This window comes from Proteus sp. PR00224, from assembly GCF_016238105.1.
In the GTDB taxonomy this organism is placed as follows: Bacteria; Pseudomonadota; Gammaproteobacteria; order Enterobacterales; family Enterobacteriaceae; genus Proteus.
Window position 1 is genome coordinate 1 of record NZ_JAEHQU010000002.1, and the last position, 57,671, is coordinate 57,671.

The following is a 57,671-nucleotide window of genomic DNA, read 5'->3' on the forward strand; positions in this document are numbered from 1 at the left end:
TCGCGCTATTACAGTGCGGGCTTTTTGCTTTCCACCTTCTCTATTATCAATACCTTTCTCATTTTTCTATCTATTTTATTTTTCAGAGCCCAACATGGTCTCAAATACGTTATCTCTTTATTTTTTATCTTTATTTTTAGTCTTCAGTGTGAAAAAAATAGCCATTTAAACGAGTTCACCACCTCATTATTAGATTATCTGTTTTAGAAACACACAATATGTTGTTTATCTATGCACTTAAACAAATATCGTCGATTGTCCTTTGACATATCAAATCACCCACTATATGATACACGCCACTTAATGATGTTCCTCCATAGTTCAGTCGGTAGAACGGCGGACTGTTAATCCGTATGTCACTGGTTCGAGTCCAGTTGGAGGAGCCATTTCTTTTTGTGTCACCCTCGTAACTTCTTGATTTTATTCTCTGTTTCACCTTACATAATTTCAAAAACATAATAAAAAAATACGATTAAATGGTAGCTATTTAATCGTTTTCGTATTAGCATTCGTTTCCGGCTTGACTATCTAGTCCAATCCAATCCTTGATCTTTCGATTTTCCTAAGACACACGGAGCCGGTATATGACCACTGCACAACCTATCACCCTCACTATTCGCCGTCCTGATGATTGGCATGTTCACTTTCGTGATGATGACATGCTAAAAACTGTTGTTCCTTATACCAGTCGCTATTTTGGCAGAGCTATTGTCATGCCAAACCTTGTTCCACCTGTTACAACGATTGAAGCGGCTCGCACTTACCGTGATCGCATCAAAGCGGCTATTCCTGCCAGCGATAACTTCGAACCGTTAATGACTTGCTATTTAACAGATAGCACATTGCCTTCAGAAGTAGAGCAAGGTTTCTTACAAGGTGTTTTTACTGCTTGTAAACTTTATCCTGCGAATGCAACAACTAACTCAAGTCATGGTGTATCCGATATCACAAAGATTTATCCAATCTTAAGTGTGATGGAAAAAATCGGAATGCCATTGCTGATCCACGGCGAAGTAACCGCCTCAAGCATTGATATTTTTGATAGAGAAGCACGTTTCATCGATAGCGTTATGTCTCCTGTACGCAAGCAATTTCCTGAGCTAAAAATTGTTTTTGAACATATTACAACTAAAGAAGCCGCTCAGTATGTATTAGAAGGAAATGAATTTCTCGGTGCTACCATTACTCCGCAACATTTGATGTTTAACCGCAATCATATGTTAGTTGGTGGTGTTAAACCTCACCTATATTGCTTGCCTATTCTTAAACGCAACGTTCACCAAGAAGCACTAAGAGAAGCAGTTGCATCAGGAAACTCTCGCTTTTTCTTAGGTACAGATTCAGCACCTCACTTACAGCACCGCAAAGAATCATCTTGTGGTTGTGCTGGGGTATTTAATGCACCAACCGCACTGGCAGCCTACGCAACCGTATTTAAAGAACTCAATGCATTACAACACCTTGAAGCCTTCTGTTCTCTAAATGGTCCGCGTTTTTATGGTTTACCCGTTAATGAAGGAACAATCACATTAACTGAAAAAACTGTTGAGGCTCCAGCACAAATCCTTTGTGGTAATGAAGCGCTTATTCCTTTCTTAGCGAATGAAAATATTCATTGGGATATCACTGTCGATTAATTCTCCCCCTTGATATTTATCTAAAATGCACCATATAACATTTGTTCGACTGTTAATGGTGCATTACTCTTTTATCAGAGCCAGTACACATTTTTTTGTTATAACCAAAATTTATCTTTTTAATCACGATAAATCTCGTATACTGAAAAGTAACCACTTTGTGTGGGAGCTTCTCTCTTAGTCAAAACCGGTTGTATGATTAGGAGGTATTATGAGTAGAAAAAATGAAGTTATTCAGACACATCCTGTTGTAGGCTGGGACATCAGTACCGTTGACATCTACGATGCCATGATGTTGCGTTTACATTATCTTCCTGAAAACGAACATCATCCAGAAAATGCAGTTGTAGATAAGACACTTTGGCTCACAACAGACATAGCTAAGCAGTTGATTCATATTCTTCAAGCTGGCATTGATAAAATTGAATCATCTGAAGATTCTGTTTCAGACAACACCAAACATTAATAAAAAGATCTAGAAAAGTTAGCGAACGTAAAACAGGAGTACTTGGTACTCCTGTTCTCATTTTATCTCCCTACAGTCCTCTATCACATATTATTTATATCAATATATAAACCAGCTCTTACTGCATGCAAATAATTGCCCATATTAATAAATCAACTTTCATTTAATGAAAAAATAATCATAACCTTTTTATTCGATATATCTTCAGAAAAATAACATATAAGCCGAATTGACATAAAATAAGGTTATCTTTATTTTAATAAATTAAAACAGCTACAAACAAGGAAGTTATTTGTGAAAGTATTAATTATTGATGAATGTTTTTTTACTCGTAATGGTATAAAACATTATTTTTCGAAGAGAAATCTAAGACATGAAATAATTGACATATCATCTATACAAGAAGCCAATAGTTATATTAATCACTCAATGCCAGATATTATATTTATTGATCTCACAAGATATTGTCGAGAAGTAGCACATTGCCCGCATTTGCAACTTTTTTTTATTTCAACAAGAAGCTGTCGGCTTTATCTTTATATTGATGCTAACTACCCAGACAAAGAAAGACCTATCGCATTGACAAATAACTGTTTTATCCTTCCGAAGAAGATACTTCCTTGGGTGCTTGAAAAGACATCTTTGTTCACTTCTCGATGCCAAGTTTACTTTCCGACCTATAAACATTCATTATGTTCTATTTTTAGTTCACAAGAACAAAAAATTATTAATTATTGGATGAATGAAATACCTAATCATCAAATTGCTAAAAAACTATCCATTAGTAGTAGTACAGTATATTCACACAAAAGGCATATTACCGAAAAAATTAATGTGAAAAATCGAATTGAATTATTTTTCATATATAATATTTTAAAATACATATATGAGAAATAATCCTATTACATTTCAATCAAAAAAAACAAACAGAAGAAAAAAGGAATCCAATTCCTATTATTACTCCCTGTAAATGAGGTGGCTAATATGCGTGTTGACCACCTTAAATTTATTATAATATTATGTATGTAGGATACATATGATATTAAAATAATTAAACTGATATAGCTCTATCTTATAAAAGATAAAGTAAAACTGATTTGTTATGCAATCACTTCACTCTTCTTTTAATAAAGAGTGAAGTGATTATTTAAAATACCAAATCGATAATTAAGCTATGCGCTCAATCTTAGCTGGTAAACCTTGACGCACAGATGCACCAGATACCCAATCTAACCATGTATTAGTGATTTGACGTGTTGGATCAGCAAACCCTAAATCATTAAGGTTGATACCGTTGCCAATGCCTTTATCCATCGGTAATGGTTGTTCATCTAAATAATGCTGACGAGAGCCTAACTCTTGATGCCCATATCCATGTTCAATCGCTAAAACGCCCGGCATTACGCCATCAAGTAAACTAATCTCAGCTTCCACTTGTCCACCGGGTGTAACAATGCGAACTTTATCACCATGATTAACCCCCCATTTTTTACCATCTTGAGGATTAATTGCGACTAAGTTACTCGGTTTTACCATTCTTAAACGCTGGATCATGCCTGTTGAACTACTCACCACATGAGACTTAAAGGACATTAATTTTAATGGCCACTGCTCTTCAGGATAATGCTGATGAATATCACTACCATCCGATAAACGTGGTGGATAATAAGTCGGGCAACCACTATAACGTTCACCTGTTATTGCATGATGGTTTTTAGCCACTTCTTCATTCCAGATTTGTAATGGTTTTTTCCACTGAGGTCCAGTTTCTTCACCATTCCACGCTTTGTCATAAGGGGCAAAACGACCGCCTCGTGTATAGATATAGGCAACTTGAAGAACTTCTTCATTTTTTAATGTTGATGTTATCGCAGGTAAAATACGGTCTACACCACTTAATAAAATATCTTCATTGGTTGCAGGGGCAACAGGTTTTTCCCCCATAAACGCCATATTAGCGGCAACGCGTAAATAGTAATCTTCTGCACTATTGATTGGATAGAAGTTACCCTCCATATCTTCGATTGCTTTCTCACCAAAGCCTGGCAAATCTAAGGCTTTTGCAACAGCAATACAGAATGCTTCCATTGAAATTGGCTGACCATCAGCTGTTTTTGCAACACGAGGTTCAACAATCGGCCAGCGTGCTGTACTTGCTTTAGTTTGAACACCAGACCAAGGCGCACTAAATCCCCAACTCTCAAAGTTATGTGTATCAGGAACAATATAATCTGCCAGCGCTGTTGTTTCATTCATAAAAGCATCAATACCAATAATCAAAGGTAGGTGCTTCGGATCTTTCAAGCGCTCTTCCATCACTTGGCGAATACCCGCAATCCCATAAATAGGGTTGGTCATATTCGTTATCCATGCTTTTAATGAATAAGGATAACCTGCTAATGCAGAGCCTAGCTGCTCAGTTAATTGTCCAGCAGCAAACGGATACCAAGGTGCTTTTGCTGGATATGGGGATCCCCCTTTCTCTATACGCTCACGGTATTCATCAGATTTCTCATAGGCGGCTTTGCTGCGTGATAACACCATGCCTTTTGGTTTAACTTTACCTTTAAAGCTATCCATTTTGTAACATGGCCCATCGGTTGCACCATTAAACTTACCGCCACCAACAGATACTCCACCTTTAAGGTTTAAGTTACCTATTAGCGCATTCAGCATAATCACGCTCCATGCAGTATAGAAACCATTACCGCCCATCATACCGCCATGAGAGATAACCGCCGCTTTTCGTCCATAAGCGGTAAATTCACGACCTAATGCAGCGATTGTTGTTTCTGGTACTTTACAACGCTCACTATATTCTGCCAGTGTCATACGTTTAGCCGCTTCATCAAGTAATTGGAAACTTGATTTAACCGTAACGGTAGCACCCGTTTTTAATGTCACAGTATGCGTAGCAAACAATTGTGCTTTATTAACTTGGGTCGATGGAACTAATTCACCTTCAAGTGATAAAACCAAGGTTTGCTCTTCCCCTTCTGCAACATCATTAAAATGTGCAGTTGTCAGCATTTGTCCTGACAAAGGATGTTTTTCATCACTGATCACAAGGTGAGTCGCATTCGTCCAGCTCTTCTCACCCATATTTTTCATTGAAACTTCGCTTGGTACTGACAGATATTCTGCATTGTAGCGATTGTTTTCAATGATCCAGCGGATCATCCCCATAACTAAAGCGGCATCCGTTCCCGGTTGAACTGGAACCCAATGCCCATGATCGTTAGCTAATGTTGTTGTTAAAGGTAAAGCAGGTGCAACAACCACATAGTTAAACGAATCACGAATTCGTGCGTTAGCTAACTGACGACCTTGACGCTTAAATGGGTTACCTGATTGTGCTGGTGATGTTCCTAAAAATAGTGCAAATTCAACGTAATCCCAGTCAGGCTTAACGTGGGCGTTTTTATCTAAATCGTTCATTAACGCACCAGAGCCAGCACGGTACGCCAATCCACAATAAGAGCCATGAGCACCAAAGTTTTTACTACCAAATGAGTTTTGAGCAAAGCGACGAATAAACGTATCTCGACCATCATCACCCGCATTTGTCATTAATAATTGATTAGCTTTAGGGCCTAAAGCCGGTTGTTTTGGATCGATTAAAGTCTCTAAATCACGAATGGCGCGTAAGCCATCAACATGGCCTTCACCAAAGAGATCGCCACCTTCAACAATTTCTTGGATCAACTGCTCAAAACTAATGCGTTTCCATTTACCTTCACCGCGCTTACCCACGCGTTTCATCGGCTCAAGAATACGTGTTGGGCTATCAAGGCTTTCCATCATGGTTGCACCACGAGCACACGCCGTAGAGCGGTTTTCTAAACCACTTTCACCACCCATTTTTTCAAATGCTTCTTTAATTGGCATGTTATAGCCAAAATGATGATCATGAGAAAGTGGGTGATAAGGATTACCTGCAATACGTAAAACTTTATTATTGGCTCTATCAACACGGGCACGAACGCCGCATTGTGTCCAGCAACCAAAGCATTGCGTCATACAAACAGATTGATCTGTATTCGCTTGCCATTTTGCGTCTTTTACAACTTTACCTTCAGGTAATAACGAGTTTCCATTGATCCTATCAAGTGTCACTTTACCTGATGTGCCATCAACTAAACCATCTATGGCACGTTTAGCAACATCACGGTAGCTGGCAGCAAATGCGGCAATACCACCGATAACTAACCCACCTTTAAGCCATTGACGTCTTGTAAACTTAGCCATGCTGCACTCTCCTGACAACCCAACGAATACTTTCTCTAAATAAAATAGTTAACGCTATCCACAATCCAAATGTACCAACAATTGCCATCAATCCATCATTACCTAGCGTAAACTCATAAGGGTTTGTAATTATGTTATATTTTGGAATGTATTGAGCACCCATCAACATCAACCAACGTAATACCCACGCAAGTCCCATTGATACAAATGCCATGATGGTAATAAACGCAACCGAACGTACTTGTTTTGCCATCAAAAGTCCCATCGCAACAGAGATACCCCATAGTACGATAACGCCCATGGCACTCCACCAGCCAAGGCTTCCCATTACTAATTGTTCTCTAATTGCCTGACCTGAAATCGTATCGCCTGCAACCCAAAAGCCCGTACATACTGCTAATAACATCAGTGAACTCACAAACCACATTGCTAATTCACGCTGATGTACAGGTTCACGACGTGTGCCTAATGCGAGTAATGTCGGTAGTACTTGCATTGCACTAAAGAACAACAGTATTGGTAACCAGTAGGTATACAACACAGGCCTTGCTTTTAAGATAGAGGCTTCGCGGCCTGTATATAACAACAAACCAATCGCAGTTAATGAGCAAGCTAATGCTACCCAACGAGTTAATTTGTATTCACGCTTCCAGACTAAACGAACGACCATCGCAGCAAAGTAAAGCATGCTAAATACTGAGAACAATGGCAGTAATAGTGATCCCCATGCCATCCAAGACCACGGTGTTGGATAAGCATAGAAGTGCCACACGCGTGCTGTTTGGTGTAAATCTGCCGTTAAAGCAAGAGGTGCTGTAATGCCAGCTGTTACCGCAATAAAGACAGCAACCGCTTCTAAACGTTGATTACCTGCACCGCCTTTCCAGCACTGCCAGCACGCATAAAGCGTTGCACTACAAGCAATACCGATAAAAAAGAAATATTGCACAGCCCAAGGTAACCAAAAATATTCTTGAGGGATCGCGATGACTTCTTGAATTTGAGAAATTTGCGGGATCATGAGTGAACCTCCTGCTGCCATAATGCGGGTTGTCCTTGACCTGCTAACGGTTGTACAAATGCATCATCGAGGCCGAGATAGAAAACTTGTGGCAATGTACCGCTTTCTGGTTTTAATACTTTAAGCTCTTTTTCATGTGTACGTAGCATTTTGCTGATAGTGCTATTAGGATCTTTCATATCGCCGATAATACGAGCACCGCCAACACAAGATTCAACGCACGCAGGCAATAATCCAACTTCAAGGCGATGTGCACAGAAAGTGCATTTATCTGCTGTTTGTGTTGAGTGATTAATAAAACGTGCGTCATAAGGACATGCTTGAACACAATAAGCACAACCGACACAACGTTCATTATCAACGACGACAATGCCGTCTTTACGTTGGAAAGTCGCTTGAACAGGACAAACTGGCACACAAGGTGGTTCATCACAATGGTTACACAATCTAGGCAGTAAGACGTTGGTTATCCCTTCTTGCCCCTTGATAGCAACCTGATATTGGTTTACTGTCGTCCTAAATTGTCCTTGAGGCGTCTGATTTTCGATGTTGCAGCTCACAGTACAGGACTGGCATCCTACACAACGGCGTAAATCAATCAGCATACCGTAGCGTTTATCTTCCGAGCCCTCACGACGCTCAGGTGATAATTTAATGCCGGCTTCAGCTAAAGGAACCAGTGAAGCACCCGCAGTAAGGACCCCTAATTGTTGTAAAAATTTTCGTTTTCCAAGATCCATATTTGTCTCCAGCATCACTCAATAACACAATCTCACTATGAGTGAAGGAAATAGAAATTAAAAAGTATGTGTTTTGTTATAAGTGCATTGTAAAAATTACTGAAGATGACACCTATTGTGGTTTACCACATACCAAGTGCGAACTTGATCCAAGACAATATTTAATATTAGATATTTATGACGATAAAACAGACAATTGGGATAAGAAACGCAGTAAGTATCGGGTTATTGCTGCTCTTTTTTGTACTTCCTCTACAAGCCACAGCAAAAGAGTGGACAATCGGTGTTTTAGCACTACGTGGTGATGCGTCCACTCAAAGACACTGGCATCCACTTGTTGATACATTAAATGAACAATTTCCGTCAGAAAACTTTGTGTTAATGCCATTAAATCTGGAGGAGATGAAATTAGCAGTTGCGAAGAAAAGTGTTGATTTCTTACTCACAAATCCTGCGCAATTTATTCAATTAGATAATGCATTTCCATTACGCTGGTTGCTCTCTTTACGTTCTGGCTATGAGCCTGATAACACGACACGAAATGTCATTGGTAGCCTAATTCTCGTCCGTAACGATAGCCCGATTACTTCTGCACATGAATTAATCGGAAAACGCGTTGGCGCCATTGCCCCTGATGCCTTTGGCGGCTATCTTTTAGGTTACAAAGCGCTACGAGAAGACGGAATTGATCCTGATAAAGATTTCACATTGCGTTTCACGGGTTTTCCGGCGGATGCTTTACTTTATCTATTACGAGATGAGGATATTAATGCGGCAATTATTCCCGTCTGTTTACTGGAAAATATGGATAGCGAAGGGCTTATTCGTAAAAGTGATTACCGCCCCTTGATTTCCTATCAAACCAATACGCCATGTTTAACCAGTACACCGCTCTACCCTAATTGGTCATTCGCAGCACTAGATACCGTACCTGATGAACTTGTTGATAAAGTCACTCGCGTTTTACTCACCGATGATAGTAAACCGATGAAATGGGGAGCCCCTGCTTCACATACACAAGTTGAAAAGCTATTAAGGGAAGTCAACCAACATCCTCGCCAAAGACAGCTTTGGCAAGATGCGCAAAGTTGGGCTATTCAGCACCAATTTATTATTGGTCTTTCATTGGCGGCTATCCTTTTTCTCATCCTAAACCAAGTCTGGATCAGCTATTTAGTTAGGCGTCGTAGTCGCCAACTGGAACACGCTCACAATCGATTAAGACAGCAAAAGGAAGAGTTAGAACACGCTCAACGCTTAAATATATTGGGAGAAATGGCATCAGGATTTGCTCATGAGCTTAATCAGCCACTTTCTGCTATTAAAAGCTATGCGCAAGGGAGCGTTATTCGCCTCAAAAGAGAGAATGAATCGCACCCATTGCTACCTGCATTGCAACAAATAGATAAGCAGGCGCAACGTGGCGCTGATATCATTAGAAATCTACGCTTATGGGTTGGAAAACAAACACCTAATACTGATACCATTTTGCTTTCTCATCAAAATATTGCAGAGTGTACCCAACATATTTGGAAGCTTTTACGCGTAGAAGACAAATACCCACAGGTTTCACTGATCACCCATATTGATGAACATGATACCCTGTGTTTACCCGAAACATTATTAGAGCAAATTTTATCGAATTTAATCACCAACAGTCTCCAAGCTGGCGCTAACGAACTAAAAATTAGCACCCATAAGGCTCCTGATAGGTTACTTATAGTCATTGAAGATGATGCAGGTGGAATGAGCCACAGCCAACTTGAACAGCCCTTTTCCCCATTCCAAACAACAAAAACGGAAGGACTTGGGTTAGGTTTGGTGATTTGCCAACGTTTATTGCTTTCTCAAGGTGCTGATATTCATATTGAAAACCAAAAGAATGAACAAAATAAAGTTGGAATAAAAATCACACTTATTTTCCCTAACAAAAATAAATAACGGAGAAAAAATGCCAACAATTCATCTTGTTGATGATGATCTTGCTGTCACTGATGCTTGTCAGTTTTTATTAGAAAGCTTAGGTTATTCAGCCCATGTCTGGAATGATAGCGAGTTCTTTATCAACAATGTCAATCTCTATCAGCAAGGTGTTGTATTGTTAGATATGAGAATGCCAAAACCCGATGGCAGGCAAGTCCACCAGCATTTAATTGATAAGCACAGCACCCTTTCTGTGATTTTTTTAACTGGTCATGGCGATATCCCCATGGCAGTTGAAGAGATCAAAAAAGGAGCTATCGACTTTCTACAAAAACCCGTTGATAGCAATGCGTTGTTATCTGCTTTAGATGCAGCATTTCTTGAAACCAATACGCGTTTTACCGCACATGATATTCGTCGCCGTTATGCTTCATTAACCCCAAGAGAAAAAGACATTGCCTATTATGTTATTCAAGGATTAATGAACCGAGAAATTGCGGAAGTTGCTTGTGTTTCAATAAGAACTGTCGAAGTTCATCGAGCAAAAGTGATGGACAAAATGGCAGCTAAAAATATTGCCGAATTGGTGACGGCATTACAAGGTATCGAAATAATTTCACCTAATTTATGACAAAATTTCTTATCTGCGCTAAAAAGTGTCACAATATAAGATATTCATTGGAAAAATAGTAAATAGATAGGCTTATGATAAAGTCACCTCCATTTAAAAAATCATTTTTGCATCCTAAATATTGGCTGACTTGGTTCGGGATCGGATTACTCTATATTCTGGTTCTCCTTCCTTATCCTGTCATTTATTGGCTAGGTACGCGCCTAGGCCGTTTTTCGAAAGTTTTTTTAAAAAAACGTGTCCAAATAGCGGAACGTAATCTTGAACTCTGTTTTCCACAGATGCCAAAAAGTGAACGAGAAGCCTTAGTTAATAAAAATTTTGAATCTGTTGGTATGGGATTATTCGAAACGGGTATGGCGTGGTTTTGGCCAGAGTGGCGTGTCAAACGTTGGTTTAAAGTCAGTGGGCTTGAAAATATCAAAAAGGTTAAAGACTCAGGACAAGGGATCTTACTTATTGGGATCCATTTTCTGACACTAGAGCTTGGTGCTAGGATTTTTGGTATTTGTAATCCTGGCGTTGGTGTTTATCGCCCTAACGATAATCCCGTTATGGACTGGCTACAAACATGGGGTCGATTACGTTCTAATAAATTTATGATTGACAGAAAAGATGTCAAAGGCATGATCCGTAGTTTAAAAGCAGGTGAAATTATTTGGTATGCACCTGACCATGATTATGGTCCTCGTAAAAGTGTTTTTGTGCCTTTGTTTGCAGTTGATAAAGCGGCAACAACAACGGGAACTTATATTCTGGCAAAAACGAGCAAGCCCGCATTAATTCCATTTACCCCAAAACGCTTACCTGAAGGCAAGGGTTATGAATTAATTATATCGCCACCTGTTGCTGATTTTCCTACTGATAATGAGGAAAATACCGCGAGAGCGATGAATAAAGTCGTTGAACAAGAGATTTTACGCGCGCCAGACCAATATATGTGGTTACATCGTCGCTTTAAAACTCGCCCAGAAGGTGACGCTTCCTTATATAACGAAATAAAGAAAGTACACTAACGACAAAGTGGCTGTTTTGAAATAAAACAGCCACTTTGTTATATTGCAATACACTGAAATAACAATAATAAAATCAATAACAGCATAAGCTGTAAACTCCTGCAAAACACATTATAAGAGCAAGACCTATCGCACTTATTCTGTATCATGGCTATATTCTTATTCATCATAAAATAAGAAAACCGACTCGTTGTTGCCACGCCCAACATCGCTACGGTTATTGTCAGCCTATTTTCTTGGTTTACTCTCTCGTTCTCGGCTAAAGGAGTAACATGGATCTCAAGCCCCGAAATAACTCTTGGAAACGTAATCTCTATATTGTCTGGTTTGGCTGTTTTTTAACTGGCGCTGGTTTTAGTTTGATCATGCCCTTTCTTCCTTTATATGTAGAAGAACTGGGTATAACCGATCACGAAGAGCTTAATCTTTGGACAGGTGTTGCATTTAGTATTACTTTCCTTTTTTCTGCCATTGCAGCACCTTTTTGGGGGAAATTATCAGATAGAAAAGGTCGAAAATTAATGCTGTTACGTTCTGCCCTTGGTATGGCGATTGTGATGGTATTAATTGGGTTTGCTCAAAATATATGGCAATTATTAGTATTGCGAGCCTTGCTGGGTATATTAGGTGGCTTTGTTCCGAATGCAAATGCGTTAATTGCCACTCAGGTTCCAGTTAAAAAAAGCGGCTGGGCATTAGGAACACTTTCAACAGGTGCAGTGAGTGGCGCATTAATAGGTCCTTTAATTGGCGGTATGCTTGCCGATCTCTATGGTTTACGTCCTGTCTTCTTTATTACTTCTGCCGTTTTATTTATTTGCTTTTTAGTCACCCTCTTTTTTGTCAGTGAAAACTTTACACCTGTTTCTAAAAAAGACGCACTGACCACCAAACAAGTATTCTCATCACTTAAAAATAAAAGACTCGTTGTATGCCTATTTTTCACTACGATGATCATTCAAGTAGCAACAGGCTCCGTTACGCCTATTTTGACACTTTATATTCGTGAATTAACAGGTTCAGTTAGCAACCTTGCCTTTATCAGTGGTGTTGTCGCCTCTGTACCTGGTATTGCTGCACTTATTAGCGCACCTCGTTTTGGTAAATTAGGTGACCGAATTGGTCCTGATAAAGTCCTTCTTTTTACCCTCGGACTCTCTATTTTTATGTTAATTCCAATGGCACTGGTCAGTAGTTATTGGGAACTTGGCGCGCTACGTTTTTTACTTGGTGCGGTCAACGCAGCCATGTTACCTGCGGTACAAACGCTTATTCTTTATAACATTACCCCTGCTATTGCGGGTCGAATTTTCAGCTATAACCAAGCACTAAGAGATGTTGGAAATGTTACGGGACCGTTAATGGGGGCTTTTGTCGCTGCAAGCTATGGATTTAGAGCTGTTTTTTATTTCACCGCAGCCGTTGTCTTTTTTAATCTAATTTATTCTTGGTTAAGCTTTAGAACACCACAAGAAAAGTAGTCAAAAAATCTACAAATTAGATTAGTTAATAGTTTTTTTTCTTCAAAAAATTACACTTTTACATTTAAAGGCTTAATTGTTATTTTTTTTATTCTATTTTTTGTAATTTATTGTTTATTAAGAACATTCTCACCCCCTGCTTGTTAAGACCTATAAAATTTTCTTGTCCTCTTTTTTCAAAAAATTGCAAGGTTAACTATTGCAAAATGAGATTTTTATCGACTTTTGCACCAAAAAATGGTTTATAAAGTATTAAATATACTTTTAGTCACTAAATTCTGACAAAAGTATGTTAAAAATATATTAATTAAATGCAGTGGATATTGATAACAGAATGAAATAATTTTGTTTCACCACTAGCTGATATTTTGTTCTTTTTACTTGCAAACGACCTGTAGAGGTTTTTTTTGGGAATTTAAGATGCAATCTACTCACTCAAAATCTAGCCGAACTTTCTTTGGCCACCCATATCCATTAAGCTCCCTTTTCTTCACCGAAATGTGGGAACGCTTTTCTTTCTATGGTATTCGCCCATTATTAATTCTATTTATGGCGGCAACCGTTTATGAGGGTGGCATGGAAATCCCCAGAGAGCAGGCATCTGCTATTGTGGGTATTTTCGCAGGCGGTGTTTATTTAACATCGCTACCAGGAGGTTGGCTGGCTGATAACTGGTTAGGTCAGCGCCTAGCTGTATGGTATGGCTCTATCTTTATTGCATTAGGGCACCTATCCATCGCACTTTCAGCGTTTTGGTCACAAGATCTGTTCTTTATCGGTTTATTACTGATTGTATTGGGTACAGGGCTATTTAAAACCTGCGTAACTGTGATGGTAGGAACCTTATATAAAAGGGATGATACTCGCCGTGATGGTGGATTCTCCTTATTTTATATGGGTATCAATATGGGCTCATTTATTGCACCACTCATCACGGGTTTCTTAGTGCGTGATTATGGCTGGCATTGGGGCTTTGGTATCGGTGGGATTGGTATGCTTGTTGCGTTACTGATTTTCCGCTTTTACGCAGTACCGACCATGCGTCGCTTTGATAGCGAAGTCGGTTTAGATTCAAGTTGGGATCGCCCAACCGTCGTTCGTCGTAATGTCGGTCAATGGATCTTAGCGTTATCTGTCGTTCTTATAGCAATTGTTGGCCTTATTATTTCTGGTGTTATTCCTTTTAACCCAGTTGTTGTGGCTAACTTTATGGTCTATGTAATTTCAGGTAGTGTTATCGCTTATTTTATCTATTTATTCCTATTTGCTGGATTAAGTAGTAGTGACCGTTCTCGCTTATTTGTTTGTTTCCTCTTATTGGTTTCAGCAGCCCTTTTCTGGTCTGCATTCGAACAAAAACCAACATCATTTAACTTATTTGCCAACGACTATACTGACTTAAACTTTATGGGTTTCGAGATCCCAGCAGTTTGGTTCCAGTCTGTTAACGCCCTGTTTATTATTATTCTTGCACCTGTATTTAGCTGGTTATGGCCAATGATGGCACGTAAGAATATGAATTTAAGCAGTATGACTAAGTTTGTGATTGGTATTTTATTTGCAGCGGGTGGCTTTACCGTCATGATGTTTGCATCTGAAAGCGTTATTGCAACAGGACAAGGCGTTTCACCTCTTTGGTTAATTGGCAGTATCTTATTACTGACATTAGGTGAATTATGCTTAAGCCCAATTGGTCTTGCCACTATGACTATTTTAGCGCCTGCTAAAATGCGTGGTCAGGTGATGGGATTATGGTTCTGTGCAAGTGCATTAGGTAATTTGGCAGCAGGTTTAATGGGTGGAAATATCCGTCCAGACAAACTGGATGTAATGCCTGATTTCTTCTCTCATGTTTCTATCGCTCTGGTTATTTGTGCTGTTGTTCTTGCTGCACTGATTATTCCAGTTCGTAAACTTTTACAAAGTGCAGATAGCAAAGAGAAAGCACAAGCTTAATCTAATGCGTTAATTATTAAAGCCATGTCTAATTACTTAGACATGGCTTTTTGCTTTTATATCCTACAATTTGTAACGCTGTTTTTAAGTATTGCACCCAATATTTAAAACACTTAATCTCATTACCTTCTATTTATTGGTAGTTTATCACTAAGGTAATACGATGACAGTTCTTCCTATTTATTATGTTAATGCTTTTTCCTCTCTGCCTTTTTCAGGAAATCCCGCAGCTGTCGTTTTGTTAGAAGAGTGGTTGCCTGATGACACCTTAATTACACTTGCTAGTGAGATTAATTTACCTGAAACCGCTTTTTTAGTTGGTGATCATATTCGTTGGTTTACACCTAAAATTGAAGTTCCTCTTTGTGGACACGCAACATTAGCCACAGCTTTTGTACTAAAAACGATAAAACAGTCTCCTAATAAGCTCTTTAAATTCCAATCTCTTTCAGGTGAGCTCACTATTTCTTGCCAAGGATCTCTCTTTACACTTAATTTTCCAGCTATACCCGCGACATTAAATAACGATATAAAATCAGCGCTTGAAGAAAAATTAGCATTACAAATAGATGAAGTTTGGCAAGCGCGTGATCGTTATGTTTGCTTTTTATCTGATCCAGAAACTGTCATTAACTACCAACCGGATTTCACTCAAATCGCACAGTTGCCTTTACCTGGCGTTATTATCACAGCTAAAGGTCATGCTCCTTTTGACTTTATTTCTCGCTTCTTTGCGCCCGTAAAAGGCGTGAATGAAGATCCTGTTACAGGCACATCGCATTGTGTATTAGCCCCAATTTGGGGTAATAAACTCAATAAAACACAGTTACAAGCAAGACAAGTTTCAAAACGAGGTGGAAATATCGACTGTGAATTAAAAGATAATCGCGTTTTACTAACAGGAGATGCTGCACTCTTTTTAACTGGCGAAATAACCTTTTAATTACAGACGGCATAATCAGCCATTCATCTACTTTGCTTTCAATTTACTCTATTTTATACTGTGGGGAATTTCTCCCCTATAGTATAAAAGAAGAAGGCTTTATTGTTATGTCCATCTCTGACTTATCTCCTGAGCTACAAGATAAAATTAAAAATTCAGTCACCCGTGTATCTAAAGTCATATTCCCCACCACGACTAATCATCACTCAACACTCTTTGGTGGCACTGCATTAGCTTGGATGGACGAAGTTTCATTTATTACCGCCACTCGCTTTAGCCGTAAACGCCTAGTGACGGTTTCAACTGAAAAAATAAATTTTAATCACCCTATTCCATCGGGTACGATTATTGAATTAGTGGGTGAAGTTATTCGTGTTGGACGTACAAGTTTGACGGTAAATGTTTCTATTTTTCTTGAAGATATGTACGCAGAAGGCCGTGAAGAAGTGATCCATGGTCAGTTTAATTTCGTTGCGGTTGATCATGACGGTAAACCAACGCCATTATTCGATAAATAGCATCTTATAGAGAGATTTATCATACTTTTTATCTCTCTTAATTAAAAACTGCATTATTTTATAATGTGATTTATTATTTTGAATAATAACAAAGAGTAAGAACATTAATTTAAATGGATATTTTTCAATCAACATAAAATATCCAATAAAATCAATAGATAATAAGATTACTAACATGTAAGACAAGAGTTATCCACAGTTAATGTGGATAACTGATTAAGTTCAAAAATCAGAGAACACAGATTTTTGTTACTGCAAACTCAATCTGACAAATAGTCAGTTTCCTTCCTACAGTTGCACTTTCAGCAATAACAATATCCGTAGATTGTGAATACTGTCGCCCCACTTCAAGCGCTAACTCAATAGTGGGCTCAATTAGTAATATCACCCCAATCTGTTCAATATCAACAGGAAAGTCTGCAAGTGATCTAAGTTGCACCACTTGTTTTATCTTACTTTTAGCAATCTCTTGTGCTTTTTCTGTTGCGGCCTGATTAACTCTTGTTTGTTTTTCAAAAGCGCCACCACCCGAATGAAGAAAGATCATAATTTGCTCATTATAGAAAACAAAGGCTGTTACCTTTATTATTCAAATCCAAGCCATAAAAGCTAGCAGATAGATAAAAAAGAAACAGCCTTATCTCTATTTTTTCATTCTATTGAGCACAATATAAAAGTGCTTTACCAACCATAAGAAACACCTCCGCCGACAACACCGCGATCTTCTGTATTCCATGAAGCAGAGACACGAATAATGGCACTTTCTGTTATTTGATACTGAGCACCTGTTGCAAGGGCATTAGCATCGCGATAATTACCCACTCCCACACCTAAACTAAAAGTATGATTAGTCACATAAGGAATATTGGCCATTGCCGCAACAGAGGCAATACCTGCACTTGCCCTTTTGTCAGCTTTATCTATTTTGTTATCCATATTATTGAGCGCAACATCATTATCAATAAAGATATTCTTAATCTTATTGTTGGTATATTCATTCGCAATAGAAATAGAGTCTTTTTTTGACGAATCAATGTATTCTCTTAGGGACTCATCTCTTTCATTGATAACAGTATTGGTGATATTGATATATTCATTTCCTTTTTGAGTAATATATTTTTCACGCTCTTTTGTAATTTTTTCGTTATTTCTATTTATTGCACCCTCAATACCTGTGGAAATTTTACTGATTTCTATATCAGTATAATTATTGGCATTTTTTTCAGATTTTATAACTCGCCCTTCTGTCAATGATGTTATTTCATCTCGGGTATTCTTGATATGTTCTACTGTTTTTTCATGATGTTCATTGACTTTAAAATCAGTGTATCCTTTACCACTATTCTCAACTTCAACAATTCTATTATTGGTATATTCTTTAATATTATTTTCAGATTTGGTAATTTTATCATTGGTGTTTTTCTCAATATTACCTTTCATTTCATCCACTCGATTATTAGTATAATCTTCAACGCCTGATTTTATTTCAGCATATTTATTTTCACTATAGATATGAAATTCGTTTTTTGCTTCATTGATATAATTAATCGTATTCTCTTGATGTTTTTCTATTTTACTATCAGTATATTGATTTGCTTTCTTCTCTGCACTATTGGCTAATTCATTTGCTTTTGTTTCACTTCTTTTTAGCACCTCCTCATTTGCTTTAGTAATATCGCCTTTTATTATTTTATTATTATCATTTATTTGATTATTTGTCTCTTTAAGAATGCGATCTTTTTCTTGCTCAATTCTATTATAAATATTCTGGTTATTGTCATTAATACGCTTATCTGCCTCAATAAGAATATTATCTTTTTCTTTTCTTAATTGAGAAACATTAACAGCATCGTTATCTTCTGTACCTGCTGCGACATTAATAATTTGTCGCTGATTTTTATCACTACCGATTGATAATGTATTATTGCGATTATTACTACTGTTATCGCCTAATATAATTGCATTACTTGCTGATCCTGAAGATTTGCTACCAATAATAACTGAATTATCTGCATTATCAGAAAGGCGACTGCCACTACCTAAAATAACCCCATTTTCAGCATTATTTATTGCCCCTTTCCCTATACTAATTGAATCTTTATTTTCACTATAAGCTTGAGAGCCAATAGAAAGAGAACCGTCACCGATTGCCATTGCACCACTTCCCAATGACATCGCATTATCTCCTATTGCTGTACTTTTATGGCCTATTGCCGTTGCATTTTTACCTTCTGCTCCCGCGTTAGCACCAATTGCGGTTGATTGGTCTGAATGAGCCCATGTATTATATCCAACCGCGGTCGATTCATTACCATCTGCTTTACTATTTCCACCTAATAACGTGGTATTATTGGCATAGGAAGAAGTAGATGAAAATAATATAATAACTAATAGTTTTATCTTAAAATTTATATTACAAACCATACCTATATCACTCCAAAATTAATAAACTCACATATAGAGTAATATGTATTTTATTTTTTACACATTATATATCTTATAAAACAACTTAATAACTCTTGACGATTCTATTAAATATAAATAGTAACATCATTAGATGATTTTAAATTTAATAAAAAAACAAATAACTAATTTTTATTTTTAAAATAAAATCAACCACTAAAGAAAAATCATAAATAATAAAAAATAAAAAATAAACATGAAAAATTAAAATAATAAGTATTTTAATGAAATTAAAATATTTTGGAATTTGAGATAGAGATCAAATAAAAAAACAACATTATTTTTTATCTTTTAGTGATATGATTAATTTATATTAAAATAGTATCTAAGTAAAAATCCCTAAACGTGGTTACGTTTAGGGATTTTGTTTTACTCAATAAATTTCGCTTCTGCAATTAATAATTTATCAATTGATGATTGGCATAAATAAGGCCTCAGAGCATCAAATTTCTTTTCTGACCATTGGTAAATCTTTAAAGATAAAAGTTGCTCAATAACTTTTGGCTCAAAACGATATTTAAGGTGTCGTGCGGGTGTTCCTCCAACAATGCTATAAGGTTCAACATCTTTGGAAACAACGCTATTAGCCGCAACAATAGCACCTTCTCCAACCGTCACACCAGGCATTATCATTGCACGCATTCCTATCCATGCACCATCATGAATATGAGTATCACCTTTACCAATATATGCCTCTTCAATTTTATCCATAAAAGGATAAAGAGAGAACCAATCCATACGATGTGTATGGTTTCCTCCCATTAATATGACGGCTTGCGCACCAATGCAGACATAATCGCCAACATATAATTTATCAATTTCCCACAATGGCTCCCATTGCAGACTAGCTTCATCACCATAAAGATAGCGAACAACAGAGGTCTCAAAACCCTCATCCCAACAATCACTGTAATAGCTGTGTTGTCCTTTGATGATAATATTTTTATTTTTAACCGTTTCGTGTAGATATTCTACACGCGACCAATGTTTATTTTTCATAATATGACTCGCAATAAATTAATGAGTCATCAAAGAATGCTTAATTCTCTGATGATGTGTTCGCATTCAAAACACATCGTCTTAAGCAATCCTTGGTTGAAGCAATAAGGGATTTTTTTTCATCTTATTTACGACCAATTATTACAACGCAATTCAATTATGCTTGCTGTTTATGCGCATCATCATAACGGTTATTAAAGAAAAAGCCACGGTTCCCCTGAATAACACCCTGTTATTCCCCATGGCTTGGTATCACTATTTAAAAAAGTCTTTGCTACCATGAGGCGCACAACGTAAATATTGAGGCGCCACTTTTATGGTTTGTTTGAGTTTTTCCGCCGCATGCCAAGGCCAACGAGGATCATAAAGAATACCTCGGCCTAAAGCGATAAAATCAGCCTGCTCTGTAAGTAAAATGGCTTCGGCTTGTTCTGGCTCAGTAATTAGACCAACAGTAATAACAGGTAGTTGCGTTTCATTATAAATTGCTTGAGCAAATGGTACTTGATAATTAGGACCTAGTTTAATTTCTTGTTTTTCTGATAATCCACCAGAAGAAACATGAATATAATGGCAACCTAATTCTTCAAGATGTTGTGTTAACGCAATCGCACTTTCTAAGTCCCAACCGCCTTCAACCCAATCTGTCGCAGAAATTCTGACACCAACACAAACATTATCAGAAACTGCATTTTTCACGGCGACAAAGACATCCACTAATAACCGACTACGATTATTAAAATCGCCACCGTATTGATCCATTCTGTGATTTGATAATGGAGATAAGAATTCATGCAATAAATATCCATGAGCACCGTGGATCTCAATTACATCAAATCCTGCTGACTCCGCTCTTCTCGCAGCATCAACAAAAGCTTGTTTTATTTCTTCAATTTCATCAATAGCCAAAGCATGAGGCTGATGATTCTTTCCAAAAGGAATTTCTGAAGGTGCAACTTTCTGCCATCCATTAGGAGAATCTGGCGCTAATGACGCTCCGCCATTCCAAGGTACATCGGTCGATGCTTTACGTCCTGCATGTGCAATCTGTATACCAATTTTTGCAGATGAATATTGCTTAACATTATCAACAAGTTTTTTTAATTCACTGCCATGTTGATCCGACCAAATACCTAAATCTTTATAACTAATACGACCTCTAGGCTCAACCGCTGTTGCTTCAACAATCACTAGCGAAGCACCTGATAATGCTAGCTGCCCGTAATGTATCGTGTGCCATGCTGTCGGGTAACCTTCTTGTGCTGAATATTGGCACATAGGTGCAACGATAATACGGTTATCTAACTGATGGGGGCCTAGTTTTTTAGGGGAGAACAACAAACTCATTTAAAGCCTCCTGCTATCAATAAGAATTTATGCAAAGAAAAATATCTTCGCTTTTCGATATACCATTTAAATATACAAGTTTAAGGCTATCGGATCTTATTCATTTAGGCGATGGTTTACTTCACATTGTGAAAAACAAAAAGATCAGCATCAATTGCTGATCTCTTTTTTAATTAATCATTAGATTTGGCTGGTTTCACCAATAACAGTGAAAAGCGTCTTGCGATCGGCAAGACGAATAAAACAGTAGGAAAAGCAATCATCCAAGAGATCCCCCAAGAAGTTAACCACGGGGAGATAACGTATGTTCCCATTCCTAACGATTTGACGGTACTAATAAAAGCAACAATACCTGACATGATAAAAGAAAGGAAAAAGGGAACAAGAAAAATCATTGCTCGAGTAGGAAGTTTAGGAATACCTAAAAAGTAATTTTTGTCATGAAAAGACATAGATAAAGACTCCAATAATACGATTGTACAACAGCACATAACTGCCGATACAACAGGCTAAAAAAGTTATATGCGTTGATTAACGTAAACGCTTACGAGTCTTTTTGACCAAACTGAGAGCTAGTTTATTAATAAATATTTCTTTGTCAACTAAATTATTCTCATTATCATTTAGGTGATAATTGATAAAATTAAGATTAGTGAAAAATGAGAAAACACGATACGGTTTTCTCATCTTTTCCCTACCAATCTCGTGTTGCAATTAACTCTTCTATATCAGCATTCTCAAAACCGTATTCATCAGCGATAACGCAAAAATCCTCAGCAATACACTCTCTTGCTACTGTTTCAATTTCGCTATTTTCTTCATAAAACTCTTCCGCTAACTCATTAAATTGATCTGTTGTTTCTTGCGTTAGAATATAAAGTTCTGCCAAATTTTTAGGTGAAGTCGCTTCTATTTTTACACAAAGTGCTTTTAGTAAATCTTGCCCTTTCTTTACAAGGTGTGTTGGATAATAATTATCATTGTCCATTCCCTTTAAAAAATAATGTGCGGCAAGTACTTTATTTTTAATCATGAAAAATATCCTTATCTAAGTATTTATCTTAAGGTCATTAAAGTGCACTTATTATCTTAATTACGGGAAAGTATATTACGTTTATTAATTAAATGTCTCGCTTTTATTTCTATGAATTTATAGAATTCTGACCAGCAAACGGAAAATAGGCAATTAATTAAAATGGCTAAAAAAATACGATTTATATTTCTTTTTTTGACGATTGCACTGCTCTCTTTTTTGATCATTAATAAATATTTCCAAAACTCACCTTTAGCGACATGGTACTTCTATGGCAATAACGGTGAATATATTACAGGTCATTACTACCCATCAGCAGAAGATGATGCAACAGATGCCGTGATTTCCATTCCAGAAAAACCAACTAAAGAAGGTTTAACAATAACACATTGGGATACTTGCAGTATTGAACTGAACATTGATAATAAAACGCTTAATATTTCTTATTTTACTGATGGTCTTATTCAAGCCTCATTATCAACAAAAACCACACCTTATGTTGCATTAACTGAGCTGTATTTTTATCAACCTGATGATATGCATTGGTCGATAAATCGATTAGAGGATGGAACATACAAAGGTTGGATTTGGGATAATGTTGCAAATCAGCTTATTTCCTTTCGTTATCAGGAAGATAAAACAACAATTATTGATGGTACAAAATATACATTGATGCCAGAAAGTTATTGGCTATTTCAACGTTGGGCTAATGGCGTTTTGGTGGAAGAGTACACATTAGATGATTTACCAGCAAAAGATAACTTTATTCCTGATATAGATAAACAAAGACTGATTCAAGCAAAAGCAGAGCTTCAAACCACGGTGAATGAATTAGTGGCGCCATTAAATTTACCATTTAACTTAATGTTGTGGGATAACTCACTTTGTCAGTGATAACATCATGTGAAATGCTCCCAGAGGGTTGGGAGCATTTCTGACACAGAATGATTTAATTTATACTAAATAACACCATCTAATTTCATGTAAATTCCTTTTATTAAAAAATCAATTCCTTTCAAGTAGTTAATTTTTACTGCAAGAGTATAGATGAATAGAGTAAATAATTTAAATCTAATAAAAATATTGCACAACAGGGATATATTAAAACAGTTATCCAATTTCAATAAAAGAATAAGACATAAATTTAATAGTTATATTATTCAATAAAATTGATATTTTATATTTATATTGTTTTAAATATAAAAACTTATTTAGTCAATGTTAATTTTTAATAATCTTCTCTTTTAAACCTAAAGTATCTTAAATAAAGTATTTAAGTTACCTTAGCATAATAGAGTGAAGTATTTATTATTCACATTAGATTAATTATGCTAATTCTATCTAAAATAGATCTTTAAATTTAACATTAAATGCCTTAACGTGATAAATATGAAATAAATAGCATACTTATCTCAATCCATTCCTGAAAATTCTAGTCATTTATTTTTAGTAAACCGTATTAAATAAAAATTTATCTTACATTAAGAGTTCATTAATCAAACCTTGCTTTACATTTTATTATATTGCTCAATTTTTATTTGGCTCTTATACTTTCTTAAGACGATTTTAGGTAGGTATTATTATGAATATTTTATTAGTTGAAGACGATTTACAACTCGGTAAAGCGCTTTGTCGCGGGCTTGAAATTGCTGGTTTTCAACCATGTTGGGTCAGATTGCTTGCGGATGCTCGTGTTCAATTAAGTCAACGCCCTTTTGATTTAATGCTATTAGATTTAGGTCTACCTGATGGTGATGGGCAAGATGAGCTGATTGCACTTAGAAAAAGTGGCGAGAAAATTCCGATTATTATTTTAACTGCCCGCACTCAAATTGATAATTTAGTACAAACATTAGATTCAGGCGCAGATGATTTTTTACCAAAGCCTTTTGCTATGCCTGAACTTATTTCTCGCGTAAAAGCGGTTAGTCGTAGAATGGCCGGTTTTTCTTCACAAATATGGTCTATTGGCGATTTACAACTTAATCCAGCAAACCATCAAGTCACTTTAAATAACGAATTGCTTTTATTATCAGGTAAAGAATACCAACTATTATATGAATTAATGCGTAATACTGACAATGTGGTGCGTAAATCAGAGTTGGAACAGCGTTTATTTGGTTTAGACGATAAAATTGAGAGCAATTCCCTTGAAGTACATATGCATAATTTACGGAGAAAAATAGGCAAAGAACGTATTATCACGGTTCGTGGCGTAGGTTATTTATTAAAAAAAGAAACTAATTAAATGAAGATCCGCTCCTTCTTTATTTACACCATTGTCCTTCAGATTATCTCCATCGTTATGCTTTGGGGCGTTTGGTTAGCTTGGATACAATTTGATTATCTTGCTGAGTTCGAAAAAGTGTATAACAAACAGCAAGAAATTATTGCTGAGGGTTTTGCTAATACCTTAGAGATTGTTGCTGACCAGCCTGAAGTTCTCAAAGAAGTCGCTCATAATTTACAAGGCATGTATATCGACGCCATGCTTAATGGTGAAGATGATGAACTACAATATTTACCGTGGTTTATTGCCTTAGATGAAAATAATACTCTGATTTATACTAATCGTCCTGAGTTGCCTATCCCTACAAGAGTACTTTCATTAGCATCAGAAAAAGTGTCTGTCGCAGGTGAAAAGTGGATACTCTCTTTTAGCTGGGGAGAAAAACATAAAATAAAAGTGTTTATCGGTGAATCGGTTGAAGACAGAGGCCATGTTATTGGTAACCCTGTTGAAGGCACCTTTGTTCCTTTTCTATTTATTCTCGCAACTGTTATTTTTGCAATCTTAATTACTGCTTATTTTAGTTTACGCCCTTTAAGACAAGCAGCAGAACTTATTTCTAATCGTAAACCACGTAATTTAACGCCTATTAATGTCAGTCAGCAATTTAAAGAAATTCGCCCTATCTTTAAAGAGCTAAACCAATTAATGGCAAGAATTGACGCTGCTAATATTCGTGAAAAACAATTTATGGCCGATGCCGCCCATGAATTAAGAACACCAATAGCTGCGGTTATTGCTCAATTACACCTGCTTTCTTTAGTCGATGATCAGCAAGAGCGTGAAGAAATTATTGATGATATGAAACAATCTCTTGATAGAGCAGCAGCACTTTCTCATCAATTAATTGATCTGGCGCGATTAGAATGTGACGATTTCCCATTAAAAATAGAATCTATTGATATCTATAACGTCATTGGAAACGCAATAGCACAGCGCGTTCCTTATGCGATTACTAAAAATATTGAGTTATCACTTAATGAAGGCCAAAGTTTAACACTTAAAACAGATAAACAGGCTTTACTCTCTATATTTAATAATCTGCTTGATAATGCCATAAAATATTGCCCTGAAGGTAGCCAAGTTGAGGTAACTATTGAGAATCGATACGCCGAAGGGATACATGTTATCGTGCGTGACAATGGCCCTGGTGTCGCAAAAGAACATATTAATGTTCTATTTTCACGTTTTTATCGCGTTCCTGGCTCTAACGAAACAGGTAGCGGATTAGGTCTATCTATTGCACAAAATCTCGCTAATAAAATTCAAGCATCACTCATTGTTACTGAAGGACTGAATAATAAAGGAATTGGCTTTATTATTGTTCTACCTTTAGAAGCTAAATCATCAGAAAACGATTAATAAATAGATAGATAACCGATGTTCCAGAATAAAGGAGGTAATTATACCTCCTTTTATTTTATCGCGATGAGGCTCTAATGAGTGTTATCCCCAAAGATTAATTAACCAACGTAGACTTGCTGTCACTATTGCTGCACTAAGGACAATCATAATAAAGGGCTTTTTCTGCCAAGTAAGTACTCCCGCGACACCAACACCAATAATTTTTGAAATATCAGCAAGTTGGTCACCATCAAAAAATGTCGATGTCATCGCCACCGAAAACAGAATAACAATCGCAGATAATGAGAGGAGCTCTTTAACCCTCTCTGATACACCTGCTTTATTATTGAGCAATATTCCGGAAAGACGCATGGCGTATGTACCAACAGCAAGAATAATAATTCCTGTAATAATAGAAGCTGTGGACATTATATTTTCCTTATCACAAACAGTACGCCTAATAGCGATAATAAAACAGGTATTCCAGCAGGAAGGAATAATGTGGTTACGAGTGCAATAATGCTCCCTATGATTGCAGCATGACGTGTTAGTTTATTTTTTAATGCTGGCAAACTTAATGCGAGAATAATAGCTGGAAACATCGCATCCAGCCCTAGCATCTTTATATCTACGATAAATGACCCCAAGTAAACACCAAGCATGGTTCCCAAAGGCCAAACAAGTAAAATTCCTAACCCACAAGCCCAAAATGCTAATTTATTTTGTTCAGCGGTACGTTGAGATAAACCAAATACAACACTCTCATCATTTAATATATGAAAACCTAATAATGATTTAAGCCCTTTTCCTGGTAAATCCTTTACTGCCATGCTAAAAGGAATATGTCGTGCATTCACCATTAATCCTGCAAGAGCCGCATATATTGCACTTCCTCCCATTGCCACAACGCCAATAAAAAGAAATTCAGAAGCGCCCGCCAAAACAAAAATGGATAACACCAACGGCACCCAAAAATCAAAACCCTGTGTGTGAGCTAAAGCACCATAAGAGATACCGACAATACCGTCAGCTAATGAAACAAGCACAATATCTCTAAGTACGTTATTATCAAGACGACTGTTAATTTGCATAGAATATAGTATTTTTTATCGAACCATTCGTTCATTATGCTGAACGATTTATTTTTTTGCAAGATGATTTTTGAAGGAAGCTATGATGTCATCACCTTGTGCGCCTATTGAAATTATTTCTCAAGCACTAGCTAGAGAAAGAAAAAAAGCGGGTCTTTCACTTGCTGAAATAGCAAGACGAGCTGGTGTTGCAAAATCAACATTATCTCAATTAGAAGCGGGACAAGGAAATCCAAGTATTGAAACACTTTGGGCAATTTGTGTTGCGTTAAATATTCCTTTTTCTCAACTTATTTCAGCACCACAACCTGAAGTTAAGGTGATCCGTAAAGGTGATGGCTTTAAAATTAGTGCAGAAAAAGCGTACTATCATGCTTTTTTACTTTCATCCTGCCCTGTAGGCGCAAAGCGCGATATATACACCGTGATTGCACAACCTGGGAAAGATAGAGTCTCTGATCCTCACAGTAAAAATGTGACTGAACATATTATTATTATCAGTGGAAGCGCAATGGTAGGTACTTTAGATAATCAACAAGAATTACAACCCGGTGATTATATTTGCTATCCCGGTGACGTCACTCATGTATTACGAGCTTTAGAGCCAGATACAACTGCCGTCATGATTATTGAGCATCATAATTAACATAGTAAAACGAATTAACATAGTAAATGGTAAATTTACCGCACTGCTATATAGCAATAAAAATCTGAAAGCAGTGCGATAAATTCGATAGAGAATGTCTGTCTAGACAATTATTTTTTAAGTGCTTTATCAAGGTAAATCTCTCGTAATCGTTGAGATAAATGCCCAACGGCTCCCTGATTTATATCTTCATTGTCGATTGAAATAACTGGCCAAATTAATGTAGTCGCAGAGCTAATAAAAGCTTCTTTTGCTTTTTTCGCTTCATCAAGTGTAAATCGACGTTCTGTTATTTTAAGCCCTTCTTCTTGCGCCAATTGAATAATCGCTTGGCGTGTGATACCAGGTAAAATATCCTGACTTAGCGGCCGTGTAATAATTTCATTATCACGATTAACAATAAAAAAGTTACTTGAACTGCCTTCTGTTATATAGCCATCTTTAATTAAAATAGCATCGTCAGCACCTTGTTGATGTGCATAGTTTTTTGCTAAACACGCCGCTAATAATGCCACTGTTTTAATATCGCAACGTTGCCAACGAATATCTTCAACACTGATTACTGAAATCCCTTTTTTTGCATTAGGATGATTAACAACTGTTGAATGTTGTACAAAAGCAACTATTGTGGAAGGAACAGATGAAGATGGAAAATCAAAAAAACGAGAGGAATCAGTACCTCGTGTTATTTGTAAATAAATAAGCCCTTCATGAAGATTATTCTTTTCGATAAGTTGATGATGAACATCAATTAGCAACTCTTTGGTAATAGGAAGCGATAAACCTAATTCTTTGCATGAACGCTGTAAGCGTTGAAAATGCCCATTAAAGTCAATGAGCTGACCATCAATAACAGCAGTAACTTCATAAACGGCATCTGCAAATAAAAAACCACGGTCAAAAACAGATATTTTAGCCTGCTCTTTAGGTACAAAGTGACTGTCTAAATACACGATATCAGACATTTTACCTCCGTTATAAATTTTATTAACAATCTATCTCAATTCACTACCTTACTCCTTCAATTTTCTATTTTAAAGATGCTCCCCTCATCCTTACCTCTTTTTAATTATAGTTTTATGTAACTAAGTCATGTTATATAAGCAAAAATTGCTATAATTTAACTTATGTATCAAATATAAGGATAAGAGGTGGCTATGTTAGATATTAATAAAAATAATTTATCTCAGCTAACAGAGAAACTGGTTAAAAAACAATGTACTTTAATGACTGTTATTGCCACATTGGGCTTTATTGCAGGTTTTATCTGTATAATTAACCCTCTTTCTTCTGGCATTGTTATCAGTGTATTACTCGGTGTTGTATTTTTTGCCTGTGCGATATCCAGCATTATTGGTGGTTTTAATGCTCAAGTTTCTTCTGGTTGGTCAATGTTGATTACGTTATTAACGGGTTTTATTTATCTTCTGCTTGGCTATATTTTTGTCACTGATCCACTAAAAGGTATGCTTAGTCTCGCCTTTTTTATCGGCTTCCTATTTATTTTTGCGGGTATACTGCGTCTAAATATAGGCTTTAAACAAATCAAAGATAATTTTTATGGCTGGTTTAATATCTTGGTTGGATTTTTAGATTTAGTAATTGCCTATTTCTTAATTGCTTTTGGCCCTGAAACCTCAGTCGCACTCGTCATGGCGTTAATTGGTATACAACTTATTTTAAGTTCTATCACCATTTTATCGATAATAAATGCGATAAAACGAATGACTCACTAATTGACTATTTAGTGATAATAATCTTATTGATGAAACATAGACAAAGAGCCACGCAAGGTGGCTCTTAAGTATAAAGCAAAATAGATTTGTATTAAGCACAAGGTAAGCGCAGAGATACCGTATACATATTTTCTCCGCAAAGGTAACAATTTCCTGTTTTTTCAAATACCATCACTTGGATACCAAGTTGCCCTACTTCAATATTAGGCAATGCATCAGCCAAAATACTCTCTAACGCAGGCTCAACGATCTCAACCATATTAATAGGATCGTTATTAGGTGTTGTATCGTGTAAGAAATTACCTAAACGAGGATCATCAGCGTAGATTTCTAATGTTGAGCGATATACCAACGTTCTTTCACTACTATTTACCTTAGAATAACCATTAAAAATGATAACCATTTTTTGGATATTCATTTTCGCTACACGATTTTTAATTTGTAAACATAAAGAAGGAACAAGTCTAATATTGACAGAATTAAAGTAGCGATCGCAAATCTGAGGAATAGTGACACTAATACAAGGCTTGGGCGCAATATTTTTAATTTGCTTACTGCATTCCCCAGTTAAAGAGTTATCAACAATAATACGCTCACGTCGAGAAAAACAGATATTATCGAAGATATCAACAGTGAAGAAAGAAATGTAATGAATGCCATTTGTTAATGACTGGTTCTCTAATCTCACAGAAACGGCTGATTTATCAGTACATGGCAACATCTTAAGTTGATCATTAAAATAAAACCCAACTTGGGTGCTTTCACTAATATCACGACCTAAAATAAGATTAGCGTTAACGCAATAGTTCTCACTATGATAGCTGAGAATACCATTTAATGTTGCAGGCACTTTAGGAGAAGGTAATTTCTCCGTTGTCATTTCAACATAATAATCTCTGGATTTAATTGGCTTATCTAGATCTTCACTATTTTCAGTTTCGGCATGAAATATAGCGACTTGTTTCGGTTCACTCTTTTTAAATTTGACTTTAAAATTCGCAATACCGTATTTATTCGTTTTGCCAATATTAATTTTCTCGCCATCAGAATTATAGATTTCTGGCTCAACAGCCAATGTACTATTCTCTACATCGTAAGTTAATTTAACCTCTTTATTTTGAACATCTTCACCTTCTTTATCTTGAAGATGTACCACAAAACTTTTAGAAACACTCTCCCACTGACTTGGCCATTGCATAGATTCTGAACGTATTGTCAACAAGTCATCAAATTGTTCACAATTACTCGATGAACAGTCAGTGTTAGGATTGGTTTTAGGTGGGGTAACACGAATTTGTATTGGTGTGGCGTAATAAACAATATTCTCATTATCCTCATCTTTTAAGATCAATTGTAATGACGCCACACCACTGCGATTACCCGTTAAAGAGATTTCTGTTTTGCTGTTATCCACTATTGTGATGTAGACATCTTTGTTGTTTGGTAAAATTAAAATACCTTTCGGACTTGTGCGCCATTCAGCCAAACGTAGATTAATCCCCGTTACACTAACTTCATATTTGATAACTCGATTCAGTTTTACTTCGTTATCAGGCTCATCAGGAGATGATTTTATCTGATTGAATTTAATATCCACATCAGCATCAATAACGGCTTGAGCATGGGCACCATAAACAGGTGGTGTTAGTGCTATTGCACTTTTCTCACCTTGTAAAATTTTTTGTAAACGTTCTTCTTTTGTTTCGATATTCATTGAGTGATTTCCTTTCTTTTTCCGATTCCATTTTTAGCTTAAAGCAAAAAATTTGAGTGAAAATCACAATAGAAAAAAGTCAACTAAGCATTGTTGTTAGATGAAAGTAAAAAAGAGAAAATAAACAATAAGATAAAGAAAGTTTTCAATAGAAAACCCTCTACTTGATCGATAAAAAACATCTTTAAAATAAAAAATAATTTAAATTTTAAAATATTTTTGCATAAAGCTATTGACTGTTATGGAAATGTGATTAAAATCAATCTTAGAAAATATTTGTGACATGAATCACATTTTATTAATAGGACACTTAATATGAAATCAATGACTTCTTTTATTACTAACCTGCACCAAGTTGTTGTAAAATTATCATCAACTCGTTTACTGTAATTATTTGATTTAAAAATAAAATACAGCATAAAGCCAGAAATAGCACCCTCATCGCACAAAAGACTATTTCTGGCTTTTATTCACTCTGCTACGCTTAATTATCATCTCGTTTACCCTCACATTTGTCGTAACAAAAAATTCACCTTCTTGAACTAAGCTCTCGTTTCTATACTCTTAATATACGACCCACATTAACTATGAGGATATTTTATGCAGCAGCAACTGCTTACATGGATACGTCAATTCAATGAGGAGTATGCCCAACTCGCTTCTCTCCTACTCGTTTTAGCCATTATTTTTCTTGTCGCAATCATTCTTCATTTTATTTTGCACAAGTTGGTCTTACCTAAAATTTCCAAAGCCATAAGTCAGTACGATCAGAAATGGCAACTTTCTCTAGAAATAAATAAACTATTTAGTCGTTTTGCGTTTTTAATCCAAGGCGTTGTTGTTAATATCCAAGCGCTGGTGTGGATGGGATCAGGTAAAACACAAGAGATCCTCACCACCAGCGCCCAAGCGTGGTGCTTAATTTTTGGCTTGTTAATGCTTTTCTCTATTATGGATCTCTGTATGCAGATCATGAGAAATTCATCCTCATTTGGCCGATTACCATTAAAAGGTATTTTTCAAAGCTTAAAACTCGCCGCCTCTGTGCTGATTGGGATAATGATTATTTCCCTACTTATTGGCAAATCACCTCTTATTTTACTCAGTGGTTTAGGCGCCATGACGGCTGTATTAATGTTGGTGTTTAAAGATCCTATTATGGGATTAGTCGCTGGTATTCAATTATCTGCAAACAACATGATAAGCCTTGGTGATTGGTTAGAAATGCCTAAATATGGTGCTGATGGCGCCGTTATTGATATTAGTTTAACAACGGTTAAAGTGCGTAATTGGGATAATACAGTTACAACTATTCCAACTTATTCTCTAATTTCAGACTCCTTTAAAAACTGGCAAGCAATGACAAAATCAGGAGGACGTCGTATTAAACGAAGTCTTGCTCTTGATATTAACAGCATCCATTTTTTAGATAAAAAGCAACTTGATGATCTAGAAAAGGCCCACTTGTTGACTCCTTATATAAAAAATAAGGAAAGTGAAATTAATCAATTCAATGCAACCTTGGGCAATGAATATCAAACACCATTAAACCAACGTGGCATGACCAATATTGGAACCTTCCGTGCGTATGTTGAAGCTTATTTAAAAAACCATCCTAATGTTCATAAGCAAATGACAATTATGGTAAGGCAATTAGCCCCAACCTCGGATGGGCTTCCCATTGAAATTTACGCTTTTACGAACACCACCGTTTGGGTTCAATACGAGGCGATTCAATCAGATATCTTTGATCATATCTTTGCTATTTTGCCTCAATTTGGCTTAAGAGTTCACCAATCTCCAACCGGAAATGATGTAAGAGCACTCAGATTACCTGTCGAAAATAATCCGCAATAAATCATTTTTGTATAAAGTAAAAAAGGAGAATTATTCTTCTTTTTTACTTTTCTTATTAACAAATATTTTTAATCTCTTATTTTGTTATCATGTTAACAATCTTGTTTTTCTATATATTAATAATAATCGTTATATTATTTTTTATACACCGATTGATTGTTTAATCCTATTTATTTGATATTTCATTTACCACTAAAGTGGTATTTATCAAAAAATGTAACCATTTGTTTAATAATTATTTTTTTATATAACCTTGTTAACATTTTTTATATTGATATAAATCATTATAGGTAGAAGGGTTATAACTTAACATATATATACAACTTTACTTGTTGTGAAAAATGTTAGGGTAATGTCAATGTCAAAAATTAAAAATAATACTTCTATTACTGAAATGAGTCGGCGTGGATTCATTCAGTCTGCAGCCGTTATTTCTGGTGCTGCTGCTGTTGCAGGAACGGTTTCATTACCATTCGCTGCTAATGCTCAAACTCCCCAGGGTATTCGTCCTGATGAGACATCTGAAACTATCAAATACAGTGCATGCTTAGTGAACTGTGGTAGCCGTTGTCCATTAAAAGTTCATGTGAAAGATGGCGTTATTCGTCGTATTTCTAATGAAACTATGTATGACGATTCAACATTTGGTCTTCACCAAATTCGTCCGTGTCTGCGTGGTCGTTCTGTACGTTGGAAAACATATAATCCCGATCGTTTAAAATACCCAATGAAGCGTGTTGGTAAGCGTGGTGAAGGTAAATTTGAGCGTATTTCTTGGGATGAAGCCACTTCAATCATCGCGGAAAAATTAAAATATACCATCGAAAAATACGGTAATGAGTCTATTTATTACCAATATGGTACAGGCTCTACAGGTGCAAACTTACACGGTAGAACGGCATGTAAACGCTTATTAAGTACTGTTGGTGGTTTTTTAAGTGACTATGGTACTTATTCATACTCTCAATTAACCGGTATTGTGCCTTATGTTTATGGTGACATGCTGGAATCACTGTTAACAGAAATTGAGAATTCAGATTTAGTTGTGATGTTTGGTCATAACCTTGCTGAAACACGTATGTCTGGTGGTGGTCAGTTCTATGAAACGTTAAATGCGTTAGATAAGAGCAAAAGTAAAGTTATCATTATTGACCCTCGCCGTACCGACAGTGTGACAACATTAGGTGCAGAATGGATCCCTATTTATCCGGGTACTGATGCTGCGTTAGTCGCTGCATTAGGCTATGTGATGATCCAAGAAGGCCTCACCGATGAAGATTTCTTACGCGAATACTGTGTCGGTTGGGATAAACAAACACTACCTGCATCAGCACCTGAAAATGGCTCTTATAAAGATTACATTTTAGGTAATGGCCCTGATGGCATTGCAAAAACACCAGAGTGGGCAAGCAAATTAACTGGTATTTCTGTTGCACGTATTATCCAATTAGCGCGTGAAATTGGCGGTGCAAGAGCTGCGTGGATCTCTCAAGGTTGGGGTATTCAGCGTACTTCAAATGGTGAACAAGCCTGTCGTGCGATTATGATGCTACCATTAATGTCAGGTCATATTGGTCGCCCTGGTACAAATACAGGTTGTTGGGGTGGTAACGTTGCTTATCCAGTTGCAAGTTTTGCTCTACCTAACCCAGTTAAGACCTTGATCCCAACATTTATGTGGTCTGAAGCAATTGCTCGCGGTGAGCAACTTACCAGCAAAAATGCGGGTGTCAGAAATAAAGATAAGCTCGATACGGGTATTAAATTTATGTGGTGTTATTCCAGTAACGTGATTGGTAACCAACACGCTGACTTGAATAAAACACATGATTTACTGCAAGATGAATCAAAATGTGAGTTTATTTTAGTGTGGGATAACCACATGACACCATCTGCAAAATACGCTGATATCTTACTGCCAGATGTGACAACCGTTGAGACAAACGATCTTATCAATAACTCTTACGCAAGTGGTGCTTACCACTATGTCGTCCGTTTACAAAATGCGATTAAACCACTTTGGGAAAACCGCCCTTGCTATGATGTCTTAACTGATATTGCAGAAAAGATGGGCACCAAAGAGCAATTCACCGAAGGACGTACTTACGAAGAGTGGATTGAATATTGCTATAACCAAATGCGTGAGAAAAACCCAGCACTGCCTACATTTGCAGAAACTAATGATGTAGGAATTATCGATCGTAAATTACCTAACCGTAATCAATACGTTGCACTTGAAGCATTCCGTCAAGATCCTATCGCGAATCCATTAAAAACAGCGTCAGGTAAGATTGAAATTTATTCTGAAAAGCTTATGCAAGATACCGATGGCTGGATTTTACCAGAAGGCGATCGTATTCCTGCAATTCCAGAATATTGTAAAAATGAAGAAGGCGTTGAAAACGTTAAGCTTAAAGAGAAATTCCCTCTGCAAATGACGGGTTTCCACGATAAAGGGCACGTTCACTCAAGCTACTATAACGTTGCTATGTTACGTGAAGCTATTCCTCATCAATTCTGGTTAAACCCAATTGATGCAGCTGAACGTGGATTAAAATCTGGCGATATTGCTGAGATTTATAATGCTCGTGGTCGTTTAAATATTCTCGTCAAAGTGACAGATCGTGTATTACCTGGTGTGATTGCAGTACCGCAAGGTGCATGGCGTTCACTTGATACAACAGGTGTAGATACAGGTGGATGTATTAATACATTAACAAGCTGGCACCCATCGCCGTTTGCTAAAGGAAATCCACAACATACAAACCTTGTTGAAGTGAAACGTGCATAAGGAGTTAACTCATGAAGCAATATGGTTTTTATTTTGACTCCACTAAATGCACTGGCTGTAAAACGTGTCAAGTCAGTTGCAAGGATGAAAAAGATTTAGATTTAGGCCCTAAATTCCGCCGTGTTTATGAATACGGTGGTGGTAGCTGGGCAAAACAAGACGGGATCTGGACACAAAATATCTATAGTTATTATTTATCCATTTCTTGTAACCATTGTTCAAACCCTACTTGCGTTGCAGGTTGCCCAACTGGCGCTATGCATAAACGTGAAGAAGATGGCTTAGTGGTTGTTAACCAAGATATTTGTGTTGGTTGCCGTTATTGCGAATTGCGTTGCCCTTATGGTGCACCACAATTCGATGAGAAGAAAAAACTCATGTCTAAATGTGATGGTTGCTACGAGCGTGTAGCACAAGGCATGAAACCGGTTTGTGTTGAGTCTTGTCCTCAACGTGCACTTGATTTTGATGATATTGAAGTGATCAGAGCAAAACATGGTACTGAATGTGGTATTGCACCAATGCCTGATCCTAGCTTGACCAATCCAAATATCGTGATCAAAGCCCACAAAGAAGCGAAACCTTCTGGTGATAAAACCGGCTCAGTTCAAAATGCGGCGGAGGTATAAACCATGCATGAACTTCCTCTAGTCTTTTTTACTGTTTTAGGTTCGTCAGCAGCAGGCCTGTTTCTTATTGCTTATATCAGTAAAAAATTAGGTCAAATTGATGAAAACCAACTGCGTAATGCTAATATTTTAGCCCTGATTTTAACATTAGTTGGCTTAGGTATTGGTGGATTACACGTTGGTCAGCCACTGCGTTTTTTCAATATGCTCTTAGGCGTTGGTCGTTCTCCAATGAGTAATGAAGCGTTTTTAAGTGGTGTGTTTACAGGTTTTGCTTTTGCAACTGTTGCACTCACTATGATGAAAAAATGGAAGGGCTTACGTGAAATTTGTAACCTACTTACCGTTGTTTTTGGTCTAGCATTTGTTTGGTCAATTCCTCAAGTTTACCATATTCCTACAATTGCTAACTGGAACACAGACTACACCACATTGCAATTTTGGATGACGTTATTAGTTGGCGGTGGTGTATTAGCAATGGCAACAGGTTCAAGACGTTTAGGCGCATTGTCCTTTATTATCGGTGCCATTATCACTTTTGCTACTCGCTCTGGTTATGTGAGTTTCCTTGGCTTTACAGGCCCAGAACTCAGCGCTGACCAATCTCTATTTTGGGGATTCCAATTAGCTGTATTAGCATTAGGTGTGGTTATCGTAGGATTTACTGCAGTAAAAGCCCAAGCATCAAAAATGACGCTAGCAACTTGTGCTGCTGCGGTCATTATTGCAGAGTTATCAGGTCGTATTGCATTCTATAACTTATGGCATATTACAATGTAGTCTTAATTTTCTTACAAAGTAATCCGTAAGAGAAATAAACGAAAATGCATACCTTTTTAGGTATGCATTTTTTTAGAATGCAGAGCCCGGTTGCTGTAAAAAGGCTAATTCTTCGGGTGTAGACGTTCGGCCTAAAATCTCATTACGATGAGGATAGCGACCATATTTATCAATAATTTCTTTATGTCGCAGTTCATATTGATATGTGTTTTCATCATTAAGCTGAGAAAACAAGGTAACCGCATCTTGATGAATTTTAGATGATTCTGAATGCATAAATGGCATGATAATAAACTTACGTTTAACAGGTGTTAAAGTCAGGTATTCAGGTAATCGGATAGCTTCTTGCGCTAAGATTAATGCCATATTATCTTGGGCAAAAGCTTTTGGCGTATCACGCCAAATATTACGTGAGAACTGATCAAGAATAATAATCTCAGCTAAGCGCCCTTCTATTGTTTCTCTCCATGATGCCAGCTCGCCACGACTCGCACTTAAACATAATTCACCAAATCTGCGGCTAATTTCTTTATCAAACTGAATATCTTTTTTAAACCATTGCTCTGGTGTGCATTCTTCAAACCAAAACGTCAAAGTTGATTGATAAGGGATCATAAAAACTACCACGCTAGTTATTTATTAATCAAAACAGCGTTTATTTTCATCAAAATAAACGTCATTGGCGGATTACGACTTTGGTAAGTTACCATTTTAATATAGTGACGGCTATTAACCCCGATCCGAAAAAGACATAAAAATAAATCCCCTTTTCAATCTTAAAAGGGGATTTTAAATGCTTCCTAGCTAACGCTTAAATCCATTAAGTCGCGCCATCCATAAGCTCATTTATCTACAAGTATGTATAAAATGGCATTCATCCCATTTATTACATTCTGTCGATATCATGATGTAATATAATTAACCTGTGCACTTTACAAACATTGAATTTATCTCTTCATCACTATCCTGCCTTAAAAATCAGCATTTAAAAATTTTAATTTTTATAGTGAAACCACTAAAAAAGATCGATACCATTTTGTTCTATTTTTTAATAACCCTCGTTTCAAAACAATAAAGATTGTTACAAATAATAAGCTAAATCAATCTACTACATTTTATTTTTTTGATTTTTAGGCTTTAACCTTGTTATTATCTTGTGTGACTACACCGCAAAGAAATCGGAGATCAAAAATGAGATGAATGTTTAAAATTTGCACATTAGTAATGACATTTATTGAAAAGTTTGCCCTATTCCTCTGTTTCTTTAACAATTTTGGAGTACAATTGTTGCAGTCTATTTACTGAATGATCTGTTATGTCTGCTATCTCTATTATTGGAATAAGCTACCTTATTGGGGCTGTAATATCGTTTATTATTACTTTCTTTTTAACCAAAGATCCTAGCCTAGCCATGCGCCTTTTAAGTGCATTATTAATCGCCTTAACTTGGCCTCTTAGCTTCCCTATGGCACTTATCTTCTCTATTTTTAGTTAATTTTTCCAAAACAAAACGGATAATGTAGTTATATTCTATTAAATTAGAATAATAACTATTTATTATTCTACGGATAATTACTTATATTAATTTAATTATAAAAATAACACATTTAGCTTAGATTTTATTAAAGAAAAAATATTTAATGGTTGGTTTAAAACTTAAATGACATTAACTTATGCTATATATATCAATCAGTTAAAGCTGAATCAGTTTTTCAAAAATATAGATACCCGTTTAAATACACTTTATAAGTTATAATGTTTTTATAAATTTACAATCAAACTTAATTTCATTACAGTATCTAATGTAAATTGGTTAAATGCCTTTCTTTTTATATTACCGAAAATAAATTATTAATCAGAGCCTAAATATGTTTAGCGAAAATGTCATTACAGATATTATCTATTGGATTGAAGAGAATTTAGAAAAAGATCTCAAACTCGAAAATGTCTCACAGAAATCAGGATATTCGAAATGGCATCTTCAACGTATGTTTAAAGAACAAACAGGTCTGACATTAGCCTCTTATATTCGAGCAAGGCGTCTTTCTTGTGCTGCGGTCGAATTACGTTTACAAAGAACACCACTACTTGATATTGCGTTAAAATATCGTTTTGATTCTCAGCAGACATTCTCAAGAGCGTTTAAAAAACTGTTTAATATAACGCCTTATAATTATCGTAGAAAAGAGAATTGGCAAGCTCACGGCTTTACACTACCGTTAAGAAAATTTAGTGGTTTTAACCTCGATATTGAGATTGTCACAATAGACTCTCTTCCATTAATCGGTATAGAGCATACCTATAAAGCAAATATGATTGATTGGAATTTTAGTACAGAAAAAGCGCGGGAAGATTACTGGAAGATTTTCTTTCAATATGCACTTTATAAACATGATAAAGTCTATGCGGTACATAATATTTTATCTAAGAAAAATGATGAATTAACCGTTAAATATTCAACTATGATGGGTAATACGCCTGAAATTTATAATGCTCAATTGACTCATCGAACTCAGATAGAAAACACAAGATATTTAAAATTTAGTATTCCTGAAGCATTATTAAAATTAGATTATAAAGATATCATCTATAACACCTATGGTATTTTACTTAGAAAACTCAATATACCAAGAAAGAACGGTGCTCCAGATATTGAAGAGTATATTTTTAAAGATGATTATCCTATTTCAATTCTTTTAAACAAACCTGCATCACTATTAAAAGATGTTAATTATTATATTCCAATTGAAGTGGATGATAAGGACAAAAGTAAGATAAAAGAGTAGTTTTATCTTATTGCTGAAAAGCCACCTATAAAATAGGTGGCTTTTTTATATCCACTTTTATAAGAATGAAGATTAATTTTTATGATCTAATGTTGTAAAAAATATCATTAATCTGGTTTTTTAGGCCATTCAATGTTTTCTTCTTCGAGATTAATTATTGTTAATTGATAACGATATTTTTTCCATTTTTCTAATTTATCAATATCTTCTTCTTTTATATACCCCCCCTCACTTGCATCTTTTAACGGTTCAATTATAAAAGATGCTACATTAATTAAATGTTTTCTTTTTTCTTCTTGATTAGCAATTATTTCTTTTTTATCTAGTGGTTTAGGAGCATTTACTTTTCCATATTTCCCTGATATACAAAGTCTATAAATTTCTCTTCCAATAAATTCACCATCATTAGGGGTCGCAAAATAAGGGATTACCTTATCGAAATTAGTTAATTTCACTTCACATTCAACACCATTCTCTAATGGAATAATGTTATGCTGTTGTATATTTCTAATATATTCAATCATTTCTAATTCCTTTTATTTTAAGCAACTCTTACAAATAAAGTAGTTCCACCATATGGTTTAGGTCTAGATCCTCTATCTCCGGATGTCGTAGCTAAAGCTTTCCATGAGCCACTTACTGTTCCTGATTGTAATATAGTGTAGAAAGCATCTTCTGTAGAAGATGTTGATACATAATAATTAGTTACCGATGCTCTACTAATATTACCTCCAGAGATAATGGCACCAACACTAGCAGAGTTTGTATTACCTAATATATAACTACCAATCCCTCCTTCAATATTAGCGGTTTTAGATAAATAACGAGCATCAGCTTGAGCTTGAGTTAAAGCACCTACATCCCCAGCCGTTAGCGTAATATCTGAATTTAATTGTTTACCATTAACTTTACGAGTATTAGGTACTCTATTATTTGCATTTGTATTTGCATTATTAGCAGTATTCTGGGCTGTTGTAGTTAATGTTTTCACTTCATTAATTTGTGCTGATGTTGCAGCACCAACATCATTAGCTGTTAATACAATATCTGCAGATAAAGTTTTACCATTAACTTTTCGACCTGATGGCACATAATTCCCCTTCGGCTGATATTTTCCATCTGATTCACCTTTGGAATATGCGCCCACATCAGCTGCGGTCGGTTTATTTTGACTATTAAACTCTTTTGCCCATGGTGTAAAATTACCTTTATCATACTGGCTACGAGAATAAATACGGCTCGTGTTATAAACATAATAAAGTTGAGTAATACCCGCATTTTTTAAAACAATTAATGTACCCGCCATGGTTTCTGGGTAATTTAAATTTGTAGTCGCATTTGCATTCGCTGGCTGAAAATAAATACCCGCTGTTTTATAGTTATTTAAATTTTGATTAGCGCCAATTGAAATCGCCTGATTAGAAAAAATATCTTGCGATGTTACCGTTACATCACCACTCAATGGCTTATCATTAACTTTACGAGTGGTAGCAACATAATTGCCTTTCGCTTGATATTTATTATCCGCTTCAGATTTTGAGTAACTATAACCCGCTACTTGGTAATTCCCTTTCCCCTGATATTTACTATCAGATTCAGCTTTAGTATAGCTTTCACCTTTAGTCGCATAATCGCCTGACGGTTGATAACTTCCTTTTGGCTGATATTTACCATCAGATTCTACTTTGGTATAGCTTTCGCCCTTAGTGGCATAATTTCCCGCAGGGGCATAATTCCCTTTCGGTTGATATTTCGTATCAGTTTCGGCTTTTGAATAACTATGACCTTCAACTTGATATTTACCTAGTGGTTGAAAGCGTTTGTCCGCATCGTCTTTAGAATAAGCGCCAACTTCATTCGCTGTAATATCCGCTTTTAATTCAATCCATGCATTACCAGCAATTGGCTCAACATTATTATTTTCAATTTTAGACTGCCAAGCTTTATTTTTATGATAAACCACACTACGAATAGGATAAGGTTTGCCTGCTTCCGACCACTTAGCAAAACCCTGCAATTGCATTTCACCAATAGACTCGGTGATATCGTGAAATAAACTATTCATTTTTTCACGTTCAATATCTTTTGCTGCTGGATCAGTAACTTGGTCACGTTCATAATCGTAACCATAACCTTGTGTATAAGACACAGAACCATCAGATTGAATTTCAACAGGCACAACTGTTTTATCCCCTTGTGTTGCAAAGGGGGTTTTAAATATTTTAGTCATAGGAATTATTCTCCGAAATTACTCTTCAGAAAGTTTTTACGATATTGACCATAACCAAAGGCCTTCTTGGTTACGATACGATATTTGACGCCCACGCCAGAAGGACGCGGCATTAAGTCGAAGTTTTCTAATAAAAGACGTAAACGTTCATCTGGATTAAAATTAAAAACATAATACATATACGTCATATCAAAAGGATCGAGCACAAAGACTTTGCTATCTTCACGCCAGAAAAAACGTTTAAGAAACTCATTAATATTGGTCACGGTAGGACTTTGAGTGAGATTAAAATAACGCATTCTCACCAGCATTCTTTTTTGATCTAAAGTCAGCGATAGAGTGTAATCCGCATTTCGTCTAAAGTTTGCCTTAAAATTGGTTTTCTTTTTACCAAAGCCAAAACCTATTTTATTTTTATCACTAGGAGGAATATCAATCCCTAAAGGCACATCTAAAATACGTGACCATACGGATAAACCAAAGTCGTTAGCTGTATCAATATTAAATACATCTCGATACCAGTTTTGCCAAAATGAAACCGTAGATTGATTAAAGTAAGCCGCTTTTAAATGTGCTAATGCTTTTAGCTTATCTGCATTTTCATATTGCCAGAGGATCGCTTTAAGTAGATCAGAATGAAAATCAAATTCTTGAATATTCATACGATCACCACTTGTACTGCCCCTTTTGGTAATCGGGCAATTTGATTAAGACCAATAGGAATTAATGCAACATTCCAATTCTTTCCATCTGTTGAAAGCTCCACTTTAGTGACAAATAAATGAGGCTCCACCGCATTAACCGCCGCTGAAATTTCAAAAGGGGAGACTTCTCGCCCGACCACCAACCCATTGTCTCCATCTATTTCACCCTGTACCCATTTCTCTAACGCATTAGGAATAATGGTTTGTGCATCAATATTGGATTTTTTTACAGAAACACGGCAAAACACCAATATTTCTTTCGGTCGTGAAAATTTAATAGGATATTCTTGACCACTTGCTGGCTCTATTACCTTTATTTCAATATCACCATTAAATGCAGCACCTATTGTTTTTGTTCTTAATAATGATTTAGCAATTTCATGGCTATCCCCACCTTCTATACACACGTAAATGCTATGCGGTAATAATGAAATACCATCAACAATTAACGCTTTATCATTAAAATTTTCACGAAAAGAAAGAGAATTAACGCCCTCTAATTCATATAACGAAGAAGTAATTGCGTCTGCAACGCTGACTGTATTTTTAGCGAGTGTTTGTTTACGCCGACGCCTTGCCTTTATATCTGACTCAGCATGACGACCAACAACTGCATGGGTTAAGTTATTCACTTTTTCCCATCCTAATACAGAACTTGCCACTTTATTTAATTGCCCAATACCACAAGTAATAGAGCCATATTCTTTGGCTCGCATATCGCCATTAATTTTCCCATTATTAGCGATAATTAATGGCGATAACGTTTCAAAAACAGCCCCCATTATTGTGAGTGCCTGAGAACCTTTAGGAATAATAGTACCGGGAATACCCGTAAACTCGACATCACTTAAATAGGAATGTGTGGCATTAATACGCTCGCCGCCCATTAAAGCCCATATTGCATCGAGAAAAATACCACCAGCAATATCTGGATTTATTTGATTTGCCAGTTCAGCATTATTACGAACAATCGCATCCCGATTTTCAATTTCCATAGTCGCCAATACTCCTTGTGGAGTTTCTGGCGATAAATTAATGGATTGACCAAATACAGCACGAAATTCGTCTTCTACACGATTTCGTAATGTTGATGTATCAGGAACAATCACACCTTTATTATTGATATAACGATAGTCAGCCATTCAATGTAAATCCTCCATATATCGTGCGTATATCTGCCTGATATTTCAATGTTCCCTCTTCTAGAAAAGCATGGAAATAAGTGATAGAGACAACGTCCTCTATTTCAGCAATACGTTGTCGAAACGCCATTTCAAATAAAGGAAGATCAGCTTGTCGGCTAAATGTTGCTGACCAATAAGGAATACCTTTATCTTTTTTATGTAGCATTTCACCACGGACAGCCTTAATAAAATGCTGACAGAGATTTTTTACTGCATCATCGTTGTCACAAATTTGAAGGTTACCATCAGCACCTATCGCAAAATCATTCTGCTGGTTTATTGAAAATGTCCTCATATTGGACTCCCTGTATTGTCTTTCCCTGCTTGCACCCCACTATGAGTATGTGTTGAGCCGATATCTTTTCCGTTATGGCGCATCAGCCCACCTTGTGAATCACTATTACCATTTACAACGTAATTACCATTAACAGTAACATTGCCAGTAAATATCGTTTCAGGTGCGTTGATCTCATATTTTGGGGTTTCTAATACAACTTTATCGTTATGAAGAGAGAAACAGACTGAACCATCCATTGACTGAATAACTAAGGCATCAATGTTCCTCCCATCAATAGCCCATCCTTTGATCGTGTCAGGAAAAAACATAGCATCACTAAACGAATGTAATCGTGTTGTATTGGGTTGATCTTCTAAACCACCACGTTGAAAAATAAGGCTAATATCACGATCACAGGCTTTTAACCAGCCAAAATCACCGGGTTTAATGGGGGCTCTAATAAAAAATCCACCGCCACCAAATCGAAACACAGGAATGTTAGCAACAGGGGCTCGAGAGATTTTTTCATCATCCGTAGTCAACATCATGACCAAGGGCTTTATCATGGCTCGGTTGGTTTTTTCATCATAATTAATGACAGTTGCGGGTAACATATCATCTGTATTCATCATTAAATGGCGAAATGCAGACGAAAAAGCCCCTGCCAGTGAACCAACACTAGCAATATCATTATTGGGTTTACTCATAGTTAAGCTCGTTTACATGTTGCGGTATAGGCAAAATCAGCATCATGAGAGGCAACTTTAAATTCAAGCTGCTCAATAATGTAATCGCCATTTAGTGAGGTATTTAGTTTGCTATCAAGGCGAAGCATTCCGCCTAATTCAGAGGTACTATCAATAAGATAACTCACCGTCAATCCACTCTCTGTGGCTTTAGGAATGCCAATCATGCCTGAATTCATATTCAAAATACGAAATCGGCTTTTTAATGCTTTATCGTCATCTTTTACGAATAACGTATCATCATCAATAAAAGCTTTAACATTTCCTGACTCTTGTAAACGCTCTATTTGATGTAATGCGGAGCCACAATAATACCAATTAGCAATATTCTTATCGGTCGCCTGAAAATCTAATTTCACACCACAGTCATTAGCAATGGCTAACGCGATTTCACTCAATTTTTGAATTGCGCCACCACTAGAAGAAATAATTTTCCCAGAACAATGATGGCTGGTTTTTGCAGATAACGTTACGGTGACATTCGGAGGAGAGTCTATTTCTGCACTGACGATATCGCCAATAAAAAGCGAAAATAAACCAGAGTTAATTCGACCAACTTCTAAATAAAGCCGCCGAGCTTGCTTATTTTTATTATAAGGGCTGGTTTCCGTCAGCAAATAATCCCTTGTCTCGGCATTAAGCCCTGTAATAGCGATTTTACATTCGTTTTGTAATGGATTTGCATATTTTTTTCCTCCTGCTGATATACGCAATCCTTCATACCATTGAAGCCTTTCGCCGACCTCAATCCCCACCCTTATTCGCCGAAGATCCATCTTCATTACTCCAATACACTAATGATTGTGTTTTTGTAAATTCCTCATACCACGGTAAAGCATCATTTTCTGTTAAAAAAACTAAATTAATCCCTTGGTTTAAATAACGATAAGGAATAATAGGTGTATTAGCGACCAAGCGAATACCTGTAATAAGTACTTCACCATCTCGCTCAATATCACAAAACATGGTTTGATTAGCGACCTTCAACGTAAAAATCCAATCAACACCAGCTATTTCGACAGAAAATCGCTGATTAGGAATAGCTTGTAACGGAATAGTTTGCATTTTATCTACCTCCTATTTTTCTTTTTTTCCTATTTGTGTTGATTTTTTACTTTTGACATTTCCACGATTGACTGTTGAGGTTTGCTTTGGTTTTTTTGTCGATTTAGAAGATTTTTTATTATATTCAGGCTCTATTGTTTTCCATTCTATAAATTTGAGTTTTAATTCGATGGCATTCACTTTTTGGGGATCTTCATCATGACTGAGGCTCTCTAACAACATCGGTTGATAGGTTTTGACTCTAGTTTGAATTCCCACCAGTGTGTGTTCGTCATAAAGCTGCTTGATAATAGAGTAACGATTCACAATATCACCCGTTAATAGTAATTCGACACTTATACTAATAGGATCAACAATGATGTGGTCGCTACGATTTTCACCATTTTCAACCGCAAATTTAATAACTTGGTGACTATCAGTAATCGAAACTTTCATCGGATTAACGCTATCAAATAGTGTTGCAAATGACTCTAAATCAAAAATTCTAACTTCAGTTATCATAATTAACTCTTACCTCCGCTAGAGTAGTGCTCTGAAATTTCTTTAGCAGCTTCATTTATCAATGTTTCATTAATCGCTTTCGCAACACCAGGCCCGTCAGTGGCTTGTGTTTCAATTCTAATTTCACCAATTTGAACATTACTTTCATTTTTAACGCTTGATTGGTTACTGATCATTTGACTGGTCATCGGGTTTAAACTATTTGTTGATGACAGTGTTAATCCATTATTTAACGCATTTACATCTTGTACTGGATTATAATAGGGTATTGCTGGCTTTGGTTGTGGAATGGTGTAATTGAGATTGCCTTCGTCAGATAATTGTCGCTCTACTTTTTGAACAACTTTTATTTCGTTTTCAGCATCCTCCATACCTAAAAAGCTTTTTGCTGATTGCCAAATCCCTTTTATTGAATCAATACCTTCATTAACCCAACCTAATATTTTCTCTATATATTCCCACATCCAACTAAATACACTAACCACAGCATCAGAGACAAAAACAAAAACATTAATAATTGATTGCCCCCACTCGATAATATTATTAATGCCTGCATTAAGCGCTATAACAAATTGATTAAATGCGTCAGATATATAATTCCAAGCAGCAATAACATGTTCAGCAATAGCCTTTGAAGCAATCGTTAAAGATTGAACAAAAACTTGCCATGCTTCCCATACAATCATTATTGCGTCTTTAAGCGCGGGGTATTGATCCAAAATACTGCCTATCATTGAATCATTACCATTAATAAAATTCATAATATCGTCATAGACGAGTTTAAATGCCGTCGCTAAGATGCCAATAACAGCAGCAATAGCTAATATAGGGAGTGCCGTTGCAAGTGTAGCAACTGCCGCAGACACCATTGCAGGTAAATAAAAAATGGCAACAGCACTACCAATAGCTGAAAAGAAACCGATAACAAAATCTTTATTCTCAATACAAAAATTAACTAATTTATCAAACCACGTTATTCCTTTTGCAAGAACGGGAATAATTATCTCTAAAAAGTTATTTTTTAATTGTGCTGCTAATTGATCAAACTTATTCATTACTGCATTAAGTTGAATAGAACTTTCGATACTTTCATCATTAATACCAGAAAATTGTTTTTGAACCCCCATTGTGCGCTCTAATTCTTCGCGCCCCTTCATCATTAATTCAATGGTTTTTTCATCGACAACACCCAGTTTTTCCAGCTCTTTTTGGGCACCATCAAAGCTCATCCCTTTGACTTTATCTGCGGTCTTTAAAAGTTGTTCGATAGGATCTTCTGTATCATTAAATGCATTGGCCATTGCCGTCAAATCAGCTTGAGCGGCCTCTTTTGTGCCCCCCATTTCAGCCATAACACCTGAAAATGCATCGATATCGATAGCTGCGATACCTATTTTTTTACTCAGTTTATCTAGCGACTCTATTTCTTTGGCGCGATCTAATGAAGCAGAAAAAACCTTTTGCAAAGTCCCCGTAATATCCTTAGCGCCAATGGCGTTAAGAATATAGTCCTTCATTTTCGCTGTGGTTTTCTGATAGCTTTTACCTGTTTCATCAACACTATCACCTAATCGACGTTGAGCCTTTGCTTCTTTAACTGCCGCTTCAATGCCTTGCGTTTGCATTATGGTAATAAAAGTATCGTAATCAGCACCTAATTGTTTAATCAGTGCATCGATGACAATTTTACTTTCTTTATTTTTCTTTTCAGCTTCAGTTAAAGAACTCAACTCACCATTAAGTGAAGATAATTGCGCCTCCATTGCATCATATTCAGCATTGAGGCTTGCTAAAATATGAGCTTCCGCTGCGCCATTGTTATTGACCAATTCTCTTTGGTAATCTAACACCGACATAGCGCTTTTCAGGTCATCAATACTTTGTGTTACTGAATTAATTTTATCTTGAGTTTCACTGATATTAAGATCAATATTTATTGGCTCATTAAGTGATAAGCCCAGCATGCCCACTAAGATTTCTTGCAAGAATTTATCAAACTCTTGCGTTCCCATTAGTGCGCTTTTAACAATGCTTTGAATTGAGTTTTCAATAGTTACAGAAGCACTTGTCATTTCATCACTATTAAATGAAATACTTATGTCATGATCTTCGGGTAATTCCCCAAGATTGAGGTGAATTTCTTGAACAAAGTTATAGAAACTAGTAATACCTCCTGAAACCCCCTGTTCAATATTTTTCATTTCAACAAGAATTTCATCTGCTGATTTTCTAATATTTGCTAATGCACTATCAGATACTTCAGCCTCCAACATTAGTACCTGAGAAAATACCTGTAATAGAGACATTATCTCTCCTTTGACGCCGCAAGCGCCTCGTTATAACGATTAGTAATCGCGATCTCCCACAGATCAAAGGCTTCCTCTAGATCTATAGTTGTTTTGAGTTCTGTGAAGGAGGCGAAACCCGCGGAGATGATGACTGCAAAGAAGCCATCAGCGTTTTTATAATCGACGGGAGAGAACCGCTGAACTTGCCTAGCAGGTATTGTAGGAAATTTGGGCTCCCGTCTTTGCCGAAAAAACTGGTGTTGTATTTCAGCATTTCGAGTTCAAGACGAATCAAAGCTTCCCCATCAGGCACATGATTATCAATTAATGTGCTGGTTTTTAGATAAATCTCTTGCCCTTCTTTTTCAACTGCCACATAAGCCATCATTTTTAACATGGCTTCTTTGCTAACTTCATAATCGCCAATTTTAGGTGCATTTGATAAAGGATATTTAGCAAGAATTTCTCGCCCAATCGTTGCAGGTAATCGGCTAATAATAAAAGTATGTTCTTCACGATCACTATCAATAACAGTGATCTCTTTTGGTTTAATTAACATAATTAAATTCCATAAAAAAGGCGGCCAAAGCCGCCATTAGATGAATAAGAATAACGCTAAAAATTAACGTGCTCTGACACGATCAAAATCTTGGAAAATAAAGGTGTACTGTTTAGATTTGAGACGCCCAGCACTCGCAATTGAATTACCACGACTACCATTAGTAATTCGACCATTACGAGCAGTGGTAATAGAGCCATCACCATAAGAAGCCACTAATGTAATAATATCGCTTGCATGACGACGTCCTCGTCTTGCTGTATTTGCATCAAGCAAAATAGCCAAGTTTTCATCTTCTTCACTACCTGCTAATACATTAACCGTCACAGTTTGAGGTGTAGGCGCTGACCAACTCACTAAATTACCATTAATATCTACTGCGGTTTGAGTGATATCTACTGCTGGTAAATCTAAAGGATCACCATCATCTGAAAATGTGGTAATAGGAATACCTGCAGGAAATGTGTTACTTGCCTGAATAATTAAACTTAAACCTGTTGCTGAAATATCGTTCATTGTTTGTTCCTTAAACTAAATTGTGTGAGCCTTCAACTTTACGAACCCAATCGCCTTTACCGTAAATTAATACATATTTCATGATGTATTCTGGTAAATTAGAAGGGCCTGTTTCTTCAACGATTTCAGCGTTATACCAATAACCTTTATTTTGTACATCGTGCCACGCTAAATCATCACCTGCTGCATCTGTAATTGCGATTTTTTGTACTTCAGCCAGCGTTTTACCCGTAAGAATAGTGCCATTATTTAATGCTTTCGTAACCGCACCCGCAATAACCATCATCGCTCTTGCTTCACCATCTTTATTCGCTGGAATACCACGAGTGGAAAGCAATAAGCTTAACCATTGCTGTGCGATATGGGCTTTTAGCCATTGCTCATTAGTATGAACACTCATATCTAATGGATTAGAAGCATTTCCACATAAAAAACCACGTTGATAGAAGCTAATATCAGTGCCAGTAACAGCTGTTTCACCGTAATAGTTCACGCGTAATTTATCTAATCTATCCGCCGCAATATCTGTCTTAACTTGAGATGGGAAAGTGATACCAAATTGACGATACATATAGTTAGTCGTCGCGTTTGTGCGATCAAAATCTGTTGCCGCCATAATTGCCATCGGTAGAGCTTGAACAAAAAAGTCATCATCTGTTTTTAAATTTAATCCCGTTGATGCGGTACCGATTAATGCTTTACTATAAATTTCGGCTTGTTTATCCGGAACTGATAAATAGAGCTGGTATTTTACATTTTCACCCGCAATATACTCTGCTAACTCAACACTTTGCTCTACTGAAAGCTCGGTTAAGAATGTCGCACTACCAAATGAATCAGAAATCGCTTCTGCAGCGATAAATGCTTGAAGCGCCGTTTGTGCCACATTACCCTCAGATGCCTCTCCGTCACTTAACCCCATAGCATCGGCTAAAAGTGAGTGATCTATGGTGATCTTCGCTTTTTCTTGTACACCACCACTCATCAAAAAAGCACCATCAAGTGCATTAAAAGTGACGTAACAATTGGCAAATTGAGGTTCGCTTTCAGCATTTAATTTAGCTTGGATCAGAGAAGCAACATCAGCGTAAGACTCAACATCTTTTAGGGAAATATCAGTAATATTTTTAGAGATATCACCGATAGTCAAAGTAAATGCACCCTCTTCAATTAACTTTAATTTATCAAGCGTTGCTGCTGGCGTACCAAATAATGTCGGAGCACGACCTACGGGTTCAAAAGAAGCAATTTGTAGCTCTTTAGGTTTACTAATAGGTGCGGGACTAACATAACTAAAATATTGACGAGCAAATTTCGCTTCTGGTGATCCTGCACCAAGTAATTCATCCACTTGCCCACTAGCAAATTCAAGTACTTTCCCTGCTGGAATTTTAGGGTTTGTTGAGAAAATACGAGCTGTAAGTTTACGCATAGGTGCGGCTGATGCACCAATAACTGCGCTCGCAATATCAATATAGCGCGTTTGTTTAATAGACATATTTATCCTTAAATACGATATAGATTAGTAATAATTAAATTTGTTGCAGCAGTGTCTAAAGATAACGTACTGGAAAAAGTGACATTAAAATCAAATGAGGGATTATGCTCATAACTATTTCCAGCATTTATTATCGGCGCTCGTCTAATTTCGCTCGCACGTTGTATCCCTATTCCCACTTTTCTCATTGATTCGACAAAAGACAACGAATTAATAATCATTCGAGTCATTCGAATTAAATCACCTGCTGTTAAATTTGGATGTTGTTTAATAAAACCTTGAACCTGAAATGTTAATTCGAACAGTTGTTTTTCTTTATGATTTGCATTATTACCTTGAATATTATAATTTCTTTTTTGCCAACCTTGGCCAACCTCCTTTATAGGAAAAAACATAATAATATTATTATCTTGTTTTTTATCTGGCTGATAACCAGCAATAACATCAACATTAATATTTGCTGATTTAAATTGTTTTAATAGTTGTTCACGAATGGCAATATTAATATCATTATCTTTCATTTTACCTCCTTAATATAACTCTCCTTTTCTTTATAAGAATTTAATCTATTTTATTTTATTTTATTTTGTTTTATTTTATTTTATTTTATAAATAATTTTTATTGATTATAAATTAATTAAAGGGATTTTTAATTAATACACTCTTGCCGAATATAATCTTGTAAACCTAAAATGATCTGTTCTGATTGCGCAATTCGTTCTCTGAGTACCCAATAATTTCGGATAGCGGTGTCAGTAGGTCTGGCGGTGCTTGCATCAACCAAGCCGGTGGTGGAATTGGCTGATATTTTGGGGCATTCTGCTTTGATATACACCCGCTCAGGAGTACGCTCACTAATATCACGCAACTGATCAATTTCTTTTTTTGCATGCACAAGTTCCTGTAAATGACGATTATCAAGTTGATTAAGCTGACTTATTCTTAATTGATAATCTTTATTCTCTGCAATCTGTTGAATAAGAGATTGATTAATATTATTGTATTCCTTTTTCAAGGATTTATTTTTATCAATTAACCAAATCGATCCTATACCTAGGCATAAAATCACTATTGCCATTATTTTTAATAAATAATTCATAATAACAACCAGGCATCTTCAAAAACTTTTTCTGAATAAGGTTGATAGCCAAGTTCAATATTAACAATCACTACTGCTAAAGGAATAGCGACATTTTTTAATTGTGTATTAATTGGATTATCTTCCTCAATACCAATTTCTTTTGATGCTCTAATAATATAGCCTGCCGTATTATTTTCGTTAGGTGGAGCATAACGATTGATAATTGTTTTAATAGTGTTTAAACCATATTTTTTTTGGTACGTTTGTAATAATTTGTAGATAGCTCGTATTCCATATTCAGGTGAAATAAATTGACAAAAATCTTTATCGGTTTGCTCTATGGATAATCCTTGCCATTTCGAACCGTGCCGGATATTACCGGGATTATTATTACGCTCACCTCGTGCTATTTTAGCCATTTTTAACTCCTGCTCTTCCTTTAAGGAGTTTACTCACGGAATCTACTCCGACATAGCCAATAAACACACTGGCTAAGTAAGCAAACTCATGATTAATATTAAATAAAATTAGAATATCTTTAATAAACCAAGCAAACATTGCACACATCAGCCCATCTATAGAGGTTTTTTTCCATCCTCCGCCGTTATATAAACCTCGAAGAATAGCCATTCCTCCAGCTAGAGAGGCTGATATTCCTTGTTCTTTCATTGAAGAAAGGACAATAAATATCTGTTCCCATAGATCTGGATTTTCTTTCATTGTTTCTCATGGCTTACCTCCAATAGGAGGAACTGTAATAAATAATATACTCATCCACAGCACTTAAATTTAAGTACTGTTTTAACATGAGTATGTTTATGTTTTATCTAATTAGATAAGTGGCAGATAGAAAAAAAGACCACATGGTGGTCTTCTATTGAAAATAAAATTTAACAGATATCGTTAATTTATATTAGTTACGAAAATAGAGATACAAAAAAGCCCCACTTCAAAAGTGGGGCTCTTTATATTCTGTTGTGAGGTCTTTAGATACAAATCTCTCACTGTGGAGTTATAGTATGCTTATTTTTCCTAGAAGTCAATAACTAGTTTCTACAAAAATAAATAAATAGAGAAAATTATTACTTAGCAGTCACTTCTTGCAGAATTTTTTCTGATAAGGACTCTTCTTTAAAGCACTCTTCAACTAAATGTTCAAATAACGGCTTGTAGTTACTGTACGCAGCAGTTTTAGAAACACTCACCACCATTTGTACTTTCTCTAATACTTCGCTGAATTTTAAACGAGGATACCCGCGTCCTGAACATTGATTACAAGGTTTGAAAACAGACATACCCTGCTTTTCACTCTCTTTTTTATCTAAAACTTGACCACGTCCATGACAACGACATGCTAAACGAATTTCAGCTTTCCCCTTACATGTAGGGCAAACCACTCGAGTTGTTTCTCTTACTTCACGGTAAGAAGTTTTATTTTGGGGTTTAACTTTAAGCTCATTTTTAAAATTTCGCTCAAGCTCTTTAACAGATTTTGAGGTGTAGCTTTTGGTAGTAAAAACGTCAACTTCAATAAATCCATTACTGCAATCAGGACACGCTTTCTTACTTGCGGCACTTCTTGCGTAATCTTGGAAAGCATAATTAGCAATAATGTGTAAAACATTAGCTTTCACATCTTCATTAAGTTTATCAATGACTTTATATTGATAAGCTTGGGTTAGTGCATATTGATAAAGGCTTTCTATTGCTTCACTGGGATGATTAATACTATGTTTAGCTAAAAATAACTCTATGCCCATTCGCCCTTTTCGAGTTGCTAAACTAATTGATGTCATCACATCAGTCACTGACAGTGAATCTACTGCCTTCACTGTTCTTACATCACTTAATACAATGCTTTTTGGTGAAAAATATTTAGGTAAGTCTGCTAGTCTCATTTAATGCTCCTTTTGATTTCCTATCACTACTCATTGGTCATCCATGTACCACGACAAGGCATGGCATTTATGCATCTAAATCACCCGCATTTTACGGCGTTATCTCAACGTGATTTTTACTTACCACTCTTGCATTGGTTTATTTAGTTACTTTTTTGTACTTTTCGCACTTTTATTAACTAATAGTTAATGCTATATTTTAACCAAAGTGACGTCAAGCAGCAAAGGAAATTAACCAGTGGTTAAAAATGATAATAAAACGGAGTTCACAAAAAGGCTTCAAGAAGCTTGCTTAGATTCAGGGATTGCAGGACGTGGATTAGGTAAAAGAATTACAGATGCACTCGCTGAGCAAGGCATAAAAGTCAGTGCTCCAGCTGTATGGAAATGGCTGAACAATGAGTCAATTCCTGATCCAACAAATATCTTAGCATTAAGTCGATGGCTCGATGTTCGAGCAGAATGGTTAGAATATGGGCGAGGAGCAAAAAGAAACGATGGTGTTTCAGTAAATGAAATGACACCTGTTGATGATTGGGATAATAATACGCCGATAGAACGAGATGAAGTTGAGATCCCCTTCTATACTACTATTGAATTGGCTGCAGGTTTCGGAAGTTGTACCACTGATAATCAAAAGGTGGAATTATTGAGATTTTCTCGTTCTACATTTAATCGCTATGGTGTTCAACCTAGTGATGCCGTTGCTTTTAAAGTTCATGGTGACAGTATGTCCCCAGTTATTCCTGATGGTTCGATTGTCACTATCAGTACAGGACATACAAAAATTATTGATGGTGGTATTTATGCTATTCAACAAGGCGATCTTTTGAGAGTTAAAATTTTACACCGACTCCCCAATAACACCATTATCATCCGTAGCTATAATACTATTGATTACCCAGATGAGCGTTCGACATTAGAAGAAGTAAAAATTTTGGGACGAGTATTTAATTGGTCTGTGATGGGTTGGTGATCACGATAATACACAAAAACACCACAATCTTTTTATGTGGTGTTTTTTTACTATATCATTTCAATATTAAAATTGATCCAAGAAAAAACCCGCTATCTCTTGCGAGATAACGGGTTCTTATATGGTGCCGGCTACCGGAGTCGAACTGGTGACCTACTGATTACAAGTCAGTTGCTCTACCAACTGAGCTAAGCCGGCTAATTCTGGCGGAAGGATAGAGATTCGAACTCTAGGATGGTTTCCCATCGGCGGTTTTCAAGACCGCTGCCTTCAGCCACTCGGCCATCCTTCCATAGCGCGGAATTATGCCTATCTCTGACCCCGCTGTCTAGTCCTGATTGTAAAAAAAATGACTTTTTTATCTGTTTGCTCAATCTTCAAACGCTTTCTGCTTAAAAAATGCTAACTCACTAATATATTGATTAATTTTTGATAACTAAAGATAAAAAAGCAGAGTGATATCAAGAAATAAACGGAGTACCCCATAAGGAACTAAATAAAAATAAATAAGAGGAAAAATGAAAAAGAGAATTATAGATAAGAAAAAACCCGCTACCTCTTACGAGATAACGGGTTCTTATATGGTGCCGGCTACCGGAGTCGAACTGGTGACCTACTGATTACAAGTCAGTTGCTCTACCAACTGAGCTAAGCCGGCTAATTCTGGCGGAAGGATAGAGATTCGAACTCTAGGATGGTTTCCCATCGGCGGTTTTCAAGACCGCTGCCTTCAGCCACTCGGCCATCCTTCCATAGCGCGGAATTATGCCTATCTCTGACCCCGCTGTCTAGCTCCGATTGTAAAAAAAATAGATTTTTTTGTTTGTTTGCTCAAAGTTCATCCGAATATCCCTTTTAAAAGGATAACCTGTTAATATAATGGCTGAATAATGGTGATTGTTTATTCAATTTTCTATTTTTAATTACATTGTCTCTTAAAGGCTCGCAAACTGAATGCGTACATTGAACCAACTCAAGCCAAATACACTAACTCGTCTATATGCCCTATTCCTTCTTTTTATGGTCATATCGCTTTTTCTATACGCTTACAGTTATTTTGACACTTGGCTAGATAGCAAAAAAAACGCTATCAACAATACAACTCTCAAATTCTCTCGACAGGTTGAAGATTACCGTTATCACTCTAATCAGCTTTTTCAGTTATCAAATAAAATAACCGATACCTCGATGTTTCCTGTATTGCGACTTAATCCAATAAAATTGCGTTCTGATGTATTTTGGCTTGAAGGACGAGACCAAACCGTAGATTCCATTATATTTGGTAAACCCAATGAGCAAACCTTTCAGTTAGCACAACGATTTGCAAATTCACTCGAAATTCTTTGGGGTGTGCGTAATGATTACAGTTCACTTTATTATCTAAATGGTAAAGGGAATGATCTTATCTTAATTACGACCCATTCTGTGCTTAAACCGGAGATCCGTTACAAAGAAAGCTATTTAACATTAACGGCTGAAAGTAAACGGTCTGAGTTATTGATGCAATCAACTGCATTAGATGAAAAAGAGAGCCTTTCTCCTATTAGGAAAATGTCTACGGAAAACATTTATTACTATACTTATCGTATTATGTTTAATGTTCCGGGTCAGCTAACCAGCGTAGTGGCGTTTGATTTGCCTATCAATAATTTCTTGCCTTCAGAGCTATCTCCACACTACTTAAGATTACTTCCGACAGGTCAGCAATCTGTTTATGACAAGAATAACATTGAAATATCAACCGATGGCTCTTCACTGATTTTTTCTCAACCGATTATTGGGATCCCATATTCACTCTCTTATGAATACCCTATGAAGTCGATTATAAAAGAGATTGCCTACAAAAATATTTGGTTATTAATCAGTCTACTGATATTTATTTCTATCTCCGTTTTTGGCCATATTTATATCCGTAACAAGTACGTTTTCCCTTATATCTCTATGACTCGTAATCTACGGATCAAAGAAGAGATGACAAACGACATCATTTCAAACCTTCCGATAGGATTACTAGTCTATAATTTTTCCTCTAACCATAAGATTATTAGTAATAGTCATGCGG

At 36.3% G+C, this 57,671-nt stretch carries 55 protein-coding genes and 5 tRNA genes (1 of these 60 running past the window's edge); 24 read left to right on the plus strand and 36 right to left on the minus strand.

Features of this window, described 5'->3' with window-relative positions; all coding sequences use genetic code 11:
- Window positions 1–310: 310 nt before the first annotated feature.
- From JEP71_RS03380 to JEP71_RS17655, 4 genes are all read left to right on the plus strand, one after another.
- Window positions 311–386: transfer RNA gene (locus JEP71_RS03380), tRNA-Asn, on the plus strand.
- Window positions 387–584: 198 nt separating this feature from the next.
- The gene (gene pyrC / locus JEP71_RS03385) at window positions 585–1,637 is read left to right on the plus strand and encodes a dihydroorotase (protein ID WP_198619819.1); all 1,053 of its coding nucleotides are present in this window, start codon (window positions 585–587) and stop codon (window positions 1,635–1,637) included.
- A gap of 211 nt (window positions 1,638–1,848) precedes the next feature.
- Window positions 1,849–2,103, plus strand: coding sequence for a biofilm formation regulator BssS (gene bssS, locus JEP71_RS03390; protein WP_064720401.1), 255 nt, complete (start codon window positions 1,849–1,851; stop codon window positions 2,101–2,103).
- Window positions 2,104–2,397: 294 nt separating this feature from the next.
- Window positions 2,398–3,000, plus strand: a complete 603-nt coding sequence (locus JEP71_RS17655; protein ID WP_198619818.1) for a response regulator transcription factor — start codon at window positions 2,398–2,400, stop codon at window positions 2,998–3,000.
- A gap of 270 nt (window positions 3,001–3,270) precedes the next feature.
- Here the strand turns inward: JEP71_RS17655 and ttrA are convergent, their stop codons facing one another.
- Genes ttrA through ttrB form a run of 3 tightly spaced genes read right to left on the minus strand, consistent with a single transcriptional unit; the run spans window position 3,271 to window position 8,112 of the window.
- Entirely contained in the window at window positions 3,271–6,351 is a 3,081-nt protein-coding gene (gene ttrA / locus JEP71_RS03400; protein WP_198619817.1) for a tetrathionate reductase subunit TtrA, read from the minus strand.
- The gene (gene ttrC, locus JEP71_RS03405; protein WP_198625768.1) at window positions 6,344–7,372 is read right to left on the minus strand and encodes a tetrathionate reductase subunit TtrC; all 1,029 of its coding nucleotides are present in this window, start codon (window positions 7,370–7,372) and stop codon (window positions 6,344–6,346) included. The genes ttrA and ttrC overlap by 8 nt, the downstream gene beginning before the upstream one ends.
- Complete coding sequence (gene ttrB, locus JEP71_RS03410; protein WP_072068548.1) at window positions 7,369–8,112, minus strand: tetrathionate reductase subunit TtrB; 744 nt, start codon at window positions 8,110–8,112, stop codon at window positions 7,369–7,371. The genes ttrC and ttrB overlap by 4 nt, the downstream gene beginning before the upstream one ends.
- 177 nt (window positions 8,113–8,289) lie before the next feature.
- Here ttrB and ttrS point away from each other — a divergent pair, with 177 nt between their 5' ends.
- The 7 genes from ttrS to JEP71_RS03445 all read left to right on the plus strand — a co-directional run bounded on the left by ttrS (window position 8,290) and on the right by JEP71_RS03445 (window position 16,580).
- A complete protein-coding gene (gene ttrS / locus JEP71_RS03415) occupies window positions 8,290–10,053 on the plus strand; it encodes a tetrathionate respiration histidine kinase TtrS (protein ID WP_198619815.1) in 1,764 nt (587 codons plus the stop codon).
- A gap of 10 nt (window positions 10,054–10,063) precedes the next feature.
- Entirely contained in the window at window positions 10,064–10,666 is a 603-nt protein-coding gene (gene ttrR / locus JEP71_RS03420) for a tetrathionate respiration response regulator TtrR (protein ID WP_075673842.1), read from the plus strand.
- Window positions 10,667–10,740: 74 nt separating this feature from the next.
- Window positions 10,741–11,682, plus strand: a complete 942-nt coding sequence (locus JEP71_RS03425) for a Kdo(2)-lipid IV(A) acyltransferase (protein WP_198625769.1) — start codon at window positions 10,741–10,743, stop codon at window positions 11,680–11,682.
- A 272-nt stretch (window positions 11,683–11,954) separates the two neighbouring features.
- A complete protein-coding gene (mdtG, locus tag JEP71_RS03430; RefSeq protein WP_198619813.1) occupies window positions 11,955–13,163 on the plus strand; it encodes a multidrug efflux MFS transporter MdtG in 1,209 nt (402 codons plus the stop codon).
- A 420-nt stretch (window positions 13,164–13,583) separates the two neighbouring features.
- Window positions 13,584–15,119: a peptide MFS transporter gene (locus JEP71_RS03435; RefSeq protein WP_099075795.1), complete on the plus strand. Its 1,536-nt coding sequence runs from the start codon at window positions 13,584–13,586 to the stop codon at window positions 15,117–15,119.
- A 163-nt stretch (window positions 15,120–15,282) separates the two neighbouring features.
- A complete protein-coding gene (locus tag JEP71_RS03440; protein ID WP_198619812.1) occupies window positions 15,283–16,062 on the plus strand; it encodes a PhzF family phenazine biosynthesis protein in 780 nt (259 codons plus the stop codon).
- 107 nt (window positions 16,063–16,169) lie between these two features.
- Window positions 16,170–16,580 carry an acyl-CoA thioesterase gene (locus tag JEP71_RS03445; protein ID WP_023581781.1) on the plus strand — a complete coding sequence of 137 codons (411 nt, stop codon included), beginning with the start codon at window positions 16,170–16,172 and terminating at the stop codon, window positions 16,578–16,580.
- 229 nt (window positions 16,581–16,809) lie between these two features.
- Here the strand turns inward: JEP71_RS03445 and JEP71_RS03450 are convergent, their stop codons facing one another.
- The 6 genes from JEP71_RS03450 to JEP71_RS03475 form a co-directional block, all read right to left on the minus strand.
- The gene (locus tag JEP71_RS03450; RefSeq protein WP_198619811.1) at window positions 16,810–17,127 is read right to left on the minus strand and encodes a hypothetical protein; all 318 of its coding nucleotides are present in this window, start codon (window positions 17,125–17,127) and stop codon (window positions 16,810–16,812) included.
- A 134-nt stretch (window positions 17,128–17,261) separates the two neighbouring features.
- The gene (locus JEP71_RS03455) at window positions 17,262–19,004 is read right to left on the minus strand and encodes a YadA-like family protein (RefSeq protein WP_198625770.1); all 1,743 of its coding nucleotides are present in this window, start codon (window positions 19,002–19,004) and stop codon (window positions 17,262–17,264) included.
- Window positions 19,005–19,412: 408 nt separating this feature from the next.
- Window positions 19,413–20,042, minus strand: coding sequence for a CatB-related O-acetyltransferase (locus JEP71_RS03460; protein ID WP_198619809.1), 630 nt, complete (start codon window positions 20,040–20,042; stop codon window positions 19,413–19,415).
- A gap of 255 nt (window positions 20,043–20,297) precedes the next feature.
- A complete protein-coding gene (locus JEP71_RS03465) occupies window positions 20,298–21,389 on the minus strand; it encodes an NADH:flavin oxidoreductase/NADH oxidase (protein WP_198625771.1) in 1,092 nt (363 codons plus the stop codon).
- A gap of 173 nt (window positions 21,390–21,562) precedes the next feature.
- Complete coding sequence (locus JEP71_RS03470; protein ID WP_109373827.1) at window positions 21,563–21,841, minus strand: DUF2798 domain-containing protein; 279 nt, start codon at window positions 21,839–21,841, stop codon at window positions 21,563–21,565.
- 242 nt (window positions 21,842–22,083) lie between these two features.
- The gene (locus JEP71_RS03475) at window positions 22,084–22,422 is read right to left on the minus strand and encodes a DUF5713 family protein (RefSeq protein WP_109373828.1); all 339 of its coding nucleotides are present in this window, start codon (window positions 22,420–22,422) and stop codon (window positions 22,084–22,086) included.
- A gap of 162 nt (window positions 22,423–22,584) precedes the next feature.
- Between JEP71_RS03475 and JEP71_RS03480 the strand changes: the two genes are divergently transcribed.
- The 3 genes from JEP71_RS03480 (at window position 22,585) to JEP71_RS03490 (ending at window position 26,074) form a co-directional block, all read left to right on the plus strand.
- The gene (locus JEP71_RS03480; RefSeq protein ID WP_198625772.1) at window positions 22,585–23,316 is read left to right on the plus strand and encodes a hypothetical protein; all 732 of its coding nucleotides are present in this window, start codon (window positions 22,585–22,587) and stop codon (window positions 23,314–23,316) included.
- Between the two features lie 688 nt (window positions 23,317–24,004).
- Window positions 24,005–24,670 (plus strand): response regulator, encoded by a 666-nt coding sequence (locus tag JEP71_RS03485; protein WP_198619805.1) that lies wholly within the window; start codon window positions 24,005–24,007, stop codon window positions 24,668–24,670.
- The gene (locus JEP71_RS03490) at window positions 24,671–26,074 is read left to right on the plus strand and encodes an ATP-binding protein (protein WP_198625773.1); all 1,404 of its coding nucleotides are present in this window, start codon (window positions 24,671–24,673) and stop codon (window positions 26,072–26,074) included. It abuts the gene before it with no gap.
- 84 nt (window positions 26,075–26,158) lie between these two features.
- On the opposite strand, the gene JEP71_RS03495 is transcribed toward JEP71_RS03490, so the two are convergent.
- Complete coding sequence (locus tag JEP71_RS03495) at window positions 26,159–26,488, minus strand: AzlD domain-containing protein (protein WP_109373832.1); 330 nt, start codon at window positions 26,486–26,488, stop codon at window positions 26,159–26,161.
- Window positions 26,485–27,147, minus strand: a complete 663-nt coding sequence (locus JEP71_RS03500; RefSeq protein WP_109373833.1) for an AzlC family ABC transporter permease — start codon at window positions 27,145–27,147, stop codon at window positions 26,485–26,487. Before JEP71_RS03500 ends, JEP71_RS03495 begins: the two co-directional genes overlap by 4 nt.
- 85 nt (window positions 27,148–27,232) lie before the next feature.
- On the opposite strand from JEP71_RS03500, the gene JEP71_RS03505 reads away from it, so the two are divergent.
- Window positions 27,233–27,793 (plus strand): helix-turn-helix domain-containing protein, encoded by a 561-nt coding sequence (locus JEP71_RS03505; protein WP_109373834.1) that lies wholly within the window; start codon window positions 27,233–27,235, stop codon window positions 27,791–27,793.
- Window positions 27,794–27,903: 110 nt separating this feature from the next.
- Here JEP71_RS03505 and JEP71_RS03510 read toward each other — a convergent pair whose 3' ends face one another.
- Window positions 27,904–28,758, minus strand: a complete 855-nt coding sequence (locus JEP71_RS03510; protein WP_198619803.1) for a D-amino-acid transaminase — start codon at window positions 28,756–28,758, stop codon at window positions 27,904–27,906.
- A gap of 192 nt (window positions 28,759–28,950) precedes the next feature.
- On the opposite strand from JEP71_RS03510, the gene JEP71_RS03515 reads away from it, so the two are divergent.
- Entirely contained in the window at window positions 28,951–29,529 is a 579-nt protein-coding gene (locus JEP71_RS03515; RefSeq protein ID WP_198619802.1) for an HdeD family acid-resistance protein, read from the plus strand.
- A 91-nt stretch (window positions 29,530–29,620) separates the two neighbouring features.
- On the opposite strand, the gene JEP71_RS03520 is transcribed toward JEP71_RS03515, so the two are convergent.
- A complete protein-coding gene (locus tag JEP71_RS03520) occupies window positions 29,621–31,243 on the minus strand; it encodes a hypothetical protein (RefSeq protein WP_198625774.1) in 1,623 nt (540 codons plus the stop codon).
- 600 nt (window positions 31,244–31,843) lie between these two features.
- Here JEP71_RS03520 and JEP71_RS03525 point away from each other — a divergent pair.
- From JEP71_RS03525 to JEP71_RS03540, 4 genes are all read left to right on the plus strand, one after another.
- Entirely contained in the window at window positions 31,844–33,100 is a 1,257-nt protein-coding gene (locus JEP71_RS03525) for a mechanosensitive ion channel family protein (RefSeq protein WP_198619800.1), read from the plus strand.
- 358 nt (window positions 33,101–33,458) lie between these two features.
- Window positions 33,459–35,891: a DMSO/selenate family reductase complex A subunit gene (locus tag JEP71_RS03530; protein ID WP_198625775.1), complete on the plus strand. Its 2,433-nt coding sequence runs from the start codon at window positions 33,459–33,461 to the stop codon at window positions 35,889–35,891.
- 11 nt (window positions 35,892–35,902) lie between these two features.
- Complete coding sequence (locus JEP71_RS03535) at window positions 35,903–36,520, plus strand: DMSO/selenate family reductase complex B subunit (protein WP_023581764.1); 618 nt, start codon at window positions 35,903–35,905, stop codon at window positions 36,518–36,520.
- A 3-nt stretch (window positions 36,521–36,523) separates the two neighbouring features.
- A complete protein-coding gene (locus JEP71_RS03540; RefSeq protein WP_198619798.1) occupies window positions 36,524–37,300 on the plus strand; it encodes a dimethyl sulfoxide reductase anchor subunit family protein in 777 nt (258 codons plus the stop codon).
- Between the two features lie 72 nt (window positions 37,301–37,372).
- Here JEP71_RS03540 and JEP71_RS03545 read toward each other — a convergent pair whose 3' ends face one another.
- Window positions 37,373–37,915 carry a DUF924 family protein gene (locus tag JEP71_RS03545; RefSeq protein WP_198619797.1) on the minus strand — a complete coding sequence of 181 codons (543 nt, stop codon included), beginning with the start codon at window positions 37,913–37,915 and terminating at the stop codon, window positions 37,373–37,375.
- A gap of 700 nt (window positions 37,916–38,615) precedes the next feature.
- Between JEP71_RS03545 and JEP71_RS03550 the strand changes: the two genes are divergently transcribed.
- Both JEP71_RS03550 and JEP71_RS03555 read left to right on the plus strand, forming a co-directional pair.
- Window positions 38,616–38,795, plus strand: coding sequence for a GhoT/OrtT family toxin (locus JEP71_RS03550; RefSeq protein ID WP_036912664.1), 180 nt, complete (start codon window positions 38,616–38,618; stop codon window positions 38,793–38,795).
- A 373-nt stretch (window positions 38,796–39,168) separates the two neighbouring features.
- Window positions 39,169–40,086: a helix-turn-helix domain-containing protein gene (locus JEP71_RS03555; protein WP_198625776.1), complete on the plus strand. Its 918-nt coding sequence runs from the start codon at window positions 39,169–39,171 to the stop codon at window positions 40,084–40,086.
- Between the two features lie 107 nt (window positions 40,087–40,193).
- Here JEP71_RS03555 and JEP71_RS03560 read toward each other — a convergent pair whose 3' ends face one another.
- From JEP71_RS03560 to JEP71_RS03645, 18 genes are all read right to left on the minus strand, one after another.
- Window positions 40,194–40,610, minus strand: coding sequence for a tail fiber assembly protein (locus JEP71_RS03560; RefSeq protein ID WP_198625777.1), 417 nt, complete (start codon window positions 40,608–40,610; stop codon window positions 40,194–40,196).
- Window positions 40,611–40,627: 17 nt separating this feature from the next.
- Entirely contained in the window at window positions 40,628–42,316 is a 1,689-nt protein-coding gene (locus tag JEP71_RS17515; RefSeq protein ID WP_232797504.1) for a pyocin knob domain-containing protein, read from the minus strand.
- A gap of 5 nt (window positions 42,317–42,321) precedes the next feature.
- Window positions 42,322–42,978 (minus strand): DUF2612 domain-containing protein, encoded by a 657-nt coding sequence (locus JEP71_RS03570; RefSeq protein WP_196533791.1) that lies wholly within the window; start codon window positions 42,976–42,978, stop codon window positions 42,322–42,324.
- A complete protein-coding gene (locus tag JEP71_RS03575) occupies window positions 42,975–44,162 on the minus strand; it encodes a baseplate J/gp47 family protein (protein ID WP_198625778.1) in 1,188 nt (395 codons plus the stop codon). Before JEP71_RS03575 ends, JEP71_RS03570 begins: the two co-directional genes overlap by 4 nt.
- Window positions 44,155–44,499 (minus strand): hypothetical protein, encoded by a 345-nt coding sequence (locus JEP71_RS03580; protein ID WP_198619794.1) that lies wholly within the window; start codon window positions 44,497–44,499, stop codon window positions 44,155–44,157. The genes JEP71_RS03575 and JEP71_RS03580 overlap by 8 nt, the downstream gene beginning before the upstream one ends.
- Window positions 44,496–45,188, minus strand: a complete 693-nt coding sequence (locus JEP71_RS03585; RefSeq protein WP_198625779.1) for a Gp138 family membrane-puncturing spike protein — start codon at window positions 45,186–45,188, stop codon at window positions 44,496–44,498. The genes JEP71_RS03580 and JEP71_RS03585 overlap by 4 nt, the downstream gene beginning before the upstream one ends.
- 2 nt (window positions 45,189–45,190) lie before the next feature.
- Complete coding sequence (locus JEP71_RS03590; protein ID WP_196533793.1) at window positions 45,191–46,003, minus strand: baseplate hub protein; 813 nt, start codon at window positions 46,001–46,003, stop codon at window positions 45,191–45,193.
- Window positions 45,972–46,292, minus strand: coding sequence for a phage baseplate plug family protein (locus tag JEP71_RS03595; RefSeq protein ID WP_196533794.1), 321 nt, complete (start codon window positions 46,290–46,292; stop codon window positions 45,972–45,974). The genes JEP71_RS03590 and JEP71_RS03595 overlap by 32 nt, the downstream gene beginning before the upstream one ends.
- 12 nt (window positions 46,293–46,304) lie before the next feature.
- Entirely contained in the window at window positions 46,305–46,793 is a 489-nt protein-coding gene (locus JEP71_RS03600; RefSeq protein WP_109373848.1) for a phage baseplate protein, read from the minus strand.
- Window positions 46,794–46,795: 2 nt separating this feature from the next.
- Window positions 46,796–49,099, minus strand: a complete 2,304-nt coding sequence (locus JEP71_RS03605) for a hypothetical protein (protein WP_198625780.1) — start codon at window positions 49,097–49,099, stop codon at window positions 46,796–46,798.
- Window positions 49,100–49,181: 82 nt separating this feature from the next.
- Window positions 49,182–49,640, minus strand: a complete 459-nt coding sequence (locus JEP71_RS03610) for a hypothetical protein (protein WP_198619790.1) — start codon at window positions 49,638–49,640, stop codon at window positions 49,182–49,184.
- Between the two features lie 63 nt (window positions 49,641–49,703).
- A complete protein-coding gene (locus JEP71_RS03615; RefSeq protein ID WP_109373851.1) occupies window positions 49,704–50,156 on the minus strand; it encodes a phage tail fiber protein in 453 nt (150 codons plus the stop codon).
- Window positions 50,157–50,166: 10 nt separating this feature from the next.
- A complete protein-coding gene (locus JEP71_RS03620) occupies window positions 50,167–51,654 on the minus strand; it encodes a DUF3383 domain-containing protein (RefSeq protein WP_198619789.1) in 1,488 nt (495 codons plus the stop codon).
- 8 nt (window positions 51,655–51,662) lie between these two features.
- Window positions 51,663–52,175, minus strand: a complete 513-nt coding sequence (locus tag JEP71_RS03625) for a phage gateway protein (protein WP_198625781.1) — start codon at window positions 52,173–52,175, stop codon at window positions 51,663–51,665.
- 128 nt (window positions 52,176–52,303) lie between these two features.
- Window positions 52,304–52,753, minus strand: a complete 450-nt coding sequence (locus tag JEP71_RS03630; protein WP_198619787.1) for a lysis protein — start codon at window positions 52,751–52,753, stop codon at window positions 52,304–52,306.
- Window positions 52,750–53,154 (minus strand): structural protein, encoded by a 405-nt coding sequence (locus JEP71_RS03635; RefSeq protein ID WP_198619786.1) that lies wholly within the window; start codon window positions 53,152–53,154, stop codon window positions 52,750–52,752. The genes JEP71_RS03630 and JEP71_RS03635 overlap by 4 nt, the downstream gene beginning before the upstream one ends.
- Window positions 53,147–53,455, minus strand: coding sequence for a phage holin, lambda family (locus JEP71_RS03640; protein WP_088495157.1), 309 nt, complete (start codon window positions 53,453–53,455; stop codon window positions 53,147–53,149). The genes JEP71_RS03635 and JEP71_RS03640 overlap by 8 nt, the downstream gene beginning before the upstream one ends.
- Before the next feature lie 362 nt (window positions 53,456–53,817).
- Window positions 53,818–54,633: an antitermination protein Q gene (locus JEP71_RS03645; protein ID WP_198625782.1), complete on the minus strand. Its 816-nt coding sequence runs from the start codon at window positions 54,631–54,633 to the stop codon at window positions 53,818–53,820.
- A 238-nt stretch (window positions 54,634–54,871) separates the two neighbouring features.
- Here JEP71_RS03645 and JEP71_RS17695 point away from each other — a divergent pair, with 238 nt between their 5' ends.
- Window positions 54,872–55,609 (plus strand): LexA family transcriptional regulator, encoded by a 738-nt coding sequence (locus JEP71_RS17695; protein WP_198625783.1) that lies wholly within the window; start codon window positions 54,872–54,874, stop codon window positions 55,607–55,609.
- Between the two features lie 122 nt (window positions 55,610–55,731).
- Here JEP71_RS17695 and JEP71_RS03655 read toward each other — a convergent pair.
- The 4 genes from JEP71_RS03655 to JEP71_RS03670 form a co-directional block, all read right to left on the minus strand.
- Window positions 55,732–55,807 (minus strand) — tRNA-Thr (locus JEP71_RS03655).
- A 6-nt stretch (window positions 55,808–55,813) separates the two neighbouring features.
- Window positions 55,814–55,901: transfer RNA gene (locus JEP71_RS03660), tRNA-Ser, on the minus strand.
- Window positions 55,902–56,191: 290 nt separating this feature from the next.
- A tRNA-Thr gene (locus tag JEP71_RS03665) sits at window positions 56,192–56,267 on the minus strand.
- Between the two features lie 6 nt (window positions 56,268–56,273).
- A tRNA-Ser gene (locus JEP71_RS03670) sits at window positions 56,274–56,361 on the minus strand.
- A 202-nt stretch (window positions 56,362–56,563) separates the two neighbouring features.
- Between JEP71_RS03670 and rcsD the strand changes: the two genes are divergently transcribed.
- On the plus strand, window positions 56,564–57,671 hold the start of the coding sequence (gene rcsD, locus JEP71_RS03675; protein ID WP_198619784.1) for a phosphotransferase RcsD. 1,601 nt of this gene lie beyond the right edge of the window; the window shows 1,108 of its 2,709 coding nt (coding positions 1–1,108); the start codon lies at window positions 56,564–56,566; its stop codon lies beyond the right edge, outside the window.

Coding starts and splice junctions, on each gene's coding strand:
- pyrC (WP_198619819.1), top strand. CDS start 585: ATGACCACTGCACAACCTATCACCCTCACTATTCGCCGTCCTGATGAT.
- bssS (WP_064720401.1), top strand. CDS start 1,849: ATGAGTAGAAAAAATGAAGTTATTCAGACACATCCTGTTGTAGGCTGG.
- ttrA (WP_198619817.1), bottom strand. CDS start 6,351: ATGGCTAAGTTTACAAGACGTCAATGGCTTAAAGGTGGGTTAGTTATC.
- ttrC (WP_198625768.1), bottom strand. CDS start 7,372: ATGATCCCGCAAATTTCTCAAATTCAAGAAGTCATCGCGATCCCTCAA.
- ttrB (WP_072068548.1), bottom strand. CDS start 8,112: ATGGATCTTGGAAAACGAAAATTTTTACAACAATTAGGGGTCCTTACT.
- ttrS (WP_198619815.1), top strand. CDS start 8,290: ATGACGATAAAACAGACAATTGGGATAAGAAACGCAGTAAGTATCGGG.
- ttrR (WP_075673842.1), top strand. CDS start 10,064: ATGCCAACAATTCATCTTGTTGATGATGATCTTGCTGTCACTGATGCT.
- JEP71_RS03425 (WP_198625769.1), top strand. CDS start 10,741: ATGATAAAGTCACCTCCATTTAAAAAATCATTTTTGCATCCTAAATAT.
- mdtG (WP_198619813.1), top strand. CDS start 11,955: ATGGATCTCAAGCCCCGAAATAACTCTTGGAAACGTAATCTCTATATT.
- JEP71_RS03435 (WP_099075795.1), top strand. CDS start 13,584: ATGCAATCTACTCACTCAAAATCTAGCCGAACTTTCTTTGGCCACCCA.
- JEP71_RS03440 (WP_198619812.1), top strand. CDS start 15,283: ATGACAGTTCTTCCTATTTATTATGTTAATGCTTTTTCCTCTCTGCCT.
- JEP71_RS03445 (WP_023581781.1), top strand. CDS start 16,170: ATGTCCATCTCTGACTTATCTCCTGAGCTACAAGATAAAATTAAAAAT.
- JEP71_RS03450 (WP_198619811.1), bottom strand. CDS start 17,127: ATGATCTTTCTTCATTCGGGTGGTGGCGCTTTTGAAAAACAAACAAGA.
- JEP71_RS03455 (WP_198625770.1), bottom strand. CDS start 19,004: ATGGTTTGTAATATAAATTTTAAGATAAAACTATTAGTTATTATATTA.
- JEP71_RS03460 (WP_198619809.1), bottom strand. CDS start 20,042: ATGAAAAATAAACATTGGTCGCGTGTAGAATATCTACACGAAACGGTT.
- JEP71_RS03465 (WP_198625771.1), bottom strand. CDS start 21,389: ATGAGTTTGTTGTTCTCCCCTAAAAAACTAGGCCCCCATCAGTTAGAT.
- JEP71_RS03470 (WP_109373827.1), bottom strand. CDS start 21,841: ATGTCTTTTCATGACAAAAATTACTTTTTAGGTATTCCTAAACTTCCT.
- JEP71_RS03475 (WP_109373828.1), bottom strand. CDS start 22,422: ATGATTAAAAATAAAGTACTTGCCGCACATTATTTTTTAAAGGGAATG.
- JEP71_RS03480 (WP_198625772.1), top strand. CDS start 22,585: ATGGCTAAAAAAATACGATTTATATTTCTTTTTTTGACGATTGCACTG.
- JEP71_RS03485 (WP_198619805.1), top strand. CDS start 24,005: ATGAATATTTTATTAGTTGAAGACGATTTACAACTCGGTAAAGCGCTT.
- JEP71_RS03490 (WP_198625773.1), top strand. CDS start 24,671: ATGAAGATCCGCTCCTTCTTTATTTACACCATTGTCCTTCAGATTATC.
- JEP71_RS03500 (WP_109373833.1), bottom strand. CDS start 27,147: ATGCAAATTAACAGTCGTCTTGATAATAACGTACTTAGAGATATTGTG.
- JEP71_RS03505 (WP_109373834.1), top strand. CDS start 27,233: ATGTCATCACCTTGTGCGCCTATTGAAATTATTTCTCAAGCACTAGCT.
- JEP71_RS03510 (WP_198619803.1), bottom strand. CDS start 28,758: ATGTCTGATATCGTGTATTTAGACAGTCACTTTGTACCTAAAGAGCAG.
- JEP71_RS03515 (WP_198619802.1), top strand. CDS start 28,951: ATGTTAGATATTAATAAAAATAATTTATCTCAGCTAACAGAGAAACTG.
- JEP71_RS03520 (WP_198625774.1), bottom strand. CDS start 31,243: ATGAATATCGAAACAAAAGAAGAACGTTTACAAAAAATTTTACAAGGT.
- JEP71_RS03525 (WP_198619800.1), top strand. CDS start 31,844: ATGCAGCAGCAACTGCTTACATGGATACGTCAATTCAATGAGGAGTAT.
- JEP71_RS03530 (WP_198625775.1), top strand. CDS start 33,459: ATGTCAAAAATTAAAAATAATACTTCTATTACTGAAATGAGTCGGCGT.
- JEP71_RS03535 (WP_023581764.1), top strand. CDS start 35,903: ATGAAGCAATATGGTTTTTATTTTGACTCCACTAAATGCACTGGCTGT.
- JEP71_RS03540 (WP_198619798.1), top strand. CDS start 36,524: ATGCATGAACTTCCTCTAGTCTTTTTTACTGTTTTAGGTTCGTCAGCA.
- JEP71_RS03545 (WP_198619797.1), bottom strand. CDS start 37,915: ATGATCCCTTATCAATCAACTTTGACGTTTTGGTTTGAAGAATGCACA.
- JEP71_RS03550 (WP_036912664.1), top strand. CDS start 38,616: ATGTCTGCTATCTCTATTATTGGAATAAGCTACCTTATTGGGGCTGTA.
- JEP71_RS03555 (WP_198625776.1), top strand. CDS start 39,169: ATGTTTAGCGAAAATGTCATTACAGATATTATCTATTGGATTGAAGAG.
- JEP71_RS03560 (WP_198625777.1), bottom strand. CDS start 40,610: ATGATTGAATATATTAGAAATATACAACAGCATAACATTATTCCATTA.
- JEP71_RS17515 (WP_232797504.1), bottom strand. CDS start 42,316: ATGACTAAAATATTTAAAACCCCCTTTGCAACACAAGGGGATAAAACA.
- JEP71_RS03570 (WP_196533791.1), bottom strand. CDS start 42,978: ATGAATATTCAAGAATTTGATTTTCATTCTGATCTACTTAAAGCGATC.
- JEP71_RS03575 (WP_198625778.1), bottom strand. CDS start 44,162: ATGGCTGACTATCGTTATATCAATAATAAAGGTGTGATTGTTCCTGAT.
- JEP71_RS03580 (WP_198619794.1), bottom strand. CDS start 44,499: ATGAGGACATTTTCAATAAACCAGCAGAATGATTTTGCGATAGGTGCT.
- JEP71_RS03585 (WP_198625779.1), bottom strand. CDS start 45,188: ATGAGTAAACCCAATAATGATATTGCTAGTGTTGGTTCACTGGCAGGG.
- JEP71_RS03590 (WP_196533793.1), bottom strand. CDS start 46,003: ATGGATCTTCGGCGAATAAGGGTGGGGATTGAGGTCGGCGAAAGGCTT.
- JEP71_RS03595 (WP_196533794.1), bottom strand. CDS start 46,292: ATGCAAACTATTCCGTTACAAGCTATTCCTAATCAGCGATTTTCTGTC.
- JEP71_RS03600 (WP_109373848.1), bottom strand. CDS start 46,793: ATGATAACTGAAGTTAGAATTTTTGATTTAGAGTCATTTGCAACACTA.
- JEP71_RS03605 (WP_198625780.1), bottom strand. CDS start 49,099: ATGTCTCTATTACAGGTATTTTCTCAGGTACTAATGTTGGAGGCTGAA.
- JEP71_RS03610 (WP_198619790.1), bottom strand. CDS start 49,640: ATGTTAATTAAACCAAAAGAGATCACTGTTATTGATAGTGATCGTGAA.
- JEP71_RS03615 (WP_109373851.1), bottom strand. CDS start 50,156: ATGAACGATATTTCAGCAACAGGTTTAAGTTTAATTATTCAGGCAAGT.
- JEP71_RS03620 (WP_198619789.1), bottom strand. CDS start 51,654: ATGTCTATTAAACAAACGCGCTATATTGATATTGCGAGCGCAGTTATT.
- JEP71_RS03625 (WP_198625781.1), bottom strand. CDS start 52,175: ATGAAAGATAATGATATTAATATTGCCATTCGTGAACAACTATTAAAA.
- JEP71_RS03630 (WP_198619787.1), bottom strand. CDS start 52,753: ATGAATTATTTATTAAAAATAATGGCAATAGTGATTTTATGCCTAGGT.
- JEP71_RS03635 (WP_198619786.1), bottom strand. CDS start 53,154: ATGGCTAAAATAGCACGAGGTGAGCGTAATAATAATCCCGGTAATATC.
- JEP71_RS03640 (WP_088495157.1), bottom strand. CDS start 53,455: ATGAAAGAAAATCCAGATCTATGGGAACAGATATTTATTGTCCTTTCT.
- JEP71_RS03645 (WP_198625782.1), bottom strand. CDS start 54,633: ATGAGACTAGCAGACTTACCTAAATATTTTTCACCAAAAAGCATTGTA.